Source organism: Bacteroidota bacterium, assembly GCA_013696965.1.
Classification (GTDB): Bacteria; Bacteroidota; Bacteroidia; order JACCXN01; family JACCXN01; genus JACCXN01.
In genome coordinates this window covers 1-57,671 of the sequence record JACCXN010000032.1, presented here as the reverse complement: position 1 = coordinate 57,671, position 57,671 = coordinate 1, and the positions used below count along the sequence as shown (strand labels likewise).

53 protein-coding genes (1 of these 53 running past the window's edge) are annotated in these 57,671 nt (G+C 33.5%); 27 read left to right on the top strand and 26 right to left on the bottom strand.

The annotated features are described in order from the left end of the window. The 3 genes from H0V01_05475 to H0V01_05465 all read right to left on the bottom strand — a co-directional run. Positions 1-60, bottom strand: the beginning of a protein-coding gene (locus H0V01_05475; protein ID MBA2582824.1) for an oxidoreductase. 954 nt of this gene lie to the left of the window's left edge; 60 of the gene's 1,014 nt are visible here — the first part of the coding sequence; it begins with the start codon at positions 58-60; its stop codon lies off the left edge, out of view. 57 nt (positions 61-117) lie between these two features. Next, the gene (locus H0V01_05470; GenBank protein ID MBA2582823.1) at positions 118-894 is read right to left on the bottom strand and encodes an RMD1 family protein; all 777 of its coding nucleotides are present in this window, start codon (positions 892-894) and stop codon (positions 118-120) included. Between the two features lie 78 nt (positions 895-972). Next, the gene (locus H0V01_05465; protein MBA2582822.1) at positions 973-1,278 is read right to left on the bottom strand and encodes a YbaB/EbfC family nucleoid-associated protein; all 306 of its coding nucleotides are present in this window, start codon (positions 1,276-1,278) and stop codon (positions 973-975) included. Positions 1,279-1,603: 325 nt separating this feature from the next. On the opposite strand from H0V01_05465, the gene H0V01_05460 reads away from it, so the two are divergent. Continuing rightward, entirely contained in the window at positions 1,604-1,828 is a 225-nt protein-coding gene (locus H0V01_05460; protein MBA2582821.1) for a hypothetical protein, read from the top strand. Between the two features lie 206 nt (positions 1,829-2,034). Here H0V01_05460 and H0V01_05455 read toward each other — a convergent pair whose 3' ends face one another. From H0V01_05455 to H0V01_05425, 7 genes are all read right to left on the bottom strand, one after another. Continuing rightward, positions 2,035-2,547, bottom strand: coding sequence for a hypothetical protein (locus H0V01_05455; protein ID MBA2582820.1), 513 nt, complete (start codon positions 2,545-2,547; stop codon positions 2,035-2,037). Then, positions 2,544-2,912: a magnesium citrate secondary transporter gene (locus H0V01_05450; protein ID MBA2582819.1), complete on the bottom strand. Its 369-nt coding sequence runs from the start codon at positions 2,910-2,912 to the stop codon at positions 2,544-2,546. The genes H0V01_05455 and H0V01_05450 overlap by 4 nt, the downstream gene beginning before the upstream one ends. A gap of 290 nt (positions 2,913-3,202) precedes the next feature. Then, on the bottom strand, positions 3,203-5,350 hold the full coding sequence (scpA, locus tag H0V01_05445; protein ID MBA2582818.1) for a methylmalonyl-CoA mutase: 2,148 nt from the start codon (positions 5,348-5,350) through the stop codon (positions 3,203-3,205). Next, positions 5,350-6,807: an acyl-CoA mutase large subunit family protein gene (locus H0V01_05440; GenBank protein MBA2582817.1), complete on the bottom strand. Its 1,458-nt coding sequence runs from the start codon at positions 6,805-6,807 to the stop codon at positions 5,350-5,352. The genes scpA and H0V01_05440 overlap by 1 nt, the downstream gene beginning before the upstream one ends. 140 nt (positions 6,808-6,947) lie before the next feature. Then, a complete protein-coding gene (locus tag H0V01_05435) occupies positions 6,948-8,111 on the bottom strand; it encodes a glycosyltransferase (GenBank protein MBA2582816.1) in 1,164 nt (387 codons plus the stop codon). After that, entirely contained in the window at positions 8,108-9,307 is a 1,200-nt protein-coding gene (locus tag H0V01_05430) for a glycosyltransferase (protein ID MBA2582815.1), read from the bottom strand. The genes H0V01_05435 and H0V01_05430 overlap by 4 nt, the downstream gene beginning before the upstream one ends. Positions 9,308-9,327: 20 nt before the next feature. After that, entirely contained in the window at positions 9,328-10,998 is a 1,671-nt protein-coding gene (locus tag H0V01_05425; protein MBA2582814.1) for an LptF/LptG family permease, read from the bottom strand. 291 nt (positions 10,999-11,289) lie between these two features. Here H0V01_05425 and H0V01_05420 point away from each other — a divergent pair, with 291 nt between their 5' ends. Next, positions 11,290-12,066: a glycosyltransferase family 2 protein gene (locus H0V01_05420; GenBank protein MBA2582813.1), complete on the top strand. Its 777-nt coding sequence runs from the start codon at positions 11,290-11,292 to the stop codon at positions 12,064-12,066. Between the two features lie 25 nt (positions 12,067-12,091). On the opposite strand, the gene H0V01_05415 is transcribed toward H0V01_05420, so the two are convergent. From H0V01_05415 to H0V01_05395, 5 genes are all read right to left on the bottom strand, one after another. After that, complete coding sequence (locus H0V01_05415) at positions 12,092-13,762, bottom strand: glycosyltransferase family 39 protein (GenBank protein MBA2582812.1); 1,671 nt, start codon at positions 13,760-13,762, stop codon at positions 12,092-12,094. After that, positions 13,759-14,412, bottom strand: coding sequence for a phosphatase PAP2 family protein (locus tag H0V01_05410; protein MBA2582811.1), 654 nt, complete (start codon positions 14,410-14,412; stop codon positions 13,759-13,761). Before H0V01_05410 ends, H0V01_05415 begins: the two co-directional genes overlap by 4 nt. A gap of 60 nt (positions 14,413-14,472) precedes the next feature. Next, on the bottom strand, positions 14,473-14,859 hold the full coding sequence (locus H0V01_05405; protein ID MBA2582810.1) for an SRPBCC domain-containing protein: 387 nt from the start codon (positions 14,857-14,859) through the stop codon (positions 14,473-14,475). Between the two features lie 274 nt (positions 14,860-15,133). Continuing rightward, positions 15,134-16,009: a hypothetical protein gene (locus tag H0V01_05400; GenBank protein ID MBA2582809.1), complete on the bottom strand. Its 876-nt coding sequence runs from the start codon at positions 16,007-16,009 to the stop codon at positions 15,134-15,136. A gap of 75 nt (positions 16,010-16,084) precedes the next feature. Next, the gene (locus H0V01_05395; GenBank protein ID MBA2582808.1) at positions 16,085-16,432 is read right to left on the bottom strand and encodes a 4Fe-4S dicluster domain-containing protein; all 348 of its coding nucleotides are present in this window, start codon (positions 16,430-16,432) and stop codon (positions 16,085-16,087) included. Between the two features lie 82 nt (positions 16,433-16,514). Between H0V01_05395 and H0V01_05390 the strand changes: the two genes are divergently transcribed. After that, positions 16,515-17,606, top strand: a complete 1,092-nt coding sequence (locus H0V01_05390) for an acyl-CoA reductase (GenBank protein ID MBA2582807.1) — start codon at positions 16,515-16,517, stop codon at positions 17,604-17,606. 61 nt (positions 17,607-17,667) lie between these two features. On the opposite strand, the gene H0V01_05385 is transcribed toward H0V01_05390, so the two are convergent. Continuing rightward, on the bottom strand, positions 17,668-18,918 hold the full coding sequence (locus H0V01_05385) for a metallophosphoesterase (protein ID MBA2582806.1): 1,251 nt from the start codon (positions 18,916-18,918) through the stop codon (positions 17,668-17,670). An 86-nt stretch (positions 18,919-19,004) separates the two neighbouring features. Next, positions 19,005-20,555 (bottom strand): glycosyltransferase family 39 protein, encoded by a 1,551-nt coding sequence (locus tag H0V01_05380; protein ID MBA2582805.1) that lies wholly within the window; start codon positions 20,553-20,555, stop codon positions 19,005-19,007. Positions 20,556-20,894: 339 nt separating this feature from the next. Between H0V01_05380 and H0V01_05375 the strand changes: the two genes are divergently transcribed. Continuing rightward, complete coding sequence (locus H0V01_05375; protein ID MBA2582804.1) at positions 20,895-22,781, top strand: ABC-F family ATP-binding cassette domain-containing protein; 1,887 nt, start codon at positions 20,895-20,897, stop codon at positions 22,779-22,781. Between the two features lie 46 nt (positions 22,782-22,827). Here the strand turns inward: H0V01_05375 and H0V01_05370 are convergent, their stop codons facing one another. Next, complete coding sequence (locus H0V01_05370) at positions 22,828-23,700, bottom strand: DUF3822 family protein (GenBank protein MBA2582803.1); 873 nt, start codon at positions 23,698-23,700, stop codon at positions 22,828-22,830. Beyond that, complete coding sequence (locus H0V01_05365) at positions 23,684-24,280, bottom strand: hypothetical protein (GenBank protein MBA2582802.1); 597 nt, start codon at positions 24,278-24,280, stop codon at positions 23,684-23,686. Before H0V01_05365 ends, H0V01_05370 begins: the two co-directional genes overlap by 17 nt. A gap of 141 nt (positions 24,281-24,421) precedes the next feature. On the opposite strand from H0V01_05365, the gene H0V01_05360 reads away from it, so the two are divergent. From H0V01_05360 to H0V01_05350, 3 genes are all read left to right on the top strand, one after another. Further along, on the top strand, positions 24,422-25,861 hold the full coding sequence (locus H0V01_05360; GenBank protein ID MBA2582801.1) for an AAA family ATPase: 1,440 nt from the start codon (positions 24,422-24,424) through the stop codon (positions 25,859-25,861). 4 nt (positions 25,862-25,865) lie between these two features. After that, a complete protein-coding gene (locus H0V01_05355) occupies positions 25,866-26,420 on the top strand; it encodes a lysophospholipid acyltransferase family protein (GenBank protein ID MBA2582800.1) in 555 nt (184 codons plus the stop codon). A 92-nt stretch (positions 26,421-26,512) separates the two neighbouring features. Then, a complete protein-coding gene (locus tag H0V01_05350; GenBank protein MBA2582799.1) occupies positions 26,513-26,875 on the top strand; it encodes a Rieske (2Fe-2S) protein in 363 nt (120 codons plus the stop codon). A 68-nt stretch (positions 26,876-26,943) separates the two neighbouring features. Here the strand turns inward: H0V01_05350 and H0V01_05345 are convergent, their stop codons facing one another. Then, positions 26,944-27,135 carry a cold shock domain-containing protein gene (locus H0V01_05345; protein MBA2582798.1) on the bottom strand — a complete coding sequence of 64 codons (192 nt, stop codon included), beginning with the start codon at positions 27,133-27,135 and terminating at the stop codon, positions 26,944-26,946. 105 nt (positions 27,136-27,240) lie between these two features. Here H0V01_05345 and ade point away from each other — a divergent pair, with 105 nt between their 5' ends. After that, positions 27,241-28,893, top strand: a complete 1,653-nt coding sequence (ade, locus tag H0V01_05340) for an adenine deaminase (protein MBA2582797.1) — start codon at positions 27,241-27,243, stop codon at positions 28,891-28,893. A 250-nt stretch (positions 28,894-29,143) separates the two neighbouring features. Then, positions 29,144-29,779 (top strand): DUF3365 domain-containing protein, encoded by a 636-nt coding sequence (locus H0V01_05335; GenBank protein MBA2582796.1) that lies wholly within the window; start codon positions 29,144-29,146, stop codon positions 29,777-29,779. On the opposite strand, the gene H0V01_05330 is transcribed toward H0V01_05335, so the two are convergent. Next, positions 29,769-30,344, bottom strand: a complete 576-nt coding sequence (locus H0V01_05330; protein MBA2582795.1) for a hypothetical protein — start codon at positions 30,342-30,344, stop codon at positions 29,769-29,771. The genes H0V01_05335 and H0V01_05330 overlap by 11 nt on opposite strands. Before the next feature lie 929 nt (positions 30,345-31,273). On the opposite strand from H0V01_05330, the gene H0V01_05325 reads away from it, so the two are divergent. The 9 genes from H0V01_05325 (at position 31,274) to H0V01_05285 (ending at position 40,243) form a co-directional block, all read left to right on the top strand. Beyond that, positions 31,274-32,326 (top strand): AAA family ATPase, encoded by a 1,053-nt coding sequence (locus H0V01_05325; GenBank protein MBA2582794.1) that lies wholly within the window; start codon positions 31,274-31,276, stop codon positions 32,324-32,326. A gap of 68 nt (positions 32,327-32,394) precedes the next feature. After that, complete coding sequence (locus H0V01_05320) at positions 32,395-33,270, top strand: DUF58 domain-containing protein (GenBank protein ID MBA2582793.1); 876 nt, start codon at positions 32,395-32,397, stop codon at positions 33,268-33,270. A 63-nt stretch (positions 33,271-33,333) separates the two neighbouring features. Next, a complete protein-coding gene (locus H0V01_05315) occupies positions 33,334-34,305 on the top strand; it encodes a hypothetical protein (protein ID MBA2582792.1) in 972 nt (323 codons plus the stop codon). Between the two features lie 4 nt (positions 34,306-34,309). Next, positions 34,310-35,293, top strand: coding sequence for a VWA domain-containing protein (locus H0V01_05310; protein MBA2582791.1), 984 nt, complete (start codon positions 34,310-34,312; stop codon positions 35,291-35,293). Then, the gene (locus tag H0V01_05305) at positions 35,293-36,339 is read left to right on the top strand and encodes a VWA domain-containing protein (GenBank protein MBA2582790.1); all 1,047 of its coding nucleotides are present in this window, start codon (positions 35,293-35,295) and stop codon (positions 36,337-36,339) included. The genes H0V01_05310 and H0V01_05305 overlap by 1 nt, the downstream gene beginning before the upstream one ends. Next, complete coding sequence (locus tag H0V01_05300) at positions 36,336-37,052, top strand: tetratricopeptide repeat protein (GenBank protein ID MBA2582789.1); 717 nt, start codon at positions 36,336-36,338, stop codon at positions 37,050-37,052. The genes H0V01_05305 and H0V01_05300 overlap by 4 nt, the downstream gene beginning before the upstream one ends. A 54-nt stretch (positions 37,053-37,106) precedes the next feature. Then, entirely contained in the window at positions 37,107-38,936 is a 1,830-nt protein-coding gene (locus H0V01_05295; GenBank protein MBA2582788.1) for a protein BatD, read from the top strand. Positions 38,937-38,947: 11 nt separating this feature from the next. Further along, positions 38,948-39,733: a tetratricopeptide repeat protein gene (locus H0V01_05290; GenBank protein MBA2582787.1), complete on the top strand. Its 786-nt coding sequence runs from the start codon at positions 38,948-38,950 to the stop codon at positions 39,731-39,733. A 12-nt stretch (positions 39,734-39,745) separates the two neighbouring features. Further along, on the top strand, positions 39,746-40,243 hold the full coding sequence (locus H0V01_05285) for a metallophosphoesterase family protein (protein ID MBA2582786.1): 498 nt from the start codon (positions 39,746-39,748) through the stop codon (positions 40,241-40,243). A gap of 101 nt (positions 40,244-40,344) precedes the next feature. On the opposite strand, the gene H0V01_05280 is transcribed toward H0V01_05285, so the two are convergent. Continuing rightward, positions 40,345-41,133, bottom strand: a complete 789-nt coding sequence (locus H0V01_05280; GenBank protein ID MBA2582785.1) for a TIGR00159 family protein — start codon at positions 41,131-41,133, stop codon at positions 40,345-40,347. Further along, a complete protein-coding gene (folP, locus tag H0V01_05275) occupies positions 41,123-41,998 on the bottom strand; it encodes a dihydropteroate synthase (protein MBA2582784.1) in 876 nt (291 codons plus the stop codon). Before folP ends, H0V01_05280 begins: the two co-directional genes overlap by 11 nt. 22 nt (positions 41,999-42,020) lie before the next feature. Between folP and H0V01_05270 the strand changes: the two genes are divergently transcribed. From H0V01_05270 to plsY, 7 genes are all read left to right on the top strand, one after another. Further along, the gene (locus H0V01_05270) at positions 42,021-42,566 is read left to right on the top strand and encodes a DUF1599 domain-containing protein (GenBank protein MBA2582783.1); all 546 of its coding nucleotides are present in this window, start codon (positions 42,021-42,023) and stop codon (positions 42,564-42,566) included. Positions 42,567-42,694: 128 nt separating this feature from the next. Then, on the top strand, positions 42,695-43,837 hold the full coding sequence (locus H0V01_05265) for a DoxX family protein (protein ID MBA2582782.1): 1,143 nt from the start codon (positions 42,695-42,697) through the stop codon (positions 43,835-43,837). A gap of 14 nt (positions 43,838-43,851) precedes the next feature. Next, positions 43,852-44,931 (top strand): ABC transporter permease, encoded by a 1,080-nt coding sequence (locus H0V01_05260; protein MBA2582781.1) that lies wholly within the window; start codon positions 43,852-43,854, stop codon positions 44,929-44,931. A gap of 65 nt (positions 44,932-44,996) precedes the next feature. After that, entirely contained in the window at positions 44,997-45,764 is a 768-nt protein-coding gene (locus tag H0V01_05255) for a triose-phosphate isomerase (protein ID MBA2582780.1), read from the top strand. After that, a complete protein-coding gene (gene prmA / locus H0V01_05250) occupies positions 45,764-46,606 on the top strand; it encodes a 50S ribosomal protein L11 methyltransferase (protein ID MBA2582779.1) in 843 nt (280 codons plus the stop codon). Before H0V01_05255 ends, prmA begins: the two co-directional genes overlap by 1 nt. Positions 46,607-46,615: 9 nt before the next feature. Beyond that, on the top strand, positions 46,616-51,091 hold the full coding sequence (locus H0V01_05245) for a hypothetical protein (GenBank protein MBA2582778.1): 4,476 nt from the start codon (positions 46,616-46,618) through the stop codon (positions 51,089-51,091). 8 nt (positions 51,092-51,099) lie between these two features. Then, on the top strand, positions 51,100-51,726 hold the full coding sequence (gene plsY / locus H0V01_05240; GenBank protein ID MBA2582777.1) for a glycerol-3-phosphate 1-O-acyltransferase PlsY: 627 nt from the start codon (positions 51,100-51,102) through the stop codon (positions 51,724-51,726). Between the two features lie 270 nt (positions 51,727-51,996). Here the strand turns inward: plsY and H0V01_05235 are convergent, their stop codons facing one another. Together H0V01_05235 and H0V01_05230 are read right to left on the bottom strand one after the other, a co-directional pair. Further along, the gene (locus H0V01_05235; protein MBA2582776.1) at positions 51,997-52,578 is read right to left on the bottom strand and encodes a 7-carboxy-7-deazaguanine synthase QueE; all 582 of its coding nucleotides are present in this window, start codon (positions 52,576-52,578) and stop codon (positions 51,997-51,999) included. A gap of 166 nt (positions 52,579-52,744) precedes the next feature. Further along, a complete protein-coding gene (locus H0V01_05230) occupies positions 52,745-54,898 on the bottom strand; it encodes a S46 family peptidase (GenBank protein ID MBA2582775.1) in 2,154 nt (717 codons plus the stop codon). A gap of 210 nt (positions 54,899-55,108) precedes the next feature. Between H0V01_05230 and H0V01_05225 the strand changes: the two genes are divergently transcribed. Both H0V01_05225 and H0V01_05220 read left to right on the top strand, forming a co-directional pair. After that, on the top strand, positions 55,109-55,402 hold the full coding sequence (locus H0V01_05225) for a septum formation initiator family protein (GenBank protein MBA2582774.1): 294 nt from the start codon (positions 55,109-55,111) through the stop codon (positions 55,400-55,402). 198 nt (positions 55,403-55,600) lie between these two features. Then, positions 55,601-56,815 (top strand): bifunctional 3,4-dihydroxy-2-butanone-4-phosphate synthase/GTP cyclohydrolase II, encoded by a 1,215-nt coding sequence (locus H0V01_05220; GenBank protein ID MBA2582773.1) that lies wholly within the window; start codon positions 55,601-55,603, stop codon positions 56,813-56,815. Positions 56,816-57,258: 443 nt separating this feature from the next. On the opposite strand, the gene H0V01_05215 is transcribed toward H0V01_05220, so the two are convergent. After that, on the bottom strand, positions 57,259-57,671 hold a 413-nt coding region (locus H0V01_05215; protein ID MBA2582772.1), incomplete at its 5' end, for a T9SS type A sorting domain-containing protein.

The following is a 57,671-nucleotide window of genomic DNA, read 5'->3' as shown; positions in this document are numbered from 1 at the left end:
TTCCTGCGAAAATAAAATGCGTGAAAACAAAATAAAAAGCAGAAAAAAAAGATTTTTCATTTTTAATTAAATGGGATAAGTCTAAAGGTACAGGAATGTTCTGAAAATGAAAAAAAATTAAAAGACAATAGTATAAACCATATGAATCACCTCAATTAAAATGAGAATAATAATGATCCATTCTAATCTATGGCTTTCTTTTGCATGCACAAGTTCAATAAAAATTGAATGGTTGGTTTCCACACTTTTTAGCATATATTCAAGCTCCCTAAAACGTATAGATATATCGAAGGTTTTTGATAATCCTGTATGTACTTTTCCTAAAATTTCATCTTCCCAAACAACTGCGGGAGAATCAATTATATACAAGTCATCAATAATCTTGCTTTTTGTGTTTAATGTTTTGCCGATAAATTTCAACAGGTTTTTTTCTCCGATTCTCAATCTGCCAAAAAGCTCTAATCTTTTTGTGAGTATTAAAGTTTCATCAAGTAAATTCTGGGCAATTTCAAGAAAATAATCAAGAGCTGTGGATTGGGCAACCTGAAGCATTGTAATATTAATCAAAGCATCATTAATAACAGGTACGGAAATAGAATTATATGAAAAAACAGGAGTATTTACTTCGCTGGTTTGAATAATAAAATCTTCCTTATATTTTTTTTCAAGAATATTGGTTGCATATTCCTTAATAAGCCGGATGAAATTTATCTTATCTAATTCCTCAATATTTGCAAATACAACAACACCATAATTTAAAATATATAAGTAGCCTTGCTTGTAGCGGTAAAATAATTCAAATGAACTTCCGCTGATAAATTCCCCATCATAATCTTCTTTAAACTTTTTTATATTGATACTTTCAGCTAATTGATAGGCAACTATATTAATCATAAAACCTGTATTGGTCCTATTAAAATTAATATAAAAAATGATGAAAAGAAATAGCCTTATTGGAAAATAATTACTGCTTTACATTCCCGGAATGTTTGGTAAAAATCCCTTTGTAGCTCCTTGCATTTCGGCTTCATAAACTTTTTCGGATTGCTCAAGTGCTCTGTTTACGGCAATTAACAAAAGATCCTCAAGTTCTTCCTTATCTCCTTTGAGAACCTGGTCTAGTAACGTAATATTCACGACTTTTTTGTTACCATTTGCCGTAACCTTAACACGGCCATTCCCTGATTCACCAATTACTGTTATTGTATCCAGTCTTTGTTTTGTTTCTTCTACTTTTTGCTTCATTTCCTGAAGCTTTCCCATCATATCTCCAAACATAATTATTGAATTAAGGGTTAATAAATTGAATTATAAATTTAATAAAAAATCACTTTGCTTTTTCCAACGAAATGTTTTCAGTTTTTTTTGCATATTTCTGGTCATAATAAACAAACATATTCAGCCAAATCATTCTTAATCATCTAAAACTCAAAGGTGCGATTAAAATAACAGAAAAAATATCCATAGCTTCGTTTTTGTTGAGGTAAATAAATATTATTAGTTGTTTTTTTTATGTTTTATCAAGAATAACTTGCACTTTTAAATTAAGTGTTTATATTTGCAACAATGTTGCATTTATTAATATTTTTAAAATTTTATTGAAATGAAAAAAATTGTCTTTATTGGCTTATTGCTTGCAGGAACCGCAACTTTTCAATCGTGTAAAAAATGTATGGAGTGTGAATTTGTAGAAGTTCATGGAAGTCATTCACATGAGGATGAAAAAGAAAAATGCGGTTCTAGGAAAGAATTAAAAAAGTTTGAAGAGGAAATGCAAGCTGAGGCCAAATTAAAAGGTTTTACAGTTACATGTCACGAAGGGCATTAAAATAAACAGCACTTTTTAAGTTTATCTCATTCAATGCTATAAACGAAAATTGAAAAGGCGCTGGAGCCTTTTTCGCTGAATTACTGAATTGTGAAAAGGAGAAAGGATTATTAGAGATTGTGGAGCTGCTTTTTTTCTAAAAGATTGATGTTGGATGTAAGCATATAATTGGCTTCACTTTGAATTAATATTAGAATATATACAAATTAGAAATTTTCCTGAACAGTATTCTCTTCAGTTTCAGAAGTCCAGATAACATTCACAACCCACCATCTTTCCTGATCATAACACAATTGAATGCTGTTCACCCCACTGTCAAAGGGCTTCCCTGCCTGTTCACTGCTTGATTGAAAGGCGCTGAAAACCTGGGCAATTGGACCAAACTCATGTGTTTTTCTTGCAGTTTCAGTTTCATAAAAATTGTTTTTTAAAAAATATACACCTGAAGATTGTATGTACTTTTCAATATTTCCACCTATAAATAAATTTTTTCCATCTTTGTTTTTCACAACCATGTTAAACTGTACTGATGGTTTACACAAGAATTTTAGCCTTTCCCAATCTCTTTCCCCGGCTGGTCCCGAAATTACATCATACAATGCTGCAATAATTCCATCTATGGTTTTAACTTCCTGGTTGTTTTTTTCTTTGTTTTCTGAGGCAATGCTGATAGAGGTTGTATTTAAAAATAAAACAACCAGCATGATTATTTTTTTCATTGGATTCCTAGTTTTAACTGTTTAATGTTCATGTGTTTAAAAAAAATAATAGCTCCAGTTCCATAAGCCGCAATATCCATTATATCTGAAGTATGGTTTACAGAAAACAACGGAAGTATTCCTTCAAACATTACTGAGAAATAGATTACTGCAAAAAACACTTGAATTTTTGAAAATACATACTTTTCATTTTTTAATACAAGGCGAAGAATATGTAAAGTTATGGAAAGTACAACTGGCATGCAAAGTAAATCGTCTAGATAAGCATGTATTAAGGGAATGAAAATTCCAAATTGTTTTTCCATGATTTGATTTACAACAAACAAAACAGTTGACAAAACAAATAGTTTGTTTTTTAATATCATCAACCTGCAAGCATTGTAATTAGCCAAATAAAGAAAGAAAGGATTGCAATAAAGATCATTTGAATTAGCAAACCTATTTTTTTAAGATATAGATGAATATGGAATCTCCTGGTTTAATATCAAGTATTGAGTCTCCTTTTACTTCATTTATAGTTTGATTTATTTTTTTTTCTACCGTTAACCGCGATCCGCAATTTTTGCAAATATCCGCTTTTAATCCATTCCATGTTGACAATTTTTTACAAACCTGACACCTTTTGAAAGACGAAATGTTGTTCGTTAAAGTAATATTATTGTTCAAGTTTTTCAATAAGAAGTTTTAATATCTGTTGAGCGGCAACAGCAATGTTTGTTCCCGGGCCAAAAATGGCTGCTGCTCCAGCTTCAAATAATGCATCATAATCAGATGAGGGTATTACTCCTCCCACCACCACCATCATATCCTCACGTCCGTATTTTTTAAGCTCTTCAATAACCTGTGGAACTAAAGTTTTATGGCCAGCTGCAAGGGATGAAATCCCTAGAATATGAACATCGTTTTCTACCGCTTGTTTTGCTGCTTCTGCTGGAGTTTGAAATAAAGGCCCAATGTCAACATCAAAACCAATATCAGCAAAGGAGGTGGCAATTACTTTTGCTCCTCTGTCATGCCCGTCCTGGCCCATTTTGGCAACCATTATTCTTGGTCGTCTACCTTCCAATTCAGCAAAACGATCGGCCATTTCCATAGCAATTTTAAGTTCTTTATTTTCCATAGCTTCTGATGAATACACTCCTGCTATTGATTTAATTGTTGCTTTATATCTTCCGTAAACTTTTTCAAGAGCAAAAGAGATTTCACCTAAACTTGCCCTTTTCCTTGCTGCATCAATTGCAAGTGCAAGAAGATTACCTTCTCCTGATTCTGCCGCCTGTGTTAATGCAAGTAGTGCTTTATCAACTTCTTCTTTATTTCTTTCTGTTTTTAATTTATTTAACCTTTGAATTTGTGATTTTCTTACTTTGGTATTATCTACAGAAAGGGTTTCAATAGGAGCTTGTTTTTCGAGTTTGTATTTGTTTACTCCCACAATTATTTCTTTGCCTGAGTCAATCCTTGCTTGTTTACGTGCCGCTGCCTCTTCAATGCGCATTTTAGGAAGTCCTGTTTCTATGGCTTTAGCCATACCACCTAATTGCTCCACTTCCTGAATTAATTCCCAGGCTTTATCAACAAGTTCATTGGTTAAGCTTTCAACATAAAAAGAACCACCCCATGGATCAATAGCTTTAGTTATATCAGTTTCTTCTTCTAAAAAGAGTTGCGTGTTTCTGGCTATGCGTGCAGAGAATTCACTTGGTAAGGCAATTGCTTCATCAAGTGCATTGGTATGTAAGGATTGAGTGCCTCCAAAGGCAGCGGCCAAGGCCTCAATACAAGTTCTGGCAACATTATTATAAGGATCCTGTTCTGTTAAGCTCCAACCTGAAGTCTGGCAATGTGTTCTTAAGGCCATTGATTTTTCATTTTTCGGGTTAAACTGTTTTACAATTTTAGCCCAAAGCATTCGTGCTGCACGCATTTTAGCAATTTCCATAAAATGGTTCATTCCTATGGCCCAGAAAAAGGACAATCTCGGAGCAAAATCATCTATATCCAGACCTGCCTTTATTCCGGTTCGTAAATATTCCAGTCCGTCTGCCAAGGTATAAGCAAGCTCTAAATCTGCTGTGGCTCCTGCTTCCTGCATATGGTAACCCGAAATACTTATGGAATTGAATTTGGGCATATTTCTGGAAGTATAATCAAATATATCCGCAACAATTCGCATAGAAGGCCCGGGAGGATATATGTAAGTGTTGCGCACCATGAATTCTTTAAGAATATCATTCTGGATGGTTCCGCTTAATTTTTCCTGAGAAACGCCCTGTTCTTCAGCAGCAACAATGAAAAAAGCCATAATAGGGAGCACAGCACCATTCATGGTCATAGAAACAGACATTTGGTCAAGTGGAATAGCATCAAAAAGCAGCTTCATATCAAGAACTGAATCGATAGCCACACCAGCCATTCCAACATCCCCAACCACCCTTTCATGATCTGAATCGTAACCACGGTGAGTAGCAAGATCAAATGCAACTGAAAGTCCTTTTTGTCCCGAAGCTAGGTTCCTGCGGTAAAAAGCATTTGATTCTTCAGCAGTTGAAAATCCTGCATATTGCCTTATTGTCCATGGACGAACCACAAACATGCTTGCATAAGGGCCCCTTAAATAAGGCGGAATTCCTGCAGCAAATTCAAGGTGTTCCATTTTTAACAAATCCTTATAGGTATAAAATGGCTTTACTTGAATTCCTTCAGCTGTTTTCCATGATCCGGCCAAGGGCGCTTCATTACCGGTTTTGGGACTGGTTTTATAATCAATGCTTGAAAAATCAGGACGCAGAGTATCTTTCATTACAGTTCAGTTTTTTGTTTCACTAATTCTGAATCAGCATGCATTGCAGCACGGTATATTTTTAATGGTCTTATATCCGTTTGCCCTAATGGGTATTCAGACTTTACAAATGCTTCTTTTTGAGAAATTTGTTCTGTTTTATTTATATATTTATTCACCCCAACCATTACCATTTCTCCTTTTGCAATTGAATCATTTTTAGCATGTGCGGTTTTTTGGATTTCATCCTGGATAAATCCTGTTTTAATTGCCTCAAGAAAACCTCCTTTTAATTCTGTTTGTTTAAATAATTCCCAGGTTGCTGCTGCAATTGAATCAGTTAATCTTTCAATATAATATGAACCACCTGAAGGATCAACAACTTTATTTAAATGAGCTTCCTCTGCGCAAACAATTTGAATATTCCTTGCTATTCGTTCTGAAAATTCATCTGCAGGCCGATAAGCACAATCAAATGGCAAAACTTCAATAGAATCAGCACCACCAATTGCGCTTGACATGGTTTGGGTAGTTGCCCTAAGTAAATTGTTGTGAGAATCTGCAATGGATAAACTCCAGGCCGAGGTTTGGCAATGAATAAAAGTTGCAAAGCTAGAGTCAGAATGGGGTTTGTATTGTTCAATTATTTTTGCCCATAACATTCTTGCTGCCCTTAACTTTGCAATTTCCATAAGATAGCTGGAGCCTGTGGAAAAAGTGAATTGCATGCAATCGGAGATAGCATCAGTGGATAAATTCTTTTTGCATAGTTCCACCAAATATTCATTGGCATGAGATAAAGAAAATGCAAGTTCCTGAACAATTGAAGCCCCAGCATTATGGTAATTATTTCCGCTGACATTTATTCCTCTGAAAAACGAAAGCTTCTCTTTGCTTAAAATCTGAACAATTTCAGCTGCAATATCAAAGCCTTCTTTAGTTCCAGCACATTTGCCTGTTAAAAGCATTTCACCCAAAAAATCATAATCTACTGAACCTTTAATTGCTGTTGAACTTAAGTTCCTCTGCTTTATTTCTGTAATCAGGTTTTCCAACAAAAAGAGAGGGTGTTTAGTTGAAAAATTTACAGAAACATGTTCGATTAAAACATCTTTCAATAAGTTGGAAACTTCGTTTGTAGGGGTTATAAAACCCAATGAAGTAACACCTTTATTTAATATTTCAAGGGCTTTTTTATTTGCTTCTTTTGCATCTGAAACTGTAATGTTCTGCCTTATTTCCCAGTAGTTTCCGTCTACTTTGTTTCCTCTCAAATAAGGACAATGGCCAGGTATTGTATTTTTTTGTTCTAGCGTTTCAATGTCCTCTTTTGTGTAAAAGGGATTGAATTTTAATCCATCAAAGGTTTTCCATACAATTGATTCATATTCTTTTCCTCTGAGTTCTTGTTTGATTAGTTCTTTCCATTGTGCGGCTGTGGCAGCAGGAAAATCACTAAATAAATTTTCATTATTCATGCTATTGGGGTTTCAAGCAGCCAAATTACAAAAAATAGTGGCAAATTGGAGCAATGGAATTGGTTTGGATTAAAGATAGACTGGTAATCAAAAAATGTTTTTAATTAAACAATCATTTGAGAAAGGAACAGCAAAATTATTTATCCCTGAATTAGTCGATCCAACAGTTCTGTTGAAGCCTCCCAGTTGTATTTTTCATTAACAAATGTGCAACCACTTTGGCCAAATTCAGTTCTTAAATCTTCATTTTCAAGCAATGTTATTATATGCTCAACATAAGAGGCTGTGTTTTTTCCAATTAGAATGTTTGTATTGTGTATGGCTTTTAAGGCATTATTGGCAAGTTCAGAGGTAATACATGGAAGATTCATGGCCATTGCTTCAAGCAATTTATTTTGAAGTCCAGTACCAATACGCATTGGCGCTATAAATACTTTTGAACGGGAATAGGATTCCCTTATATCTTTTACCCAGCCTGTAACAGTTATAAATTCTGATTTTAAACCTAATACTTTAGAAGAGGGATTTACACCTGAAATTAAAAGCCGAACGCCCGGTATTGCTTTTTGAACCTCTGGTAAAATTTCCCTTGCAATATATTCAGCGCATTCTATATTTGGAGGATAATTCATGTTTCCTGTAAACAACAAATCATAATCTTTTTCTTTATTGAGGATAGGAGCAAAAAAATCAGAATCCACACCATTGGGGATTACAGTTATCTGATTATTGGAAGTATGAGAAATAAAGCTCCTATCCTGTTCGGAAATTATGGTTTTATTATCAAAACAGGAGAATATTTCGTTTTCATATTTTTTTAATCGCATGCTTTCAATTTTGAAAACAGGCTTAAGTAAAAATGGGGCTTTATTTATTCTTCTTTCCATTCCAATGGATAGAGCATCCATATAATCAATTGTTTTGGGAATATTAAACTCCCTTACATATTGGGCAACTCTTAATAATTGACAATAAATGTGATCGGGCTTATGAAATCCAATTAATTCTTCGATTTTTTCCTTTACATGCTTCTGGTAAAAATAACCTACCTGCAAAGGTTTTTGGGAAATTATTGTCTTTGCCAGATTAAATGCAATACCGCTTGGTGATAAATGGATTATTTCAACATGGGCGCAATAATGGGATAATATTTCTTTCGCTTTAGCATCTACAGGTTTATCTGAAAGTGCACAAAGTATTATTGTATGTTTTTTTGATAGCTCTTTTATCTGATTAAATGCACGTAGTTTATCCCCTTTGTCTAAAGGATACGGAACACGTGATAACAGAACAAAAATTTTCATTGTTTAATCAGCTCTTGATACAATTCATTATATCGGTTAGCAATAGTTTGAGTAGAAAAATTAGCTTCAACAAATTTAACTGCATTTATTCCTAATTCCGTACAAAACTCAGGATTATTTATACATTTAATTGTTTCAGCTACAAATTGTTCAACATTATCAGCAATTAAAATATTTTCATCCTTTTTACATCCTATTCCTTCAACACCCAAAGATGTAGATATTATAGCCTTTCCACGACTCATTGCCTCAAGTATTTTTACCCTTATTCCTGATCCGGAAAACAAGGGAACTACCATGATTTTATTGCAGTTCATAAAATCAATTGAATCTTTTATTTCTCCTTTAAATACAACACCCGCTATTTTGGAGTTTTTCATTTTGTGAGGCATATTTTTTCCGGCAACATGAAATTTCAAATACGGCAATTGCTTGTTTATTTTTGGCCATACTTCTTTAAGAAACCAATTAAGTCCCTCAAGATTTGGGTGCCAGTCAAGCGCACCAATGAAAAACAAAGAAGTTTCTTTTTTTTGAATTTCGTTGGCCGGATAAATATCTATGTTAACTGGAATAGTCTTTAATAGTGGAATTTGATTTAATTCAGTAAGTTTTTTTGCATCATCCTTTGAAATTGCAGCAACAGCATCCACTTTTTTTAATACTTCTTTTTCATATTTTTTTAGTCTGTTGGCAAGTATTTTAAAGTAAAATGATTTTAAGGGATTCTTTTCATTAAGCGCAGATTTTAACCAAATTTGGTGCTCTGAATTGTGTGCCCGTAATACTATTTTTGAATCCTTGGAAAAAGTCCTTATCGTTTGAATATAGGGAGCAACATAGATGCTTTCCAATTGTATAACATCAAATTTTTCTGCTTCCAGAATACGTATTAACTTTTCATTAAAATCAACAGACCAAAAACGAGAAACGTTATAAGATTCGCCAGAAAAAAGATTTAAAAAGGCATCCATGGGCTTTACAGCAGTGTCAACAAAAATTGTCTCTAATTGGGTAGAGATAAGAAAACTATTTTTTTTCTCTGGTATTTCAAAAGGATGTTTTGAGGTTTCAATAGCTAGTATTTTCAATTCATTCTCACCAAATAATATAGCATCAGCTGCTGCCTTCATAGCAATGCATCCTCCGTCAACAGAGGGGAGTGGAGGCTTGTTGCACAACTGTAGGATTTTCATTTGAAAGACAATTTTGGATTTTATTGACCTGTTTCTTTTTTCTTGAATTTTTTCATAAAGGCTGAATAAAAATCCAGATCGAAAATTACTGAATCGCGGGCTGCTTTATAAGTCAGGAACAGCCCGATTGGAAGCAGTATAAAAGATGCGAGCCACATTCCAATATAAGGTGGCATAACATTTTCCTTAACAAATTTTTCTCCCGTTATAGATATTACATGAAATAGTATGAAAAAGATAAAAGAGATTACAACAGGCATTCCCAAACCGCCTTTTCGTATAATGGCCCCAAGTGGAGCGCCAATCAAAAATAAAATCATACAGGCAAAGGATAGGGTGATTTTTCGATGCCACTCAACCAAATGCCTGTTTATATATTTATCCCTGTTCTCAATGTCAGAAACAAAAGATTCAGTATAGGCCTTAGCGCTACGTACAAGATTAGTTGCAGTTTCTATTGCCAGAATTTTTTCTGATCGAGTAAAATGTTCCAACAACAAGGGTCCTTCTTTAGCTGCAAGTAATGTATCTGTTAGCTGATTTGTATCTGTTAAAGCTATTACAGCAACCAGTTGAGATGAATCAGCTTTCTGAAAATCAGCTTGAATTACACTTTCTTTTTTTTTGGCAGGACGATTCCTTAATAGGAAATTATCTCTTAAATCCTTTGGTTTTACTTTTGTTGTATCCTCATTATTAACACTGGTGTTTGCAGCAACTTCCATGGTCATTGCATTGTTTTTATGAACAATCAAAGTATCCCCCATTTCAATATTATCAGTTTTACTGGTTACACTAGTGGAATCACTTATTGAATCAAGGTTTTCGGAAATAGAATACTTCGGTTTATTGCGGTAAAAATTATCGGTGATGTGATTTGAAAACTCGACAGTTCTCTTGTTTTTTTCTTCCTTTAATTCATTAATCGATACTTGTAATTGGGAAAGGTTGAGCATCTGGTAATTATCCTTAAAAAGCTCCTCATCAGTCCTGGTTAATTTAAAGCCTGATAAATCCATTCGTATCACTTGTTCTTTAAATTGGGAACGGACAAGCGGATAGTTTTTTTTATCTGAATTTTGTGCATTTTGTTCATCATAACTATATCCATCCAATAAATTTAACAACATATACTGGTTGTTTGGAGTAATTTTCATAGTACCTTCTTCTGCAAGTATTACTTTGTTACTTCCTGTTCTACTTGTGTGATCATAAATCATGATGTTTTTAAGTAACTCACCATTTTTTTCTTTCTTTCCAATTCTAATTGTATACCCATCAATACCATTGTAAAATACTCCTTCTTTTATTTCGATTGCCGGTTTTTGATGGGTTATATCATAAAGTAGCGTTCCGAATTTCAGGTTGGCAACCGGAAGTATATTATTGGAAAAGTAAAAGGCAGTAAAACAAATCAATACAGTAAGAAAAATAAGTGGACGCATTATTTGAGGAAGTGAAAAACCTGCGGATTTCATGGCTACCAATTCATAATGTTCGCCCATATTTCCCATTGTCATTATAGATGAAAGCAGAATGGCAAGAGGAAGTGCTAAGGGTACAAGACTGGCTGAAGCATACATCATAAGCTCAGCGATTATATACCATTCTAAACCCTTTCCAATTAAATCATCAATGTATTTCCAGAGAAACTGCATCAATAGCACGAAGAGGGCTATAAAAAAGGTCATTACAAAAGGACCTGCAAATGATTTAAGTATAAATTTATGTAAGGTTTTCAAGTTTGCCTTTTCGGGTAATAACGCAAAGATATGTAATATGTTGGTATGTTTTTAAGTTCATTAGCTTGATTGCCGTTGAAGATTTTTGCACTTAGCATATCTATGAATTTTTATAGACAGATTGTCGTTCCAATTTTAGTAGAACGAATTCCCTATGAATTTATAATTGTTAGTTGATATTTAATTTCTGATTCGCATTGCTGATTCTTTTTAATAAATTTGCAGCAAACCAATGTTTTTATGATTAATAATAAGAAAATAGTTGTTGTATTGCCCGCTTATAATGCAGCCCTTACACTTGAACAAACATACAGCGAAATTCCCTTTGATATTGTTGATGAGGTAGTTTTGGTGGATGATGCAAGTTCAGATGCAACCACTGTTGTTGCAAGAAAAATAGGCATTAAACATATTATAAACCATCAAAAAAACAAAGGCTATGGAGGCAACCAGAAGAGTTGCTATGATAAAGCTTTAGAACTAAATGCGGATATTGTAATAATGCTGCACCCAGATTATCAATATACCCCAAAACTTATTCCTTCCATTGCTCATATTATTGCATCAGGTTTATATCCCGCAGTTTTAGGTTCCCGTATTCTAGGAAAAGGGGCTTTAAAGGGTGGTATGCCTATGTATAAATACATTGCAAACCGATTTCTTACTTTGAGTCAAAACATGCTTATGAACCAAAAACTTTCTGAATATCATTCAGGGTATAGGGCATTTTCAAAGGAAGTACTTCAAAGAATAAATTATTCAGCAAATTCTGATGATTTTATTTTTGACAATCAAATGCTTGCACAAATATTTTATCAAAATTTTGAAATAGCTGAAATTACCTGTCCTACAAAATATTTTGCCGAAGCCTCTTCAATTAATTTTAAAAGAAGCAGTATTTATGGTTTGGGGGTTTTAAAAGTTTCCTTTCAATATTTCCTTCAGAAAAAGGGGATAGCCGATTTCGATTTTTTCAAATCAAAGAATAAAGTTTCTCAAACTGTTGAATTGTCTTGATAAAAATTCTTTTTTGTAAAAAAAATCACCTGTTTTCAACTTCTATATTCCGTGTATAGAAAATAAAGCCATTTTTCCTGTAAACTTCTTTGAGATGTGAATAATATTCTTTTATCTCATTTTCCTTATTTACTCTTGTAACAAAGTAAACTGGTTTGTCAACATCTCCATTTAACAACCATTGAATATCGTAGGATAAAGGATTTTTCACAGGCTTTTTATCTGAATAATAAAGTTGGGCATAGCTCTTAAAGAACAAAGGTTCTATATAAACATCTTTATTTTGAAAATGTCTGTAAAATTCAATTGCTGCTCCTTGAGAATATTTTTCAATTTTTGGGACAAATACCAGAATTGTAAAATTCACAGTAATTAATGATGCTGCAAAAACTAGCGATATGGCCGTTGCAATTCTTTTCGTATTAAAAAAGTAAATGGCAACAACAATGAAAATGAGAAAACTTAAACCGATTAAAAATTCAAAACCATTCCAATAAACATCTGCCTGAAGGTTTGCCAAAGCAAAATCATCTTTAATGATCCCTGATGTGATAATATTTGCTTTGTATTTGGCCACAAAAGGCAATAAAGTAATGGCAATTCCAAGAACAATACCAATAATTCCGGTCAGAACTGTCATCCATTTTTTCCATTCTAGTTTTCTCTCAAGGATAAAATTAAAAGTCCAGGCTGCAAGGAAAGTTATGGGAAAATAAGTCAATGAGGAGTAATGGACAATTTTGGTTTTTACAATTGAAAATAAAATAAGTACTACCCAAAAAAGGATTATCATCCATAACTTTAAATATTTTTTAAAAGGAGCAGCTGTTCCTATTTTCTTAAACCCTCTTATCATGAGTATTGATGCAGGAAAACAGCCAATAAGCAATACCAGGAAATGATAATAGAAAGGACCTCCATGTCCTGCATCTTGTGTATTGAAAAGTCTTACCTGATATTCGAAAAATTCAACTACAATATCAAATCGTCCCCGGGCAATTTCAACAAGGAACCAGCTGGAACCAGTAAGAGCTACGATAAATGTCCATAGGAGCATTTCTTTATAGCCAAAGAACTGTTTAAACCTAGAAATCAAAAGATAGCCCAAAAAACAAAGCCCGAAAATAAGCAGTGCCACCGGGCCTTTGGTTAATACTGCCAAACCAATAAAAAGAGCAGAAAATAGTAAGTAGGGGATTTTATTTTTACTCCTTACTTCCACAACATAGTGCGAGGAATAACTGATAAAATAATAAATACCAAGAAAAATAAAAAGATTAAACCAAGGATCTATTATGCCGGATTTGAAATAAAAATGAGGAAGAAAAGAACCAGCAAAGGCAAGCACCCAAAAAGAAGCCATTTTTTGATTGAAATGCTTTGCTCCTATATTGTAAACTGCAAGTAAGGTGAACATTCCACAAATAGCATTGGGTAGGCGAGCAGCAAATTCGTTTGCCCCGAAAATTTTCATTGCAATTACCTGCATCCAGAAAAACAATGGCGGCTTTTCCCAGAAAGCTTCGTAATTAATCATTACCTGGGAATAATTGCCTGTTACAATCATTTCCCTTGCACATTCTGCAAAATTAATTTCATCCCAATCAAACAGATGAACCGCTCCAAGATTTGGAATAAATAACAAAGCTGAAACAACAATAATCACTATATTGATAGAAAGAGTGCTTGCTTTCATTCCTTATGTTTAACGATATAGGCTTTAAGGGATTTATTCAGGCCATTAACTGTATTTACCTTATATTCAAAAAACCAGAAAGTTAACAAAGAACAGCTAACCCCTAAAAGAGAACCAAAATAAACATCAATAAAAAAATGCTGGGATAAATGTATTCTTGACCAGGAAGCGATTATTGCAAGGATTAAAAGCATTGTTTTTATGCCATTGTTTTTAACAATAAAAGCCATGCAAGCCAACAAGGTAAAGGAAAGAGTAGCATGTCCGGATGGAAAACTAAAGAGTGAATGAACTTCTACACCCTCCACAAAATGGAGTTTGCTTACTCCTTCGAAATAAGCTTTGGGCCGAACAATATCACTGAAAACAATTTTTTTAAGAAATTGAGCAATTATAGAGGAAAGAATTATTGCCGAAAGTACCAATAATGAATCCCGGAATCGGTAAAAAGCAAGGACTAATATAACCAGGGAGGCAAATAAACCTTCTCCAATAAAAGTTGCGTATTTAAAAAAAATATCAGAAAATGAATTGTGGTACTGGTTAATGGTAATATGAATTTCACCTTTTGTAAAGGAGTTTACCAGCACAAATCCTACAATTAAAAATATAAAATATGGAATAAAAAAATACCTGTTTTTTCTTAGCATTGAAAAGATATTGTTTTGAAAGCAAAAATAATAAAATCCACAGGAGATTAAAAAACAAAATCAACCACCAACCAGTTGTATTAATTTTGTGACTTGGGAATCCCAAAGTAGTTTGGAATTTTCATGTTCATTTGCAGGTTCAAAATCGGTAACAATAAGGGCTACATCTTTGGTTATATCATCTACTTCTAATTTAAATTCAAAAAAAGTATCCTGGGGAAGGTCTAACCAACGGAATTGGGTATAATTGTTAACTTTTTTGCTTATTAATTCTGCACTACGTTGCTCATCATCCCAACAAAATGTATAAATATCATCTTTAACATTTATATTATCACAAAACCATTCGCTTAAACCGTTTGGAGCATTAAGGAAAAAATATAAAATTTTTGGGGACGATTTTATTGTGTATTCTAACTCTAATTTTGTATGGACTTCTTCGTTCATTACTTTATACTTTGTTTTAAACTAGATGCAAGTTAAAAATATCTTTCAATAAACAGCTAATTTATTGCTCAATAATGAAAAAATTATTAAATTATTGCTTGTTTGGTTCAAAAAAGCGGTATTCAAGCTTTAAATTATACCCCCTTACTTTGTTTTTATAAGAGAATCGAATTTAGAAAATGCACTGTTTGGAATTAAAAACCCTAAGGAATAAAATAAGAGTTAAAAGCATTAACAATAAAGAGCTTGATTTTTCATTAAATGAAAGCCGGAGTTACTTTGGGTTCTGCCAATTTTTATCCTTTTTGCTTTTGCTGTTTTTAGCATCAAAATCTTCAAAGTAAACCCATATCCCTTTTTTATAAATTAATGCATCAAAACTAAGATCAGGCCCATAATACTGATATTGCCCTTTAAGCTGTTGGTTGTTTGGGGCAAGGTGGTCAAAAATTATTTGCTGACCTTGTTCCTGGTACTTTAAGGACATTGTAACATCTTTTGCATATTCAAAAATTACCCTTTTCTGTATTTTTTTTTCCATTTTAAAAACAGGAGCGCCAAATTTTGGTTCTCCATTCGAGGAAAAAAACAAAACATCTATTATTTTTTTAGTTGAGTAGGAATTATTGCCATTCCAGCCTAGTAAAATATAATGTTTGTTCTTTTTATCTTTAACATGAATCATTTTATAATAATGAGCTCCTGGCCACTCGCTATAAGAAAAACTTTTGTTTTCAGCCGAAAGTAATAAATCACCGGTGTCCTTTAGCTTATAAAAGGGTTTGCTTATTTTTTTGGGATTTAAAAAAGGATTAGGTTGTATATACCCAAAATACTCAAAAGTTCCATCTGCTTTTGCCAAATGCCAGTTGAAAAGCCTAAAAGTATTATCTGGGGCAATTATGCGGGCAATAGTAACCAATGAGTCAAAAGCATAATTAAAAGATTCGGGTTTTGAAAATGCCTTTTCAAGCAAGCCGGTTAAAGCCAAATTAGCTTTGTATTTTTCTTCTTCAGATTTTGAGTTCAGAATAAGGCGTGCATAATCTTTCATTTCTGCTTCCATAGCAATAAAACCAGCAGGATTTTGCTGGGAAAAAACAGGCTTGATCAGAAGGGAAAACAGAATTAAAAACCAATATTTTTTCATTTCAGCTAAACGGATTTTTTGCTGGAAAAATTGTTTTTGTTAAAACAAAAATCAGTTAAATTCTGATGAACAAAATTAAATGTGAAGTGAATCCTTTTTTGCAAGCAATTGTTCTTTGCTTTCTCTAAAATCAGGATCATCAACACAACAATCAACAGGACAAACAGCAGCGCATTGAGGTTCATCATGAAACCCTACACATTCGGTGCACTTATCTGTTACTATATAATAAACATCCATTACCTTAGGAGGCAAAGGACTATCAGCATCTGTTGTAATTCCTGTTTTTGAAGTATATGTGCCTTTTAACGCAGTTCCATCAGAAAAGCGCCATTCTGCGCCTCCCTCGTAAATTGCATTATTGGGACACTCTGGTTCACAAGCCCCGCAATTAATGCATTCATCGGTAATCATAATAGCCATGTCGCTATGTATATTTATTGGTGAATAATATTGTATTTTTGACGCTGCAAATATACAAATTGTATTTTATCTTGAATTAGAAATGAATTTAATAGTAAATATAAAAGCATTTTCAAGGCTTGGAGGTTTTTTAACCCAATTTTTAGAAGAGTTTTCTTCAGAGGAATCTGCTTCGGAATATGAGTTTTTAAATGAAATGTTTAAGGAAAGATTAGAAAATGCCATACAGCAAAGCATTAATTACAATGGCTGGTTTACACAAGACAATGTAAAATACGCACTAACATCCATTGCCAATAACCTTACTTATGCTAAACTTTCAGCATGGCTTTTGCCTTACACAGAATCGCTGGAGAAAAACACAGGTCCTGGAAAAATCGCTGTTGTAATGGCTGGAAACATTCCCTTGTCTGGATTCCATGATTTTATGTGCGTTTTAATTTCCGGAAACACCTTTATAGGAAAACTTTCCTCGCAAGACAAACTCCTTTTACCTCTTTTGTCTGATGTTTTAATTGAAATTGAAACTTCCTTTAAAAGCAGAATAGTGTTTACAGAAGGACGCATTACTTCTATGGATGCCGTAATTGCCACTGGGAGCAACAATACATCAAGGTATTTTGATTATTATTTTGGAAAATACCCCAATATAATCCGAAGAAACAGAAATTCGGTTGCAATTCTCACCGGGAAAGAATCAGAGCTGGATATTTTCAATTTAGGAAATGATGTTTTCAGGTATTTTGGCCTTGGATGTAGGAATGTAACAAAATTATTTGTTCCAAGAAATTATGATTTTGATGTTTTTTTTCGGGCCATTTACGATTTTCAATGGATTGCCAACAACAATAAATACATTAACAATTACCATTACAATAAGACGGTTTATTTGATGGGTAATGAAAATTTGCTCGATAATGGTTTTATGATTTTAAAAGAAGATAAAACTAAATCTTCGCCTGTAGGTGTTCTTTTTTATGAATATTACGATTCCCTGGAAGAAATAGAAAAGACACTTGAATCAGAGCTTTTGTCAGAAGTTCAATGTGTTGTTTCCAACAAAATGGCTAAACTTCCAACTGTTGAATTTGGGGCGGCACAATTACCGGGCCTTGATGATTACGCAGACGGAATAGATACAATTCAATTTTTAGCAAATCTTATTGAAAAATAGTTTTGACATTCTTGAAGCCCTAGGCCAAAAAACTTTTAAATGACAATAACAAGAATTTTTTTTATTCTGGCCATAATTCATGAACGGTGATTTCGGGTAAAATACCCACTCTTCCGGCATATCCAATAAATCCCAATCCGCGGTTAACATATAAAAATTGTTTTCCTTTTTGATAAAGTCCTGCCCATTGATCATAAACGTATTGTATAGGACTCCATTTAAAATTAGGAATTTCCACTCCAAATTGCATTCCATGGGTATGTCCGGCAAAGGTCATGTTAACATCAGGATAATCATTCACAATTTCATCATCCCAGTGAAAGGGATCATGTGAGAGCAATAATTTACAAGGTATATTTTCTGTGCCACTTAGCGCTTTCTTTAAATCACCATACCTTGGGTTTCGGGTAGTTCTTGCTATGTTTTCCACTCCTACAATGGCAATTTTTTCTCCGTTTTTTTCTACAATCCTGTTTTCATTCATTAATAGGTCCCAGCCATACGATTTTTGTTTTTTAATAAGCGTTTGGAAATTTATTTTTTTTTCTTCCTGAGAATCCCAACGCGGATAATCACCATAATCATGATTTCCTAAAACAGAAAAAACACCCATTGGAGCCTTCAATTGACTGAAAATCGAAGTAAAACGATCCGTTTCATGGGCAAAATCATTAACTAGGTCGCCAGTTATAAAAATCATATCCGCCTCTTGCTGGTTTATAATATTCACTGCTCTTTGAAGTGGTTCAGTTGAATGAAAACTACCACAATGTATGTCGGATATTTGTACAATTTTAAATCCCTTAAATTCTTTTGGTAAACCTGGCAATTTCATCCTGTTTATTCGTATTGTATATTCAAATGCTCCTTTGAACATACCATAAAACATTGAAAAAAAAGGCACTGCAGCTACAATTAAGGCAAGATTGCTTAAAAAATTAAGCCTGCTAACTCTGATTTTACTGTCCTCAACTTCTTTTTCATTTTGGGATAAACCTCTTAGGAATAATGCTGACCACGTAAAAATTCGTATTATATCGTCAACCAGAAAAATAAATGAAGCAAATATTTTAGACACAGTAACTATAAGGATAACTGAAGTAACATAAACCCGAATAAATATTGGCCAATGCTGGGAAGGAATTATAAGTGCTGTTAGCATATAAAAAGCAACAAAAAGTGTAAAACCCCAATAGCAATAGAAGATAATTCTTTTTCGTTTTTGAGGATAATTGGTAATAATGGAATTTAATCCAAAGAAAAAATAGGCATCAAAAGACAGGATGATGAAAAGGATTATAATTAAAAACATTGGCTTGTAATTCTGTAATTGAGGAAAAAGATTTCAAAAGTATTTAATTAATTTCATTTATGATAGCTGATGTTTTTCATTTTAGCTTATTTTTTTCCTATGGGTTTGTTAAGTTTAAATATAGAAATTCCTTTTGCCTCAAAAATAACTGTTCCAGTTGCTTTTCCAACAGCTAAAATATCATTTTCGCTACTGGCCAACAAAAGGTATTGAGCTCCTAATGATTTGTATGAATTAATCGTAAATTCGGTAATATCTTTAGAACTTTCAATATTCCAACCCATTTTGTCCAATAAAAGCAGTCCGCCATTTTGGCTATAATCCGGACCCACTATGTATTTAGAATTATCAGGAATATTTAAATTTTTTATGGCCAATAAATTTTCCTGTATTAAATAAGAAATAGGGGAAATTTTTTCATTTACATTATATCTGTCACTTAATTTCGATCTTGAATAGTTAATTCCAATAATTACCAGGGTTAAAAAAAGCAGTTTAATGCAAACATGCAGCATGCTTTTTTTAGAAATGTTTTGCACTGTTTTTATACCTGTTATCAGGATTAGAAGGATAAACGGAAAAAATGTTAAAAAATAGTAATCATGATCTTTAAATTGGGCATAAAAAAGCAGGAAATAAGCTAAGTTGCCCAAAAACATAATTAATGTAAACAAATGGATTTCAAAATTTATTTTTTTTAAAAACACAAGTTGCAGTAAAACTAAAGCAAATAGAAGATGAAAGGAGGATTGAGCAAAATATTTGCTATACCAATAATTGTTAATGTAATCCCAAATAATACCAATGTTTTCCACTGATAAAGACCATATTGGAAGAGCTGAAGTATTAAATGATGTGGAATTGTAAAAATCATTGTAGTAAAACATATATGCATTCCATATCAGTACAATAAATACTCCTGTAATCCCATGTTCTATGATCTTTTTAGCCTGGATTATAAATGATAAATCTTTTTTTTGAAAGAAAAAATAGTAGGAAGCAAGGATTAGTGCAGCAAGTGGATTTATAAGATAAGTTACTTTTATCAGGCTTGCTAAGGTGAAAAACAAGAATCCGATTAAAATGTGTTTCTTTTTATTTTCAAAGGTATAGTTGTAAATAAGGTACCATCCTATTAAAGTAAAACCCAGAGCAGGAGCATCAGGCAAGTAATTAAAAGAATAAAAATTAAAAACAGTAGATGTAAAAAGGAACAAAGTGATGAGCATAGCATAGGATAAATCCTTTAAGATCAAAAAAGACATTCTGAAAAAGCAATACACTCCAGCATAAACAATTATAAGGTGAATAAGTTTTAGGATAAACATTTGTTTGCCAAAAACGAAATAAAGCAAGGCTGTCAAATAATAAATTACAGGAAATTCACAGGCAGCTTTTCCATCAACATTCTTAAGGTTATACAATTGGGGTGAAAAAAAATTATATCCTTTATTATAGTATTGTGAAGCAAAGGATAAACTATCCGTTTGCCTCATATAATGCATTCCATAGGGACCTGAAAAAAATTGTGTATGAAAACCTAAAAAATAGAACAAGGCCGTAATTACAAGCAAAAAGAGCAGAACAAAGGGTAAAAGTGGCTTAGTTTTAACCGAAGCCAGTAAAATATTTAACATGCTTTTCAAAATGGTTGATTAAAGGCGCTGATAACAGTAAAAATCAGGATATAAAATTAATCTAATTTTGGCAGAAATGCAGTGAATAAATTGAATTGTGGGTCAAATTAATTATGCCTTGGGCCCACTTTAAAGAATAAATTTTCAGTTTTAATCTTCTAATTATTATTGTCATTAATTCATCAAATTTCAAATCTAAATGCCCTACTGCTTGATAAATTTGCTTTTCTTTGCGCCCTTATTCAACAATCAAAGCATAAATTGAGAGTTTTATATTGAGCAACTTATTTAATAACTAAAAGCTCCTGGCTTTTAAATATCCTACACCCAATATCCAACATGAATTATTTATCAATAGAAAACCTGTCAAAATCCTACGGAATAAGAGTTTTGTTCAAGGAAATAAGTTTTGGCATCAATAAAGGACAGCGCGTAGCACTTGTTGCCAGGAACGGTACGGGAAAATCATCCTTATTGAAAATCATTAGCGGTAAGGATACTGCAGATTCCGGGAATGTTACTTTCAGAAAAGACATTAAAACAGCTTTTCTGAACCAGGAACCAGAGCTTGATGGAACAAGAACTGTAATGCAGGAAGTTTTTGGAAACAATAATCCAGTGCTTAATGCCATCAGAGAATATGAAGAATGCCTGATTGCACAGGAAAATGGAGAAGATGACCAGGATAGGTTTCAAGCTGCTTTTGAAGGGATGGAACAGCAAAAAGCCTGGGATTATGAAACAAAAATAAAGCAAATACTCACCCAGTTAAAAATCACAAAACTTGAGCAGTTAACTTCTGAGCTTTCCGGAGGCCAGCAAAAAAGAGTAGCACTTGCCAAGGTACTTACAGAAGAACCTGATTTGCTTATTCTTGATGAGCCTACAAATCACCTGGATTTTGAAATGATAGAATGGCTTGAAAATTACCTGGTAAAACAAAACATAACTTTATTAATGGTAACTCACGACAGGTATTTCCTGGATCGTGTTTGCAATGAAATTATTGAATTGGATAACGGTATTTTATATACCTACAAAGGAAATTACTCCTATTTTATTGAGAAAAAGCAGGAGCGTGAATTCAATGAAGGACAACAAATAGACAAAGCCAAAAACCTGTATAGAAAAGAGCTGGATTGGATAAGGAAATCACCAAAAGCACGTACCACAAAATCAAAATCAAGAATAGATGCTTTTTATGATGTGGAGGAAAAGGCAAATAGCAAGAAAAAAGAAGCTGAATTAACATTGAATGTTAAAATGACACGTGTTGGTGGAAAAATTCTTGAATTGAAAAAGATTTACAAGAGTTATGATAACCTTCAAATATTGAAGGGTTTTGATTATACTTTTAAAACTGGAGAAAGAATAGGGATAGTAGGGAAAAACGGAACAGGAAAATCAACCTTTTTAAATATCATAACCGGCAAAGAACCGGTGGATTCTGGAAAAGTGGCCGTAGGTGATACTATTGTTTACGGATATTATTCTCAGGAAGGGCTTAAATTAAATGAAGATAAACGCGTAATTGATGTGGTAAAAGATATTGCAGAGGTTATTCCTTTAGGAGATGGCAGCAAACTTAGCGCTTCTCAATTTCTTCAGCATTTTTTGTTTTCTCCCGAAATCCAATATACTTATGTTAGTAAGCTTAGCGGAGGGGAAAAAAGAAGGTTGTATTTATTAACGGTATTGATAAAAAATCCTAATTTCCTGATTCTGGATGAACCTACCAATGATTTGGATATTCTAACACTTAATGTATTGGAAGATTTTCTGCTGAGCTTTAAAGGATGCCTTATCATTGTTTCTCACGATAGGTATTTTATGGATAAACTTGCTGATCACCTTTTTGTTTTTGAAGGAGAAGGAGTAATCAAGGATTTTACAGGAAATTACAGCGAATACAGAGAATGGCTAATTGATCGGGAAAAAGATGAAAAAGCGAAAGCAAAACAAATAGCGATTAAACCGTCTGCGGTAATTGTTGAAAAGGCTGTTGAAAAAAAGGTGTCTTTTAAGGATAAAAAAGCCTATGATGATCTGGAAATCGAAATAGCAAAACTCGAGAATCAAAAAAAAGAATTGGAAATGCTTTTAAATTCAGGAACATTGAACCAGGATGTGTTGCAGGAAAAAGCTTTACAGTTGGGAGACTTGATTCAAACTCTTGAAGAAAAATCATTGCGTTGGCTGGAACTGGCTGATTTAATAGGAGAATAATTGAAGTTCCCTTAATTTAAATCAATTTATTAAGTCCATAGTTTAATTATGCTGAATAATGGTTTAATAAGTTGTAATAAAAATGTTCGGGAATTTCATCGAACTTATAAGAATGGTGAGAAGCATTATTGCGGCCAATCAAACTGACATTGCGGAGGTATTTGTATAGATCAGTATACTTATCAGAACTCTTTTCAATATCCCCTGATACCACAAGTTTTATTTTTTCAGGATTCAATTTAAACTGTTCACAGGCAAAAAGAAGGTAGTAAATAAAATCCTCCTTTGAATGCACGTGGAATGAGTTGCAACAAATTAATTTGTTTCCTTCAATTAATACAAAATCAAAAGATGAAACATGCACATTCACAAACAACTGTTTTTCATTGCTGTTTTTGGTGCTTTTTATAAAACTTTCAATTAAAGCTGAAGTATGATGAGTAATTTTATTTGCTCCAAAATAGTTGAATATTAATTTTTCAACAACATTTGGAATAACAAAAACATTATGCGCTTCAATGCTTTTTAAAATATCATTGCCAAAAGACTGATTTTGCTCAAAATCTGCATTGAATTTCAGGTAATCCTTCTGGTTGTTATTATCAAAAAGAGGAGCAGGAATAATAGTGAATTGATTGTGTTCTAATAGAACTGAAACAGATTTATACTTGCTTTTAAGCATTTCATCTGTTTTAATAGTGTTTTCAATAGCATTAGCCAGTTGAGTCCAATTGAATATTTTATCGTACTGGTAAGATTTAAGAATAAGAAACTTATTGTTTTTTAGATCAAGAATACAATAAGAAAATTCATTTAACCCAATTTGAATGGACAAATGGTACAACAATGTGGATGAGGCATTATAGGCTTCGTCAACAATGTTATGAATGGTCTTTGTATGATTATTCCCAGTTTCCACTTGTAGAAGGTTCTGTCATTGAACCAACTCTTAAACCTTCATGAACTTTCACATTTTGTTTTTTGGTTTCAAGCCCGGTATAAATTTTCTTATAAGTTGCAAAGACTTCAAATACCTTAACTTTTACCTTGTTTTTTTCAATTTCACCTGCATCAAGGTCAAATTTTTCACCATTGCTGAAAGGAACATAAGAAATAGAATCGAGGTAAAAAGGTCTTAAACGATTTAGCATCCTGGTTTGTGAAAACAAGGTGTCAATAATGTTTATATAGGTAGTATCGCGTATTACCTGGCCTGAAGCAACTGCTATTGAATCTTCTGCATCACCTATTTGCATGATAATGGGCATCTTATCATATTTCACAAAAGATATTAGGGAATCAAAATTATTGGTGTATTCTCCTTTTTGGTTTTTGTATGCAAGTTGTGCAGTACGAATATCCTTTAATCTTTCCTCAACCACTTTATTTCTTCTGGTTGTTTCTTTTTCAAATTTAATTCTGCTGTTTATACTGTCATAAACAAAATAACCTAATACAAGAATTGACAGTGAAAGTGCAATTGAAATTCCAAGTTTCATAAGAGTTTAATTTTTTATAAGTTGCAAATCTACAATTTTTTTAAACCAAAAATGTTATTCAATTTCAATAAAACTTGAAGTTTTATGGACAAATATATTGATAAATCCTTGTTACCTTTGAAACCAATTGATTTTAAAGTAATGACAACGCCTTCAATTAATGCTTTATTGTTAAAACAATTTAATTATGAGCCCACTCCAGGACAGGAGCAGGTGATTAATCAATTAGGGGAGTTTATTAAATCCACCGAATCAAATTTATTGTTTATTCTAAAAGGATATGCAGGAACTGGTAAAACCACTTTAGTCAGTGCTTTGGTTAAAACCCTTCCAGCTTTTAAAATAACACCTATTTTACTTGCTCCAACTGGAAGAGCTGCAAAAGTACTGGGAAATTATTCTAATCGTCAGGCTTTAACCATCCATAAAAAAATATATAAAAGAAAGGGTGAAGCTGATAATACAGGAGTTTTTCAATGTATGCCTAATTTACATTCCAATGCTTGTTTTATAGTGGATGAAGCATCAATGATAGCAGATAATTCCACAGCTGAAAGCAATTATTCCTCTGCCAGGAGCTTATTGGAAGATTTGCTGGCTTATGTTAGAGAAGGGGTAAACTGTAAAATTATTTTCATTGGCGATGCTGCACAACTACCTCCCGTTGGTTCTGATTTAAGTCCTGCATTGGATGGAGAATATCTGGCAAAAAACTTTCTGGTAAATATTTTCCAGGGAGAATTAAAACAAGTTGTAAGGCAAAAGCAAGAATCAGGAATTCTTCAAAATGCCACCCTTTTGAGAACTATTTTGCAAAATGATAAAATTCTTACCCCGGTGTTTGAAATGGAGGGATTTAAGGATATTGTCAGGATTTCCGGTGGTGAATTAGAGGACGCAATAAATGATGCCTATGGGAAATGGGGTAGGGAAGACACCATGATTATTTGCCGTTCAAATAAGCGTGCTAACATTTACAATCAGCAAATAAGGGCTAGAATTCTTTGGAATGAAGAAGAAATTTCCGCTGGAGACCTGATGATGGTTGTGAAAAATAATTACTTTTGGCTACCAGATACTTCAAAAGCTGGTTTTGTGGCAAATGGCGACATTGTGGAAATATTAAAAGTAAAAGCAAGAAAGGAAGCATATGGATTTAGTTTTGCCGATGTGGTATTACGTATGGCTGATTATCCTGAAGAAGCTGAGTTTGAAGCAAAACTTCTGTTAAATACCATTTCTTCAGAATCGCCTTCATTGAATAGCTCGGAGAATAAACAACTCTATGAAAAGGTAATGGAGGATTATATGCATATTACCAACAAAAGAGAAAGATTTTTAAAATTAAAAAAAGACCCTTTTTTCAACGCTTTGCAAGTTAAGTTTGCTTATGCCATAACCTGTCATAAATCACAAGGCGGGCAATGGCCCTGTGTATTTGTTGAACAAGGCTATCTTACAAAGGATATGATTAACAGGGAATATATCAGATGGCTTTATACTGCCGTATCACGTGCTTCAGAAAAACTTTATCTGGTTAATTTCACCAACGATTTTTTCACCGAAACACTCCAAGAATAGGATTATGCGAAAATTATTTAACTGGATATTCCGGAAACACGGCTGGAAAATTCAGGGAGGACTTCCCTTAGGAACCAAAAAATGTGTGTTATTAGCAGCTCCTCATACAAGCAATTGGGATTTTGTTTATGGCATTGGCGCCTTAGAAGAATTTAACCTGGATGTTAAATATTTGGCAAAGAAAGAATTATTCAGGTTTCCTTTTAAAGGAATGTTTGAAAGCCTTGGAGGAGTTCCGGTAGATCGATCAAAAAGCAACAGTATGGTGGATGCCATGATAGAATTAATTAATAGCAAAGATGAGATAATTGTAATGATACCACCAGAGGGAACAAGAAGCAGGGTTGATAAATGGAAAAGTGGCTTTTACCATGTTGCTTTGGGGGCACAAGTGCCTATTGTTCTTGGCTATCTTGATTATAAAAACAAAGTGGCTGGAATTGGCCCAGCTTTAATGCCTTCAGGTGATAAAGAAAAGGATTATAAAGTAATTTGTGATTTTTACAAAAAAACAACTGCAAAATGGCCTGAGAATTTTAATTGTGAAAATGTGTTTTAAATTCCAACCCATGTTATACTGAATGGGGAAGTTTTGAAATTACAATGTGAAAGCTATAATTTGCATCCTTATTCTTTTATCTGCTTCAAAAAATGATATTCAGGAAGAAAATAATTTGGTATAAAGTTTTTGATGCTGATTTTTTAAAGTTAAATGAACCTGAATTAAAAATTCCCATTGCTGTACACGTAGCTAACAAAAGCATTTGTCTTATTAAATTAGAAACTGGTTATTTTGCGGTAAACGATATTTGCCCACACCAGGGTGCATCTTTGAGTTCAGGACATTGTTCAGGAGAAAATATAGTTTGTCCCTGGCATAAGTTAGAATTTAATTTGGTATCAGGCAGACAAGCCGGAGGGGGAGGTGATTATGTACGTGCTTATCCTGTTGAATTAAGAGCAGATGGACTTTACATTGGAATAGAAAAAACTGTTTTTTCTTTGTTCGAATAAATAAAAAACAAACCAACTTTTTGAGCTGGTTTGTTTTACATTAAGGATAAAAAGACTAATTTTTAGGTTTAAACCCTTTTAACATTAATCGCGTTAACACCCTTTTTTCCCTCTGTAATATCAAAAGATACTTCATCATTTTGACGAATTTCATCTAAAAGTCCTGAAGCGTGCACAAATATTTCCTCATTTGTATCATCTGCTACAATAAATCCAAATCCTTTAGTTTCATTGTAAAATTTTACTTTTCCTGTTGCCATTGTAAAAAAAATTAATTAATAATAAGTAACAAAGTTATCGGAAAATATTAATAATGCAAATAGGCCTTTTTTTTTCTTAATTTTAGATTCAAAAGCATTAAAGCTATGGATAAAATTTTTTCAATAAGTGGAAACATTGTAGACGTTGTGAACAGGAAGATTTTTCCTGGTAAAATTACAGTGAACAATGGGAAAATAAAAGAAATTGAAAAACTTAACCAACCGCAAACAGGTTACATTTTACCTGGCTTTGTTGATTCTCATATACACATTGAAAGTTCAATGCTTGTGCCAGCAGAGTTTGCCAGAATTGCAGTTATTCATGGTACAGTAGCAACTGTTTCCGACCCGCATGAAATAGGAAATGTAATGGGAGTAAAAGGTGTGGAATACATGATTGAAAGTGCTGCCAGTGTTCCATTTAAATTTAATTTCGGAGCCCCCTCATGCGTTCCTGCTACTGAATACGAAACTGCAGGTGAGGTCATTTCTGTTCAGGACATAAAGTATCTTTTGGAAAAAGATGAGATTAAATATTTAGCAGAGGTTATGAATTATCCTGCGGTAATTAATGGAGATGAACAAATGCTTGCCAAAATCAGTGCTGCTTTAGATAAAAATAAGCTAGTTGATGGACATGCACCTGGTTTAAGTGGTGAAAATCTGAAAAAATATGTGGCAGCAGGAATTTCAACCGATCATGAGAGTTTTACCTATGAAGAAGGGTTGGAGAAATTGAATTTAGGTATGAAATTGTTAATTCGGGAGGGCTCAGCGGCAAGAAATTTTGATGCACTTTCTCCATTGATTGAAAAATATTATGAAAAAATAATGTTTTGCAGTGATGACAAGCATCCCGATGAATTAATTAAAGGGCATATCAATGAACTTGTTAAAAAAGCCTTTGGTCTTGGATTTGATAAATTGAATGTATTGTTATGTGCCTGTGTAAACCCTGTAAAACATTATAATCTTGATGTTGGCCTTTTGCAAAAAAATGATGATGCTGATTTTATACTAGTTGATAATCTTGAGGAATTAAGCAATATAAGAACTTATATAAAAGGGGAGCTTCTGGCTGAAAATGGAAACTCATTCATTCCTCACATTCAAGCAAACCCTATAAATAACTTTAATGTCAAAAAAAAGAAGCCAACAGATTATTCCATTGATTCCCAAGATGGTAAAATAAGGGTAATAAAGGCAGTAGATGGACAGCTAGTTACTGAAAGTATTTATACTTCTGTAAAAACAATAAAAGGCAAGGCAATATCTGATACGAAAAACGATATCTTAAAAATATGCGTGGTGAACAGGTATATGGATAGCCCGGTTAGTATTGCTTTTATAAATGGTTTTGGATTTAAAATGGGAGCTATAGCCTCATCAGTTGCTCATGATAGTCATAATATTGTTGTAGTTGGTACTGACGATAAGAGCATTTGTAGAGCGGTTGATTTAATAATCCATGAAAAAGGAGGAATCTCTCTTGTTTCAGGACTTACTGAAAGGATACTTCCTTTGCCCATAGCTGGGATTATGAGCAATGCCCCTTATTTAACTGTAGCAGCAAATTATTCGGAAATTGATAAATTGGCAAAAGAAATGGGAAGTGTATTAAAAGCTCCCTTTATGACTTTATCCTTTATGGCTCTGCTTGTTATTCCTGAATTGAAATTAAGTGATAAAGGCTTATTTGATGGAAGTAAATTTCAATTTGCCGATCTTTTTGAAAAAATAAAGGAAGCCAAAGTTTAATCTTACCGGTTGAAAACCAGGCAGCAAAATTTATTATTTGCTGAAAATTAAAGAGTATTTCGGCTATAATTCTAAAAGTATCCTGCCACTGGCCCAGCACTTTTTTCCAAATTAGCGTTTTTATCTAAGTTAGAAATTGTTTGCTCGTAAGCCTCTGAAAACAATAAAGTAGAGCAGTGAAAGAAATTGATCCTATTTCCCATAAAACAGTAAAACTTATTGCGTATATTTAGTATAAAATTTAAAAATAATGGTAAGGTTGTTTAGCATTTTATCAATCCTTTCAATAACGGTAAGCAGTTGTTTATTAGACCATAGGGAGCGAAGTGCCGTTTTGGCAGCCGAAGAGGAATCAATAAATAATTACAGAAGATTAGGAGATTCCATTACACTTGTTATCCAGGCAAATTTATTGAAAAACATAAATTCTGCCATTGAAGAAAAGGGAGAAGCATATGCCATTCAATTCTGCAACTTAAAAATAATAGAACTTACCCATTCACTTTCTCAAAAATATTCCTGTATGATAAGGCGTGTTTCACTAAAAAACAGGAACCGTGAAAATGAGCCTTTCAATGATTTTGAAAAAGAACAATTGGAAAAGTATACTGCTGGTAATATTAAAGGAGAACCATTAATGGATGAGCTTCAAAAAAGAGAAGATGCAGTCTATTATTATAAACCAATATTTGTTGCAAATAATACTTGCCTGAAATGCCACGGAGAAAGTGGAAAGGAAATTGATTTGGCTACTGAAATAAAATTGTATAAGTATTATCCACTAGATAAGGCCACAGGCTATAAAATTGGGGATTTACGCGGAATGTGGAGCCTGAAGTTTAAAAAGCATGAAAATACAGAAGAAAGAAAGAAAACTACCAAATAATTTGCACTAGAATAAAAAGGACAACGGCTGCAACACCAAAGAAAACCCAAAGAATGTTAGAAAAAAGAAGCAATACTATGGAAGCAAAAATAAACATGAATGAAGTTAATTCTAATATATCCATTATAGAAGCATTCTTTTCTTTTGGTTTTTGAAGAAAATCAAGAGCAGGACTTGAATCTGTATGGATATACATGTTTATTGCCTGAGACTTTTTTTTCTCTTTTATATGAATATTTTCAGTGGAACTATGCAGATTTTTAAAAACAGTTTCTGAATTTAAGCAAGCAACCAACTCCAGGCCTTTCTTGTATCCCATTAAAGGCTCCTTAGTTTTTATTGCCTGAAGGTCTAACAGTGTTTTTTCTGTTTCTGCATTTGCTTTTTGCTTGATTTTTTCTTTTGCTGTTTCTTCACTTCCAGCCTCTGTGTTACATAAAGTAACATTATTGGCATTATAAGACCCAAAAAAGTATTTTCTTTGAGTGAATATCGGGCTTGAACAGGAATAAATAAATGTAGAAAAAGCAAAAAACAATAAAAAACGATGGAAATTTAAATACATGAAGCTATAAAATTTTCATTAAATGTACGGCAAATAATAATTGATTGGAATTTTTTTGACAGTAAATTTTCATATGTATATAATTTGTTTTTTTAAGGTCATCCCGATTTATCGGGATAGCCATGTTATATTCATTAGCGTTTGTGAACGGTTCGTGCATGGCTATTTCATATGTAGATAATTTATTCGTTTTTAATTTTTCCTTTCTTTAAGGAACTCAAGAATGCTAAAGCATTTGTTTTTTTAGTTGTCATCCCGATTTATCGGGACGCCAGGTTATATTCATTAGTGTTTGCGCACGTTTGGTGCATGGCTATTTCATATGTATATAATTTGTTTTTTAATAGTCATCCCGATTTATCGGGATAGCCATGTTATATTCATTAGCGTTTGTGAACGGTTCGTGCATGGCTATTTCATAGGTATATAAATCGTGTTTCAATTGTAATTCCGAATAATCTGGATAGTCATGTTATATATATATGGGTTTGTATATGATTATTTCATTTGTAGATATTTTGTTATTTTAATTGTCAAATGGTAAAGTCATGTTTTATATATTTTATATTGAGCATGACTATTCAAAGGTAGAACTGCATAGAAACAGTATAATTTTTATCAATTCTATGTCAACATAAAGAAAAAAATCATTAATGTCCGGTAAAATAGGAAAGATTCCTCACTACACTGCGTTCATTCGAAATGACATTGAAAGTGAGGAATATGTTTTGAAATGCCTGTCATTCCAAGCGTAGCGAGGAATCTAAAAAACTTTTACCGGACATCAGAAGAAAAAACTGAAAAAAAATCATTTTTTTCTTCTGATAATTAAAGATATTTTTGCCAAAATGTCATTTTCTTATTTTTTTTACGTTATTAGAATCTGACGGCACAAAAATTGTAAAAATGCTCCCTAAAAAAATTAATTTATGACCGAATCTTCAGAAATAAGTAACCAACAAGAAATAATTGTTAATAATTCCAATTCTGCTACAACAGATATAAGGGAATTAAATGAGAAAATAAAGCATGAAAGTGCATTTGTGGATCTTGTTACTATGGAAATGGACAAGGTGATCGTTGGCCAGAAATATATGGTTGAAAGAATGCTTATAGGATTGCTTTCTAATGGGCATATATTATTGGAAGGTGTTCCTGGTTTAGCCAAAACTCTTGCAATTAATACCTTATCATCAATTATCCAGGCTGATTTTTCCAGAATACAATTCACTCCGGATCTTTTACCTGCGGATGTAATTGGAACAATGATTTACAATCAAAAAAACGAAGAATTTACTGTAAGAAAAGGACCTATTTTTGCCAATTTTATCCTTGCCGATGAAATTAATCGTGCTCCTGCCAAGGTACAAAGTGCTTTACTTGAAGCCATGCAGGAAAGACAGGTGACAATTAGTGACAAAACCTATAAACTTCCTGAGCCCTTCCTTGTATTGGCAACTCAAAATCCAATTGAACAGGAGGGAACTTACCCTTTGCCAGAGGCCCAGGTTGATCGTTTTATGTTAAAAGTTGTTTTGGGATATCCTAAAAAAGAAGAAGAAATAAAGATTGTTCGTGCTAATATTTCACCTGATGGAATGCCAAAGGCAAGAAAGCTTTTACATCCCGATGATATTTTAAAGGCAAGAAAAACCGTGCGTGAAGTTTATATGGATGAAAAAATTGAAAAATATATAATTGATATAGTTTTTGCAACCAGAAATCCTAAGGAATATAAACTGGATAAATTTGCTCCCTTAATTTCTTATGGCGGATCCCCAAGGGCAAGTATAAACCTTGCTCTTGCAGCTAAGGCATATGCTTTTATAAAACGCAGAGGTTATGTTATTCCCGAGGATGTGCGAGCTATCTGTCATGATGTGTTGCGTCATAGAATTGGCTTAACTTATGAGGCAGAGGCAGAAAATATTAGCTCTGAAGACATTATAACCGAGATTTTAAATACAATTGAAGTTCCATAGTTTGATGAGAATGGGATTAGATGAAGTAGAAAAATTAATTTACTAGTTCTGGTGCATTAATATTTGAGATGGAAACAACGGAGTTATTAAAAAAAGTAAGAAAAATAGAAATTAAATCCAGAGGACTCAGTAGCCAGGTTTTTTCCGGGGAATACCACAGTGCCTTTAAGGGAAGGGGAATGACCTTTAGTGAAGTTAGGGAATATCAACCAGGAGACGATATTCGAACTATCGATTGGAATGTGACTGCCCGATTAAGAACCCCTTACATTAAAGTGTTTCAGGAGGAAAGAGAACTTACTGTTATGCTCATTGTTGATGTTAGTGGCTCAAGAGAATTTGGAAGTCAGAAACAACTCAAACAGGATCTTGTAACTGAACTCTGTGCTGTACTTGCTTTTTCGGCAATTCAAAACAATGATAACATTGGTGTTGTTTTTTTTAGTGATAAAATCGAAAAATTTATTCCTCCCAAAAAGGGCAGATCTCACATTTTAAGGATAATTCGCGAACTCATAGATTTTAATCCCGAACACAAAAAGACAGATATTGCAATGGCTTTGAAATACTTTACCAATGTAATTAAAAAAAGAAGTACTGCATTTGTAATTTCTGATTTTATGGATGAAGGATTTGAAACTGCATTGAAAATTGCAAACCGTAAACATGATGTTGTAGCACTTCAAATTTATGACGAACGTGAAAGGCATCTTCCCAATGTTGGATTGATTAGACTGCAAGATGCTGAAACCGGGGAAATGATTTGGGTGGATACCTCACGCAGTGAAACAAGAAAACAATATGCAATAGCTGCTCAAATGGAAGATAATAAATTGAAGGAAATTTTCAAAAGATCAGGAGTGGATTTTACAAAACTTGGTACACATAAACCCTATATTCAACCCTTGATGAATTTATTCAAACAGCGGGAATCAGGAAGATAAGTAAAAGTAGGATAAGAGAAAAAATAAAAATACAAGTACTAACGAAAAGAATTTTTTTTAAAGTTGAAAAAGTATATAGTTTTGTTAGTAACAGCGCTCTTGCTGTTAAATAATGTTTTCGGCCAGGTTTATACTGCAACTGCAAAATTAGATACAAACAGGATTGCAATAGGGGCTCAGGCTGCCTTGCAAATAAAAGTTTTTTTACCTGCCAGTATAATTGACCAAAACGGGAAATTCGTACAATGGCCTGTTTTAACTGATAGCATAAATAAAATTGAAATTGTTGAAGTTTCAAAAATTGATACTGTTTTTTCAAAAGATCAAAAAACAGTCTCTTTAACTCAAAATTTGCAAATAACCTGCTTTGATACTGGCTTTTTTGTAATACCTCCTTTGAGATTCTTAAAAAATGGCGATAGTGCCCGTATTTTCGAAACCCAGGCATTATTGCTTGAAGTAAAATCCATTCAAATTGACACAACACAAGCAATAAAAGATATTAAACCTCCTTTGGAAGCACCCTATACCTTTAAAGAAGCCCTTCCATATATAATAGGCATAGTGTTGCTTGCAATTATCTTTGTCTTGATATACTTGTATTTCAAAAAAAGAAAGAAAAAGGAAGCAACAATAGAAAAAATCCCAGAGGTATTGCCTCACATACTGGCTCTTGAAAAGCTGGAGGAACTTAAACAGAAAAAATTATGGCAAGAGGGTAAAACAAAACTTTACCATACCCTCATTACTGAAATTATCCGAATCTATCTTGAAAACAGATACAATATTAATGCTTTGGAACAAACCTCTGAAGAAATTATTATAAGTTGCAGATCACTCGCAATAAATACCGAATCAAAAATTAAACTCGAGCAGGTTCTTGTTTTGGCAGATCTTGTAAAATTTGCAAAAACACAACCCTTGCCTTCTGAGAATGACTTAAGCCATGCTAATGCTGTTGAATTTGTTAAGTCTACAGCTATTTTGGAAGAAATAATTTTAAATAAAAGTGAGGGAGATGTTGCAAATGTTTGATCATATAAACTGGGCTAATCCCGAATTTTTATACCTATTGCTCGTAATTCCTATAGTAATTACCTGGTACTGGTTTAAAAATACAAGGAGTACTGCAGAAATTAAGATTTCTGGCATTAGTAAGCTCAAGGCAATAAAGAGAGATTATAAAGTAATGTTTCGGCATAGTTTATTTGTTTTACGACTGGCAGCTGTTATCCTACTTATTATCGCACTTGCCAGGCCGCAAACAAGGTCAAGTTGGAAAAATGCAACTGCGGAAGGAATTGATATAATTATTTCACTGGACGTTTCTGGTAGTATGATGGCTGAGGATTTTAAACCAAACCGGCTTGAGGCCGCTAAAAAAATTGCCGTAGATTTTATTTCCGGAAGAAAAAATGACAGGTTGGGTCTTACTATTTTTAGTGGAGAAAGTTTTACTCAATGCCCCTTAACTACGGATCATGCAGTTGTAAAAAATCTGATGATGGAAGTTCAAAATGGAATGATAAAAGATGGAACTGCAATAGGAATGGGACTTGCAAGTGCCGTAAACAGGTTAAAAGAAAGTGAAGCAACCAGTAAAGTTGTCATTTTATTAACTGATGGAGTGAATAATGTTGGAGCCGTTGCTCCAATTACTGCGGGTGAAATTGCACGTGAATTTGGAGTCAGGGTTTATACTGTTGGAATTGGAACCAAAGGGAAAGCACCTTTCCCTGTTAAAACTCCTTTTGGCATTCAATACCAATACGAAGAAACAGACGTGGATGAGCCAACCCTTACAAAAATTGCAGCCATTACTGGTGGTAAATATTACAGGGCTACGGATAATCAAAGCCTCAAGGAAATATACCGGGAAATTGATTTACTTGAAAAATCAAAAATTGATGTGGTTGAATACAGAAAAAAAACAGAAAGTTTCTTCCCCCTTGTATTAATGGCCGGTTTACTTTTAATGTTTGAATTTTTATTTAGAAACACTTTATTCAGAAGCATCCCATAATGGTAAAGTTCGCTAACATAGAATATTTATATGCCCTATTGCTTATTCCATTGCTGCTGATTATTTATTGGCTGATGTTGAGGTGGAAGAAAAAATCGTTCTCTGCTTTTGGTGATCTAGCAGTAATATCCCAATTAATGCCTGCTATTTCCCCTTTTAGAGCCAACTGGAAAACATTCCTTCAATTGTCAGGGCTCGTGCTTTTAATTCTTGCCATTGCTGCCCCACAAACTGGTTCTAAAATGGAAGAGGTAAAACGGGAAGGAGTTGATTTGGTTGTTGCCCTGGATATTTCTAATAGCATGTTGGCTGAAGATCTTTCTCCCAACCGTCTTGAAAGGGCTAAAAGAGCACTGTTACAACTAATTGATGATTTAAAGGGCGATAGGATAGGAATTGTTGTTTTTGCAGGAGAAGCTTATGTTCAGCTTCCAATTACAACTGATTATGGGGCTGCAAAAATGTTCATTAATACCATAAATACTGAAATAATTCCTACACAGGGAACAGCAATTGGCAATGCCATTGATCTTTCTTTACGTTCATTTGGTGAAATAACAGATGAAGTGAAAAACAAAAGCAGGGTTATAGTTGTAATTAGCGATGGAGAAGACCATCAGGATGATCCCTTGGAATTAGCCAAAGAAGCTACAAAAAAAGGAGTAGTGATACATACTGTGGGTTTTGGTTCGCCAAAAGGTGCACCAATTCCAATTTATAGAAATGGGAAACCGGCAGGTTTTAGAATGGATAAGGAAGGAAATACAGTGGTTACAAGTCTTGATGAGACTACCTTACAACAAATTGCTCAGGAAGCAAATGGAATTTATGTGAGGGCCACAAATTCACAAGCAGGATTATCACTTATTTTGGATGAAATTAATAAAATGGATAAGCAGGAATATGAATCTTCACTTTTTAGTGATTATGAAGATCAGTTCCAGTATTTCATTGCTTTAGCTTTATTGCTGTTCACTCTGGACTTTTTATTACCAGAAAGAAAAAGCAAATGGTATGGTAAAATAAATTTGTTTGGTAAAAAATGAGAACACTATTTTATATAATCCTGGCCCTTTTATTTTCGTTAAAGGCTTATGCCCAAAAGGAGAACAAGCTTATCCGCGAAGGTAACAAGCAATACGAAAAAGGAGAATTTTCAGAAGCTCAAACCAATTATTTACGTGCTGTGGATGAGAACAATAATTCCTTTAATGGAGCCTTTAACCTGGGAAATTCCCTTTATAAGCAAGAAAAATACGAAGAAGCAGCAGCTCAATTTAAAACCCTTACACAAACAGCACCAGATAAACCAATTAAGGCCAAAGCATTTCATAACCTTGGCAACTCGCTTTTAAAGGCCGAGAAATACGAGGAAAGTATTGATGCATATAAAAATGCTTTAAGAAATCAACCGGATGATGATCAGGCAAGGTATAATTTGGCTTATGCAATGCAAAAATTAAAGCAACAACAAGAGCAGGAGAATAAAAACGAAGACAAAAAAGAGGACAAAAAAGAAGACAAAAAAGAAGACAAAAAAGAGGAAGAGAAAAAAGACAAGAAAGAAGAAAAAAAAGAAGACAAAAAAAACCAGGACCAGAAGGATCAACAAAAGGAACCGCAAAAACCTAAAGATCAAATGTCAAGGGAGGAAGCCCAAAGACTTTTAGAAGCTATGGAAAGAGAAGATAAAAATATCCAGGAAAAACTTAAAAAACAAAAAACAACTGTAGGAGTTGATATTGAGAAAGATTGGTAATGCTTTAACTATTTTAAATGCAATTTTTATTCAGTTTAAAGGAAATTATTTTAAATGAAGCTTTTTTTTATACTATTTAGTTGTTTTCTGACTAACATTTTATTTGCAACCGAATTCACTGCAACAACAAGCAGGGCTAAAGTTGCTGTAGGTGAAACAATTACTGTATCCTTTACCATTGATGCTCATGGTTCAGAATTTAGGCCACCACAATTTACTGATTTCAGGATTGTTGGAGGACCAAATCAATCCACTAGTACGCAATGGATTAATGGGGCAGTTTCTCAAAAACATTCCTTTTCTTTTGTTCTTTTAGCAAGTAAAGAAGGCGTTTTTAACATTCCTCCTGCTACAATAAAATCAAACAATCAGCTCCTTCAAAGCAATGCACTTACCATTGAAGTAGTAAAACCAAGTGCCCAACAGCAACAACAACAGCAATTGCAACAACAAAATGCAAGGCAACAACAACAGCAGCAACAACAACAGCAAATTACGGAGGAGGATTTAAGTAAAAATCTCTTTTTAAAAGTTTCAGTGGATAAAACAAATCCTTTTGTTGGAGAACAGGTTATTCTTAGTTTTAAATTATACCATCGTGTAAATCTTGTAAATCTTGGTTTTAATAAATTACCTGCTTTAAATGGTTTTTGGTCAGAGTTAATTGAAGATAACAATGGAGGAAATATCCACTTTCAAGCTGAGGTACTTGATGGTGTTAGCTATAATGTTGCAGAAATTAGAAAGTTTGTATTATTTGCACAACGTAGCGGAACTCTTGAAATCGATCCTTTATCCCTTGATTGTATTGTTCGTTCCCGTTCCAACAAACGTAGCCAATCTGTATTTGATCAGTTTTTTGGTACCTTCGAGGATGCTAAATATACCGTTTCAAGTAAGCTTCTTAATATTCAAGTGCTTCCACTTCCTGAAAATGGAAAGCCAATTGATTTTAAAGGAGCGGTAGGGAAATTTTCAGTTGAAGCCCGTTTGGATAAGAATAAGGTTAGAGCGCATGAAGCAGTAAACCTTTTTTTGAACATTTCTGGTAAAGGTAATTTACCATTAATGGAAACTCCTGCTCCTGTATTTCCTGTTGATGTTGAGGTTTATGATCCACAATTAAAAGATAAAACATCAATTTCTTCCTCCGGTGTTTCAGGGACAAAATCCTTCGAATTTTTAATGATTCCCCGCCATTCTGGAACCTTTACTATTGAACCAATACAATTCAGTTATTTCGACCCGGTTTTAAAATCATACAAAACGCTTACAACTGGGCCTTTTGAAATTCAAGTTGAAAAAGCTGCAAAAGAGGATGATGGGGGAATAATAGTATCTGGTAAAAGACAAGAAGATATAAAAACTGTAGGTAACGATATCAGGTACATAAATACACATACTCCTGAATTTACTTTTAAGGGAAGTTTCTTTTTTGGATCCTCTTTTTTCTATATTTTACTTGCACTTCCAATTTTCCTCTTTGTTGGTTTTATTATTGCCAGGAAAAGGTATGTAAAAGTGAATAGCAACCTGGTGCTTGTGAAATCCAAGAAAGCCACGAAAATTGCAATAAAGCGTTTAGAATTGGCCAAAAAACATCTTGAAACAAATAATGAATCCCAGTTTTACAATGAAATTTTCAAAGCACTTTATGGTTATTTTGGTGATAAGTTTAATATGCCAGTAACAATGTTAAATAAGGATAATATAACACTGCATTTAAAAAACAAAAATATTTCGGAACCCATAATTGACAAGGTTGCCCTAACAATAGATCTTTGTGAAATGGCAAGGTTTGCGCCCGTAACTGATATTTCAGTTAAAACTGTTTATTCAGATACAACAGAGGTGATTGCAAAATTGGAAGGAGAATTAAAATGAAAATAAAGGCTATGAGAATAAAAAAACTGCTGTTTTTAATTTTTGTTTTTTCAATCACATTTGTTTCAGCTTCAACATCAATCACTGGTTTAACAGATCTAAAACCCGATGAATTGTTTGAACAGGCTAACAAAGCCTATTCTGAGGGAGATTTTAATTTAGCATATAAAAAATACAAGGAAATTGTAAACCAAGGATACCAGAATGAGGCACTTTATTTTAACTTGGGTAATGCATATTATAAATCAGGAGAAATTCCTTTGGCTATTTTATTTTATGAAAAAGCCTTGAAACTTAACCCTGCCAGCGAGGATGCTATCATTAACTTAAAACTTTCAAATCAAAAAATAGTTGATAAAATTGAACCTCTTCCAGAACTTAATGTGGTAAAATGGTGGAAAAATTTGCTGTTCTCAAAAAAAGCAGATGATTGGGGCTGGTTGGCTATTCAGGCAATGTTCATTGCTATGTTAATGTTTGTAGGATTTGTAATTGCTAATAATACACTATTGAAAAAAGCTGGATTTTTTTGTGGAGTATTTTTATTTGCTGTTTCAATTTTGTTTTTTGTATTTGGCAATCAGCAAAAAAACTTCTTGAATAACCAGGCATATGCAATTGTTTTTTCGCCTAGTTTAACTGTTCGAAGTGCTCCCCATAATAGCGGAACCAAACTTTTTCTAATTCATGAAGGTGCTAAGGTGCAAGTTCTTGATGAACTATCAGATTGGAAAAAAATTAGCATTCCCAATGGCAGCATGGGTTGGGTGAAATCAGATGCTATGGAAAAGATTTAATAGGATCTTATTTTGAAAAAAATAGCCTTAATTTCCGATACCCACAATTATCTAGATCCTTCTATTTTTAAGCATTTAGAGCAAGTTGATGAAATCTGGCATGCAGGGGATGTAGGAACAATTGATATTATTGAGCGACTTAAAAAAATAAAAACCCTTAGGGCAGTTTACGGAAACATAGATGGACAGGATGTAAGGAAGGAATGCCCGTTAATTCAACGTTTTTTTTGCGAACAAGTAGATGTTTTAATTACACATATTGGTGGTTATCCCGGTAGGTACAATCCTGACATTAAACTATTACTTGAAAAAAATACTCCTGATTTATTTATTTGCGGTCATTCACATATATTGAAGGTGATAAATGATAAGCAGTTGAATTTGCTACACATGAACCCCGGAGCATGTGGAATTCATGGTTTTCACCAAATAAAAACACTTTTATTGTTTAATATCGAGGGTAAAAAAATTAAAGACTTAAGAGTGGTAGAATTAGGGCCAAGTCGTTAATTCAAATACAATTTTTTTCTTTTTTAGTTGTGATTCCGTGCTTAGGTTTTAATTGCCTAATGGTTTCTACCTTTAGAAGGTGTTTAGCATTAAAGCACTGCTCAATTAAATTCCTTATTTAAAAGCTCCTTAAGTTTGTCTGATTTCAAATTAATTGACAATTCACCTCCTTTTGCAAAAGAAAGTCCACCGGTTTGTTCGGAAACAATAATTGCGATAGCATCAGAAGCCTCAGTGATTCCAACCGCAGCTCTGTGGCGCATTCCCAAATGGTGCGGAAAGTCAGGGTTCTCGGTTACTGGTAGTACACAACGCGTGGCTTTTATTCTATTTCCTGAAATAATTATTGCCCCATCGTGCATGGGATTATTTTTAAAAAAAATACTTTCAATTAATCTCTTGGAAACAACTGCATCTATATAGTCTCCGGTATTGGCAAAAAACTTGAGTTCCGAACGCGTTGCTATAATTATTAAAGCACCAGTCTTTGTTTCAGCCATTTCTGAACAAGCTTTTACAACAGTATTCACATCAACTAACATTGGCTTTTTTACTCCCCAGTTGAATTCAAAAAGGTTCTTTTTGAATTTCCCTTTGTTAAAAAATCCGGTGGTACCTATCATCAACAAAAACCTTCTTAACTCTTGTTGAAAAACAATAATCAGTGTAATGGCACCAAGGCCGATAAATTGTCCCAAAATACTGCCAAGTAGCTGCATGTTTAGGGCCCTTACCAGTAACCATAGCATGTAAAAGGACAATATCCCTATAAAAATATTGATGGCAACAGTTCCCTTAACTAACCTGTAAAGCTGGTAAATTAAAAAAGCAACCAACAGGATATCCAGAAAATCCAACCACCTTAATGTAATAAAAAAATTAATAAGCATTGTTTGATTGTCTTTGAGCAAATGTAATAATTTTAACAGCTTCTACTGCTTCTTTTACATCATGAACCCTTAAAAAATTTACTCCCTTTGTAAGTGCCAGCGTATTTAGTACAGTGGTTCCGTTAAGAGCCTCATGAGGAGTAGTTTCTAATATTTCATTTATCATTCTTTTTCTTGAAAATCCTGCCAAAATCGGCAGATTGAAAATTTTAAAATCATCAAGCCGATTTAGTAAAGTGTAATTATGGCTTGTGTTTTTCCCAAATCCAAAACCAGGATCAAGAATAATGTCGTTAACTCCCATTTCCCGCAATTCAGAAATTTTTTCTGAAAAATATAACATTACTTCCTTAACCACATCTTCATAAAAAGGATTCTGTTGCATTGTTTCAGGCTTGCCCTTTAAATGCATAAGAATGTATGGTACTTTTAACGCTGCCACGGTGCTGAACATTGCCTTGTCAAAGTTTCCACCTGAAATGTCATTAATTATAGCAGCACCTGCCTGAACAGCCTTTTCCGCCACTTGCGCTTTCGAAGTATCAATTGATATAATTGCATGAGGAAAATTTTCTTTAATTGCTTTGATTGCAGGAATTATTATTTTCAATTCATCTTGAACAGGAATAGGCAAAGAACCGGGCCTTGTGGATTCACCTCCAACATCGATAATATCTCCGCCATCTTCCAAAATATTTTTTGCACGCTTTAATATTTGTTCTATTCCAGAATGATTTGGCCCATCATAGAAGGAATCGGGACTTACATTTAATATTCCCATTACCAAAGACTTGTCCAGGGATAAAAGTTTACCTGCACAGTTAATAGTGCTATTTCTGTAAAAAAATGTATCTTTCGCCTCCATTTATTTTAAAGGTATTTTAAAAATGAGTAACACAACAGCTCAATATGATTTTGCATTAAATATATGCAAAGATATTTTTATTAATAAAATGAAAGACTATGCAAGTGCATGGAGAATTCTAAGAACAGCCTCTATTACTGACCAGATTTTCATTAAGGCTCAAAGAATCAGAAATATAGAAGAAAATGGGGTTCAAAAAGTGGATGAAGGAATTAAACCAGAATACATTGGAATTGTTAATTATGCAATAATTGGTTTAATACAACTCGAACTCGGCACCTCTAAAGACCTGGATTTACCTTTGAATCAAGCAGAAGTATTGTATGAAAAATTTGCTAACAATGCTAAATCTTTAATGTTAAATAAAAATCATGATTATGGTGAGGCTTGGAGAGATATGCGTATAAACTCCTTAACAGACCTGATTTTAATGAAAATTTTAAGGACAAAACAAATAGAAGACAACAAAGGGACAACAATTATCTCTGAGGGCATTGATGCTAACTATTATGATATGATTAATTATGCTATTTTTGCCCTCATTAAATTGGAAGAAACTAAAAGTTAAAAAATTGTTAAATAGTTTAGATTTACAGTTCTAATATAGTTTTTGAACTTTTAATGTATTGTTTAAGTAATAATAACCGCTTAAAAGAGGTTTATTCAAAGAGAAAAAAAATTAAATTGATATAGAAAATGAAGTATCTGGTAATATTGTCAAGGATTTTAGTTGGTGTTTTATTTATTGTTTCAGGCTTGATAAAAGCCAATGATCCCTTGGGATTTTCCTATAAACTTGAAGAGTATTTTGATGTTTTTGGAATGGATTGGATGCATACTTATGCTTTGGCCCTTTCCATTTTTATTTCTGTTTCAGAGGTTATTCTAGGGGTTGCAACTTTGCTGGGCACAAAAATGAAACCTGTTGCATGGTCACTTTTGGGACTTATTGTCTTTTTCACTTTCCTTACTTTTTATTCTGCATACTTTAATAAAGTTACTGATTGTGGATGTTTTGGAGATGCCGTGAAATTAACTCCCTGGGAATCCTTTAGTAAGGATATTATCCTTTTGTTTTTTATTACCATCATCTTTATTAGAAGGAATAAAATTACCTCGGTATTCAATAATCAAATTAAACCAGATTACATTTCAGTTGGTATAACAACCGCCCTTTCCCTATTCTTTGCTTTTTATTGTCTTTGGCATTTGCCTGTTAAGGATTTTAGGCCCTATGCAATTGGAAAGAGCATTCCAGAACAAATGAAATTACCTGTTGGAGCAGTACCTGATGTGTATGAAACTAAGCTGGTTTATAAAAATTCCAATACAGGTGAAGTAAAACAAATGCTTCAGCAAGAGTATATGGATAGTAAAATATGGGAATTACCTGAATGGGAATGGCAGGATACTCAAAATAAACTCGTGCAAAAGGGTGATGAGGCAAAAATAAAGGATTTTAAAATTCTTGGATTTGACGGGTATGATTATACAGAAGATATTTTAAATGACCCTGGCTATGTTTTCATGTTTATCTCTTATGACATAAAAAAATCAGATATAGAGGCACACAAAAAATTCTCCGCGTTTGCTGAAAAAGCAAATTCGAGTGGAGCATATGTAATCGGTTTGTCTGCATCATCTGAGAATTCCATTGAAGAATTGCGTCACGAGGCCCAATCATCATTTGATTATTACAGCACAGATGAAATTACATTAAAAACAATTATTCGTTCCAATCCTGGTTTGGTATTGTTAAAGCAAGGAGTAGTTGTAAACATGTGGCATTACAATGATATTCCTAATTTCGAGAAGATAGAATCTGAGCATTTAAAATAATACATTCAGGCGTAGTGACAAAATTTATATTAAAGCGATTTGCTTACGGTTTCCTTGTTTTAGTTGGAGTAATCACCGTTGTTTTTTTACTGTTTAATGTTTTACCTGGCGATCCTGCCAGGATGATGCTTGGACAAAGAGCTGATGAAGCCTCTATTAAGGCCATAAACAAAGATCTTGGAAGAGATAAATCCTTACCTGTACAGTTTTTAATGTATATCAATGATTTATCGTTTTTGTCAATTCACGAAACACAAAATAAAGAACATCACCTGTTTTTAGATGATGAAAAGTATTCACATAAACTGTTGTTTTCAGTTTCATCCACCAAGGTTCTTGTTTTAAAGTACCCCTACTTAAGGCGGTCTTATCAATCTAAAAGACTGGTATCAGATATTATATACGAGACAATGCCTGAAACCGCTGTTCTTGCCTTTGCCTCAATGCTTTTTGCCACTGTGGTAGGGGTAATACTTGGCGTTTTTTCAGCTATAAAACAAAACAGTTTATTTGACAATTCATCTCTAGTATTTGCAGTATTAGGGATGGCTGCCCCTTCTTTTTTTATGGGATTAATTATTGCCTGGGTATTTGGTCATATTTTAAGCGATTATACCGGTTTAAATATGGTTGGAAGTCTATATACAATGGATGATTATGGAGATGGAGAATTCCTGGAATTCAAAAATTTGATTTTACCCGCACTAACCCTAGGAATAAGACCCCTGGCAATAATAATACAACTTACCCGAAGCTCTCTTCTTGATGTGCTTACCCAGGATTATATTAGAACTGCAAAGGCTAAAGGTTTAGGCTATTATACCGTTATTTTTAAACATGCCCTGAAAAATGCTTTGAATCCCGTTGTTACAACAGTTTCTGGGATGTTTGCCAGTTTAATGGCAGGTGCAGTTTTTGTTGAATGGGTTTTTGGATGGAAAGGTATAGGTTCAGAAGTTTTTAGCGCCCTGGATAAATATGATTTCCCTGTTGTAATGGGAACTGTACTTGTTATTGCCACTTTTTTTGTTGTGATAAATGTTATTGTTGATATTGTTTATGGTATTCTCGATCCGAGGGTTAGAGTGAAATAGTGCTTTGTTTTTTTCATTGATCTTTACAGAGAAAGAAAAAACATTATCTTTAATATTAAAAAGGGATGCGTAAAAAGATTGTTGCTGGAAATTGGAAAATGAATACCACTCTTGATGAAGGAATTCTTCTTTTAAAGGAAGTATTGGAGAAAAATAAAAATTCAAAAGCCATTAATTCAGCGGATTTGGTTATTATAGCCCCTCCCTTTACTCATCTTGCCAGATTTAGTGAATTAGTAAAAAACGCTCAAGATATTTTCCTTGCGGCACAAAATTGTTCCTCCAAAAAATCAGGTGCTTATACCGGAGAAATAGCTGCATCAATGGTGAAATCGGCAGGGGCAGAATATGTTATTTTAGGCCATTCTGAGCGCAGGGAATATTTTAACGAAAAGGATAGTGAACTTGCTCAAAAAATAAATCAAGCCCTTGAAAACGACTTGAAACCTATTTTTTGTTGTGGTGAATCTTTAAAAGAAAGGGAATCCGGAATGTTTTTTCAAACTGTTTCTCAACAAATTGAATCGGCACTTTTCCATCTAAGCGCTGAACAATTCATGCAGCTTATTATTGCTTATGAACCTGTTTGGGCAATTGGCACCGGCCTGTCTGCAAGTGCGCAGCAGGCACAAGATATGCATACTCATATACGTAAAATAATTGCTTTGAAATTTGGCAGTATTGCTGCTGAGAATTTGACCATTCTCTATGGCGGAAGCTGTAATCCTACTAATGCCAAAGAACTGTTTGCAAATGCTGATGTTGATGGGGGATTAATTGGCGGTGCTTCATTAAAACCAGAAGATTTTTACACTATAATTAATTCATATTAATGGAATACATAGAAGTAGAATTTATCATTCAACCCAAACAACCTGCAACCGATATTTTAATTACAAGTTTGTGCGACATTGGTTTCGATTCTTTTGTAGAAACAGAACAAGGAACATGTGCATATATTCCTGAAAATCTTTTTTCTGAAAATAAAATTCTGGAAAACGCATTGTTTAAAAACCCTACTTTTAAAATATCCTATTCCTGCCGCAATATACCCTCTCAAAATTGGAATATTGAATGGGAAAAAAATTTTGAACCGGTTAAAGTAAGTAAACAATGTTTAATAAGGGCACCTTTTCATGAACCCTCCAAGGATATAACCTATGAAATTATCATAGAACCTAAAATGTCTTTTGGAACAGGTCATCATGAAACCACTACCCTTATGGCCCAGACAATGCTTTCTATGGATTTTTCTGGAATAAAAGATAAAAATGTACTCGACATGGGATGTGGAACAGGCGTACTGGCAATTCTTGCTGCAAAAATGGGTGCGAAAAAAGTTACAGCAATTGACAATGATCAATGGGCTTATACTAATACATGTGAAAATATTCAAATTAATGATTGCAATGAAATTCAGGTAACTATGGGAAATGCAGAACTTCTTAAAGGGCTGAAATTTAATACCATCCTGGCCAATATCAATAAGAATATTTTATTAAATGACCTTCCTGTTTATTATCAATCCCTGGAAAAAGATGGGAATTTATTAATGAGTGGTTTTTTTACCACTGATACCCCTGAAATTAAAGCAAAATCAGAATTTCTTGGTTTAAAATTTCGTAAAGAAACAATAAAAAATAATTGGTCAATTCTGCATTTTACAGTAAATTAGTTGCCAATTATGAAATTTCTGAAATTTATTTTTCCGCTTTTTTCTTTTTTTGCTTTGTTTGGGACACATGTTAATGCTCAAAACCTCAAGAGCTTTACCCCTGACTCTATAACTTTTGTATCAGAGTTATCAGATTTTTTTATTTCAGCTAGAAAAAAAGAGGGAGAGGAATTCATGTTAAAGGAATTTATTCCTGTTTTTTACTCCGGTCGTTTTTCAGAAGCTGATAAGCAGGTAATTTACAAAACCTGCAATATTATGCTTAAGAAGAGGATGAAGCCTTTTCCCGATTTTAAAAATTACCTCTCAACAATGATAAATTTTCTCGATGCTAAACAATCAGTTGAAAGTTTTGAAGCCTGGCAGAGAAGCCTTGAGAAGATAATTGAAAAATCAACCAGCAAGCGTTTCGTTGATTTTCTTGCCTTTAGCGAAAATATATTTTCATCCAATATAATTTACAAAACATCCAATGTTACATGGTATTCAGACAATAACAATTATATTTTCGAATACGATAGTTTGCCTTATGTTGTTTTTCCTTCACTTAATCTTAAATGCGAATCAAAGGATGATAGCACCGTTATTTATGGAACTTCAGGTATTTTATACCCCTTGGAAGATAAATGGATTGGAAAAGGAGGAAAGGTTAATTGGGTTAGGGCAGGTTTTCCTGAAAACGAAATTCATGCAGAATTAAATAAATATGAAATTGGATTAAAAACAGCAGCTTATACTGCTGATTCTGTATCATTTTATAATAGTCAATATTTTTCTAAACCGATTTTAGGCAAACTTCAAGATAAAGTTAAAGCAAATGTTAACGAAAATAACGCAACCTATCCGCGTTTTGATTCTTACCACAAGAGGTTTTTAATAAAAAATATTATTGATGGCGTTAATTATGATGGTGGATTTTCCATGGTGGGTCCCAAATTTATTGGTATGGGTAGTGACCAGGAAAATGCAATGCTAATTTTCTATCGAAATGACAATCCTTTTTTGGTAGCAGAATCAAAAGTATTTGTAATTCGACAAGAAAGAATTACCTCTGACCGTGCCTCCATAACCGTTTTTCTTGAAAACGATTCCATTTTCCATCCCGGTCTAAATATGAAACTTTTAACAAAGGAGAGGGAACTGGTACTATACCGTGATGATAAAGGAATTGCTAAAAGTCCGTATTTCAATACATTTCATAGTATAGATATGGATGTTGAGGTAATAAACTGGAAAATTGATGAACCTCTAATGAATATGGGGGTTATAAAAGGAAGTACTCAAACCTATGCTCGTTTTGAATCTTCCAATTATTACTCCTATAGTCTTTATCAAAAAATACTGGGTATGGATGCTGTTCATCCACTGGTGTTAATTAGGGAAGTTTCTAAAAAATTCCAATCAAGAGAAATAATGGCTGAGGACATAGTAAGCCACATGCGCCTTCCAATGAGCCAAGTCTCACCTATGCTGCTAAACCTTGCCAATCAAGGTTTCTTGCAATATGATATTGAAAGACAACTTGTAATTATAAAGGACAAGCTTTTTTGGTATCTGGATGCAAATGCCGAAAAGAGGGATTACGATGTAATTGAATTTAATTCAGATATATCGGGAAAAGCCAATGCTACACTGAATCTTTTAAACTACGATCTTACCATAAGAGGAGTTAGTCAGATTTTTCTAAGTGATTCACAAAATGTATTTATTCAACCCTCAAAAAGAGAAATAACATTAAAGAAAAACCGTGATTTTATTTTTGGAGGTGTTGTTAATGCTGGACTTTTCGATTTTTACGGAAAGCAATTTTCCTTTGAATATGAAACCTTTAAAATTAATCTTATTGCAGTTGATTCTTTAAGTATTAAAGTAAAAGTTGGACAAAAAGATGAATACGGTAGACAGCCAATGATAAGAGTGAAAACTGTAATTGAAGATATACAGGGAGATTTACTTATTGATGGTCCAAAAAATAAATCAGGGTTGAAATCACTTGCAAATTATCCTGTTTTAAACAGTCGTAAAGAGTCTTTTGTTTATTATAACAGTCCATCCATACAAATGGGAGCGTACAATAAGGAGAAATTTTATTTTAAGGTAGACCCTTTTACTATTGACAGCCTTAACTCATTTGAAAATGCATCCCTTAGATTTAAAGGTCTTTTTGTTTCAGCAGGAATTTTCCCTGATTTTCAGGAAGATTTAACTCTACAAGCAGATTATTCTCTAGGTTTTATTAGAAAAGCACCTCCGGGAGGGTATCCTGTTTATGGAAATAAGGCTGTTTTCGAAAATGACATTAAAATGAGTCATGAGGGATTAAAAGGAGACGGAACATTGAATTACATAACCTCCAAGGCTCATTCGAATAATTTTATATTTTATCCTGATTCTACCAATGCTTTAATGAACCAATATACTATTGCTGAGAGAAATAGCGGAGTGGAATATCCAGCAGTTGCCGCCGCCGGGGCTTATATGCATTTTATGCCTTTTAAAGATATAATGGAAGTAGAAAAGCGAAACAATCCTCTTGTAATGTTTAATGGTCAGGCAGAATCTCATGGTAAATTGTTTCTTGAACCCTCAGGTCTTACAGGCGAGGGTTTAATGACTTTTAACAATGCTGAAATGGATGCAAAAGAATATAAATATAAATTCAATGAATTTTTCTCTGACACGGCTGATTTTAGATTAGCCAGCTTATCTTCCGCTGAGTTCGCTCTTAAAACAATTAATGTAAATGCACATGTAAATTTTGCTGAAAGGAAAGCTAAGTTTATTTCAAATGGAGGTGGATCTTTAATGGAATTCCCTTCCAACCAGTACGTGTGTTTTATGGATCAGTTTACATGGTTAATGGATAAAAATGATATCGAATTAACCGGAGGCAAAAGCCAGGCAAATGACCCAGGAAGTAGTGATTTGGATTTAACAGGATCACAATTTATTTCCATTCACCCAAAACAGGATTCTTTGTCTTATTTTTCACCTAAAACTAGGTACGATTTAAAGGAAAATGTAATTTACTCCTCACAGGTTAAATATTTTAATGTAGCTGATGCCATGATTTATCCAGGAGATGGAGAGGTTGTAGTTGAGAAAAAAGCTAAAATGCGAACATTGGAAAACGCTAAAATAAAAGCAAATTACATTACTCAGTACCATACCCTTTACAATTCTACAGTAAATGTTGAGGGAAAGCGAAAATATACAGCTTCTGGTGATTACGATTATGTAGATGAGAATAAGGTTATTCAAACTATCCATTTTAATGAAATTTCGCCTGATACTACTGGCCAAACTTCTGCCGAAGGTATCATTGAAGATGCAATAGCCTTTAAATTAAGTCCTTATTTCGAATTTACAGGAAATGTAAAACTGGAGGCAACAAAGCAACACCTAAGCTTTGATGGAACTTCACGCATTATTCATGGTTGTGAAATGCTTTCCCGAAACTGGATGAAGTTTAATGCTGAAATTGATCCAATGGAAATTTATATTCCTGTTGCACAGCAGCCCGTAAATGAGGATAATTATAAATTAGCTAGTGGCCTTTTACTTGCCAATGATTCTGTTGGTATTTATTCTTCATACCTTTCTAAAAAACTTTCACCTAAGGATATTAATGTTATAGGTGCAGATGGGTTCCTGTTTTATGATAAAGCATCCAAGGAATACCGAATTTCAAATAGGGAAAAACTCAAGGAAAATATGCTCACAGGAAATTACATTTCATTAAACATCAATGACTGTAAGTTTTATGGTGAAGGTAATATGGATTTAGGTGTTGATTTAGGAAATATTACAGTAAAACCGGCTGGATATTCCACACATAATTTGAATGATAACCTTGTGCTTTTCGATGTGATTTTTCCGATGAATTTTTTCTTCGAAGAATCTGCAATGGAAAAAATGGCAGAGCGTATGCAAAAAAGCGCTTCTGCTCAACCAGTGGATTATTCAAGGCTGGTATTTGAAAAAAGCATGAGAGAATTATTGGGCAAGGAGAGTGCGGATAAATTAATTTCAGAATTGAATTTATATGGTGGATCCTACAGGAAATTTCCATCAGATTTAAATCATACTATTTTCTTTACGGATGTGAAATTCCGATGGGAAGAGAACTTAAGATCTTACCGGTCAATTGGTCAAATTGGAATTGGAAACATATACAAAACGCAAATTAACAGGGTATTTGACGGTAATATTGAAATAGTTAAAAAGCGAGGAGGAGACATAATGAATTTGTATTTGGATTTGGGTGCAGGGGAATGGTATTTCTTTAGCTATCAAAGAAATGTAATGCAGGCATTGTCATCTAATGAAGAGTTTAATAAAATTATTAAAGAAGTAAAATCAGATAAGAGAAAATATAAAAACGTGAAAGGAGAGGCTCCTTTTCAATATATCATCTCTACCGTTTCTAAAAAGAATCAATTTTTGAGGAAACTGGAGAATTCTGAGGAACAAAAAGAAGAATAATTAGGGCCATGGAAATTTATGAGTACATAGCAATAATAATGTTAGCCTATCTATTGGGTGCATTATCTCCCGCAGTATGGATCGGTAAAATATTTTACAATATTGATGTACGTAAGCATGGAAGTAGCAGTTCGGGTGCCACCAACACGTTTAGGGTTTTAGGTAAGAAAGCAGGTATACCAGTATTAATTATTGATGTGCTAAAAGGATCATTAGCGGTCTTATTGGCAGAAGTTTTCTATTCTTCTGCAAAAGGCTCTGATGCTTTTCTGATTTTTCAATTGTTACTGGGAACAGCAGCAGTTTTAGGGCATATATTTCCTGTTTATACTGGTTTTAAAGGAGGAAAAGGCGTTGCTACATTATTGGGGATTATGATTGTTATTGAACCAATTGCTGCAGGATTAACTGTTTTGATTTTTTTAGTAGTGCTTTATTTTTCAAAATTTGTTTCATTATCTTCTATCATAGGCGCTCTTTTTTTTCCTTTGATAACAATCTTTATTTTTGGTGTTATATCGCCTGCTTTTATTGTGTTTTCCCTTGGCGTATTTTTTCTTGTATTGTTAACCCATAAAGAAAACCTCAAAAGGTTGGCCAATAAAACCGAATCCAAAACAAATTTGTTTGGGTAGAATAGCTGATTTCAAGCTGAATTATATCAATACACAATTCAATTCTATTTCTAAAAACCTGTTGCCGTCAATTATTAGCAGGTTAAAAAAAGATTTTCGATTGTTGTTTTTTTGTACGGTTCAATTTATGCTTTTTTCTAGTGCAAATAAAATCAAGAAAAAGAGGAATGTAATCAAATGAATTCATTGCGTTTAATGTAAAAAACAATTTGCTTTTTACATTTAATCAAAAGGATTTTAATTGGTAAAATCTGCTTTTAACATCCTCAATCAAGGAATATTCATGAATTTATGGGTCTGTAAAGAAATATTCCATTTGGGATTATTTTTCACGTATTCAATTATCTGGGGAGTAATTTCTGAAGAACGGCTCCATTCAGGCTGTAGGTATAGTTTGCAGTTTTCAGAAACCATTTTCGCATTTTCTTCTGCCCAAATAAAATCATGCTGGTTAAAAATTATCATTTTAAGTTCATGGGCAAGGGGCAAAATTTCTTTTAATGGATGCATTGTTTTTTTTGGAGATAAACAAATCCAATCCCAGTTTCCGGTTAATGGGTAAGCCCCGGAGGTTTCAACAAAGGTGGAAATGCCTTTTTCTTTTAATTTTGAAGTAAGATAATCAAGTTGGTATAAAGAAGGTTCCCCTCCTGTTACAACAACTGCCTTTCCGGCATATTTTAAAGCATGTTCCACAATTAAATCAGAATGGGTCATTGGATGGAAACTTGCATTCCAACTTTCTTTCACATCACACCAATGGCAACCAACATCGCAACCACCAAGCCGAATAAAATAAGCAGCCTTGCCTGTATTATATCCTTCGCCTTGTATAGTGTAAAATTCCTCCATCAAAGGCAACATAATACCTGGTTGATCTTCAAAAGCGGCGGGTGATTTGATTTCTTCTTTCATTTTAATTTCCACATAATAAAAGTACTATGCAAAGGGGGTGAAAAATAGTCCCTATGCATAGTACTCTTAATTTTTATTCAGGATAAATTGCCTGATTCTTCTGCTATTGGATAATAGTCATTTCGTTAATTAAATGAGTAGCACCTGCATATTTATCAATGATGAATAATATGAAACGAGCATCTACTGAAATTGTTCTTTGAAGTTCAGTTTCAAAGGCAATATCGCCACTCATTGCTTCCCAGTTACCATCAAAAGCACAACCGATTAAATGGCCTTTTCCATTAATCACAGGGCTTCCGGAATTGCCTCCAGTAATATCGTTATCAGATATAAAAGCAACAACAAGGTTACCGTTTTTATCTGCATACCTTCCGAAATCTCTTTTCTGTATTAATTCCTTTAATTTTGCAGGAACAATAAATTCTTCTTCTTTAGGATCCTCTTTTTCAAGAATACCATCGCTTGTTGTAAAATGCTTATAAAACATTGCATCATTTGGAACATAATCCCCTACTTTACCATAAGTTAAACGCATTGTAAAATTTGCATTGGGATAATATTGTTTGTCAGCATTCATTTTTCTAAGCCCATCCACAAACAATCTGTTTCCTTTTTCAAGCTTTTCGTTTGATTGAAGAATTACGGGCTGAATTTTAGTCTGGTAATTAGTAATGAATGATTTAAAGGCAATCATTGCAGGATCTTTATCAAGAGACTTTGCAGTGGGTTTGTCTAAAAATTTATTCAACTTTTCCTGATCAGCAAAAATAGATTGTGAAAACATATCTTCAGCATACTTATTGAAATCTCCTTTATATTTAGATTCAATAGTTTTGAAAAGATCAGGATGAAGATCCTTTGCGATATCTGAATTAAAGTAGGTAAGCATTGCTGCTGTTACTTTTTTATCCGTTGGGGCATTGTAATCTTTAAAATGTTCTTTTGCAACTTCTCTTAATTGAGCAACAATTGCATCTGTATCTTCCTTTTTGGCTTCCTTATTTGCTAAATGTCCTGATAATGCCATGAAATTAGCTGAAAAAGCGATGATCTGGCATCCAAAAACAGCTTCCTGAAGATAAACCTGGGATAATTTATAATCTTCAAGCAATGCATAAGCGGCAGCAATATCAGGTATACTTTGTCCATAATATGCATTACGAGATGCATCTGCTTCAATCCATGCTAAAAAATCATTTTCCAAAGTTTTCTTTTTATCATATACAGATAGTTTTTTCAAGCCTTTTGTCTGACCCTGGAAATATTTATAATAGTTACTAACCTGGGCATAAGTAGAAGCATATTTAATTCTCACCTCATCACTTTTATTCATGTCCTCTTTCATTATAGCAAGTCTTTTTTCTCTTATTTTTACTCTTGCTGGTTGATCCTTTTCAATTGCAAGTTTAACTCCGTAAGAAGTAAGGAAACGATCGGTACGACCAGGATAACCTAAAACCATTGCAAAGTCATTGTTTTCAACTCCTTTGATGGATACTGGCAAAAAATGCTTTGATTTGTAAGGTACATTATCAACAGAATACGGAGCAGGTTTTCCATCAGGTGACATATATACCCTGAACAATGAAAAATCGCCTGTATGCCTTGGCCACATCCAATTATCAGTATCCCCACCAAACTTACCTATAGAAGATGGAGGTGCTCCAACCAAACGGATATCCTGGAAAGTTTCATAAATGAATAAATAAAATTCATTGCCTTCAAAAAAACTTTTCACATCAGCATTGTAGTGTGTTCCAAGAGTAGCCTCTTTTTTTAATTCATCAGAAATCTTTTTTATGGCAGCCTTCCTTTGATTTTCATTCATCTCAGGAGTTAATTGTTCAAGCACTTTGTTTGTTACATCCTCCATTCTAACAAAAAAAGATGCTGTAAGTCCTTCATTGGGAAGTTCCTCTTTCTTAGACATTGCCCAAAAACCATCTGTTAAATAATCATTTTTTACAGAACTATGGGTTTGAATTGCATCAAAAGCACAATGATGATTGGTAAGCATTAATCCTTGAGGAGAAATTATTTCTCCAGTGCAAAAGCCACCTAGGGAAACAATAGCATCTTTTAAACTGGAATTATTAACACTATAAAGTTCTTCTGCAGTAAGGTTTAACCCCATTTTCTGCATGTTTTCATAGTTCATGTTTTTAAGTTTCATCAGCAGCCACATACCTTCGTCTGCTTTTGTACAAAAAACAATGCCTAAAGAAACAGCTAAACATAATATTTTTTTCATCATAAGAGTATTGATTTTGGAGTTACAAATTAAGTTAAAATGCTTTAAAAGTGTGCGAAAATAACAATTATTTGACAATTAACCATCCTATAATCATCCTATTTCTTAAAGCTATAAAAGGCGTTTTATTGTTTTGCACTTTAATTGGTTGAAAAAATTCAACGTATACTTTATGCATAAAGGTATAATTTAATTAATTTTGTAAAAAAAAAGATGTTTAAAAAAATACCGCATTGGATAAAAAACAGGTATGCTATTTCAGGTTTGGTGTTTTTATTTTGGCTGTTATTTTTTGATCGTAATGATTTAATTTCACAATTCAAAATATCCAATGAATTAAATAAATTAACGGAAGAAAAAAGATTTTTTCTGGAAGAAATTAAAAAAGACCAGGAAAATCTTGTGGATCTTAAAACCAATCCAAAAACACTGGAAAAATTTGCGCGCGAACATTATCTTATGAAAAAGGAAAATGAAGATATTTTTGTTATTGTAAGGGAAAAATAACGGTTTTTTACAAGACTCACTTTTTAATTAAAATACTATTCAAGGTATCCAAATCGTTTTAAACCAGAATCAAAGAAACGTATTTCGAATTCCAACTATAAGCCAAACACTAGTAATTATGGCTGTTAGGGAAGAATAATATTTTTTTTTAACTAAAACACAAACACTATTTCGCTAACTTTGCGTCAAACCAATACAATGAATGAGAAACTAAACACAATAGCCGAGGCTATTGAAGACATAAGATCGGGTAAAGTAATTATCGTGGTTGATGATGAAGACAGGGAGAATGAAGGTGATTTTATAGTTGCTGCCCGTTGCGCAACAACTGAGATCATCAATTTTATGGCAACACACGGCAGGGGCTTAATCTGTGCACCTCTTATTGAGGACCGCTGCGATGAATTAGGACTTGAACTAATGGTTTCATCAAACAATTCATTATATGAAACTCCATTTACAGTTTCGGTTGATTTAACCGGACACGGTTGCACAACTGGAATTTCAGCTAGTGATAGGGCAAAAACAATTAAAGCTTTAATTGATCCAACTATTAAAAAAGAAGAGCTTGCAAGGCCTGGTCATATTTTTCCATTAAAGGCAAAACGTGGAGGTGTTTTAAGAAGAGCCGGACACACAGAAGCAGCAATTGACCTAGCAAGATTAGCAGGATTTGAACCTGCAGGCGTAATTGTAGAAATTATGAATGAGGACGGCACAATGGCTCGACTTGCTGATTTATTTAAAATTGCCGAGCGGTTTAACCTTAAAATTGTTTCCATTAAGGATCTTATTGCCTACAGGCTTCAGAACGAAACCTTAATCCAAAGAGAAGTGAGTGTTCATTTGCCAACCGTGTGGGGTGATTTCGAACTTACAGCCTACAGACAAACAACAACAGGACAGGAACACCTTGCATTGACAAAAGGCAATTGGAAAGAGGATGAAACTGTATTGGTTAGAGTACACTCCTCCTGCATGACCGGGGATATATTTGGATCTTGTCGCTGCGATTGCGGACCTCAACTCCATAGAGCAATGGAAATAATTGAAAAGGCTGGTAAAGGTGCTATTTTATACATGAATCAGGAGGGTAGGGGTATTGGTCTTTTAAACAAACTTAAGGCATATAAGCTCCAGGAACAGGGACGAGACACAGTTGAGGCAAATATTGAACTTGGTTTTTCAATGGATGACAGGGATTATGGTATCGGAGCACAGATTTTAAGAGACCTGGGTGTTAAAAAAATAAATCTTTTAACTAACAATCCTAAGAAAAGAGCCGGACTTATTGGTTATGGTTTAGAAATTATTGAAAATACAAGTATCGAAATAAAATCAAATGTCCACAATGAGGTTTATTTAAAGACTAAAAAGGATAAAATGGGCCATATTTTAAATTTGGGTAAGTAGTGGCTTTTTAAATAGAAATTTTTCTAAAAAACAACAAACTGTCCTACCCACCAAAAGGGAGGAATCTGTTTCAAATAGTTCATACATCCAACACTGCATTCAGAAAGGGATTCCTCATTGCGCTTCGCTTCATTCCGACCAAAGGGAGGAATCTCTTGCAAATAGCACAGGCAGAAAACCGATTGGCATTTAGGAAAGAAAATTGTATTTTTAGTAAAAACAAAGTTGAAGATGAAAATCCATTGTTATTATATTTATATACTTACAATAAATGCTTTTAATCCTAATTGTATTGATTTGTATGATAATGGTAAAATTATAAAGACAGAATAAAAAAGACCATGAAAAATTATTTTGCTCTTAGTCAAAAAATAAACTTAAAACTCACAAAAAAAGGGAATCCCTTGTTAGGAATTCCCTTAGAAATTGTTTGATTCAAAACTTTACTTGATCAGCAAAAGCTTCTTTTGAGCTGTTTGTACTCCATTTACAGAAATATTTATAAAATAAATACCATCGGTAAGTTTGGATGTATCTACATTAACATTGCCCTTTTCGGTAGTGATAGCAGTAGAAAAAACCAACTGGCCCAATACATTTCGCATTTCAATTAAACCCTGGCCTTTTACAGTATTTATTTCGTATGAAATAGTTGCATGATTGGTTGCCGGGTTTGGAGAAACAGCAATAGCATCAATTTCTAAAACTATTTCTTCATTTTTAATGTCATTTTCATTTAATAATCTCATTCCTATCTGATCATTAATAGGCTCAACAATTGGCCTGAAAACAGTATCATAAGCAAGCATATAAAGTGACTTAGCTCTTATGGAATGAAATTCATCTGCCTGATCAA

Coding starts and splice junctions, on each gene's coding strand:
- H0V01_05320 (MBA2582793.1), top strand. CDS start 32,395: ATGGAAACAACGGAGTTATTAAAAAAAGTAAGAAAAATAGAAATTAAA.
- H0V01_05385 (MBA2582806.1), bottom strand. CDS start 18,918: ATGTTTTTAATTATAATCCTTTTCATCATCCTGTCTTTTGATGCCTAT.
- H0V01_05455 (MBA2582820.1), bottom strand. CDS start 2,547: ATGAAAAAAATAATCATGCTGGTTGTTTTATTTTTAAATACAACCTCT.
- folP (MBA2582784.1), bottom strand. CDS start 41,998: ATGGAGGCGAAAGATACATTTTTTTACAGAAATAGCACTATTAACTGT.
- H0V01_05265 (MBA2582782.1), top strand. CDS start 42,695: ATGAAGTATCTGGTAATATTGTCAAGGATTTTAGTTGGTGTTTTATTT.
- H0V01_05300 (MBA2582789.1), top strand. CDS start 36,336: ATGAGAACACTATTTTATATAATCCTGGCCCTTTTATTTTCGTTAAAG.
- plsY (MBA2582777.1), top strand. CDS start 51,100: ATGGAAATTTATGAGTACATAGCAATAATAATGTTAGCCTATCTATTG.
- H0V01_05435 (MBA2582816.1), bottom strand. CDS start 8,111: ATGAAAATTTTTGTTCTGTTATCACGTGTTCCGTATCCTTTAGACAAA.
- H0V01_05345 (MBA2582798.1), bottom strand. CDS start 27,135: ATGGCAACAGGAAAAGTAAAATTTTACAATGAAACTAAAGGATTTGGA.
- ade (MBA2582797.1), top strand. CDS start 27,241: ATGGATAAAATTTTTTCAATAAGTGGAAACATTGTAGACGTTGTGAAC.
- H0V01_05305 (MBA2582790.1), top strand. CDS start 35,293: ATGGTAAAGTTCGCTAACATAGAATATTTATATGCCCTATTGCTTATT.
- H0V01_05360 (MBA2582801.1), top strand. CDS start 24,422: ATGACAACGCCTTCAATTAATGCTTTATTGTTAAAACAATTTAATTAT.
- H0V01_05330 (MBA2582795.1), bottom strand. CDS start 30,344: ATGTATTTAAATTTCCATCGTTTTTTATTGTTTTTTGCTTTTTCTACA.
- prmA (MBA2582779.1), top strand. CDS start 45,764: ATGGAATACATAGAAGTAGAATTTATCATTCAACCCAAACAACCTGCA.
- scpA (MBA2582818.1), bottom strand. CDS start 5,350: ATGAAAGATACTCTGCGTCCTGATTTTTCAAGCATTGATTATAAAACC.
- H0V01_05245 (MBA2582778.1), top strand. CDS start 46,616: ATGAAATTTCTGAAATTTATTTTTCCGCTTTTTTCTTTTTTTGCTTTG.
- H0V01_05405 (MBA2582810.1), bottom strand. CDS start 14,859: ATGAACGAAGAAGTCCATACAAAATTAGAGTTAGAATACACAATAAAA.
- H0V01_05335 (MBA2582796.1), top strand. CDS start 29,144: ATGGTAAGGTTGTTTAGCATTTTATCAATCCTTTCAATAACGGTAAGC.
- H0V01_05325 (MBA2582794.1), top strand. CDS start 31,274: ATGACCGAATCTTCAGAAATAAGTAACCAACAAGAAATAATTGTTAAT.
- H0V01_05410 (MBA2582811.1), bottom strand. CDS start 14,412: ATGCTAAGAAAAAACAGGTATTTTTTTATTCCATATTTTATATTTTTA.
- H0V01_05395 (MBA2582808.1), bottom strand. CDS start 16,432: ATGGCTATTATGATTACCGATGAATGCATTAATTGCGGGGCTTGTGAA.
- H0V01_05270 (MBA2582783.1), top strand. CDS start 42,021: ATGAGTAACACAACAGCTCAATATGATTTTGCATTAAATATATGCAAA.
- H0V01_05365 (MBA2582802.1), bottom strand. CDS start 24,280: ATGAAACTTGGAATTTCAATTGCACTTTCACTGTCAATTCTTGTATTA.
- H0V01_05380 (MBA2582805.1), bottom strand. CDS start 20,555: ATGTTAAATATTTTACTGGCTTCGGTTAAAACTAAGCCACTTTTACCC.
- H0V01_05230 (MBA2582775.1), bottom strand. CDS start 54,898: ATGATGAAAAAAATATTATGTTTAGCTGTTTCTTTAGGCATTGTTTTT.
- H0V01_05355 (MBA2582800.1), top strand. CDS start 25,866: ATGCGAAAATTATTTAACTGGATATTCCGGAAACACGGCTGGAAAATT.
- H0V01_05450 (MBA2582819.1), bottom strand. CDS start 2,912: ATGATATTAAAAAACAAACTATTTGTTTTGTCAACTGTTTTGTTTGTT.
- H0V01_05390 (MBA2582807.1), top strand. CDS start 16,515: ATGAATTTAATAGTAAATATAAAAGCATTTTCAAGGCTTGGAGGTTTT.
- H0V01_05225 (MBA2582774.1), top strand. CDS start 55,109: ATGTTTAAAAAAATACCGCATTGGATAAAAAACAGGTATGCTATTTCA.
- H0V01_05350 (MBA2582799.1), top strand. CDS start 26,513: ATGATATTCAGGAAGAAAATAATTTGGTATAAAGTTTTTGATGCTGAT.
- H0V01_05430 (MBA2582815.1), bottom strand. CDS start 9,307: ATGAAAATCCTACAGTTGTGCAACAAGCCTCCACTCCCCTCTGTTGAC.
- H0V01_05255 (MBA2582780.1), top strand. CDS start 44,997: ATGCGTAAAAAGATTGTTGCTGGAAATTGGAAAATGAATACCACTCTT.
- H0V01_05235 (MBA2582776.1), bottom strand. CDS start 52,578: ATGGAGGAATTTTACACTATACAAGGCGAAGGATATAATACAGGCAAG.
- H0V01_05465 (MBA2582822.1), bottom strand. CDS start 1,278: ATGTTTGGAGATATGATGGGAAAGCTTCAGGAAATGAAGCAAAAAGTA.
- H0V01_05425 (MBA2582814.1), bottom strand. CDS start 10,998: ATGACCTTTTTTATAGCCCTCTTCGTGCTATTGATGCAGTTTCTCTGG.
- H0V01_05415 (MBA2582812.1), bottom strand. CDS start 13,762: ATGAAAGCAAGCACTCTTTCTATCAATATAGTGATTATTGTTGTTTCA.
- H0V01_05440 (MBA2582817.1), bottom strand. CDS start 6,807: ATGAATAATGAAAATTTATTTAGTGATTTTCCTGCTGCCACAGCCGCA.
- H0V01_05220 (MBA2582773.1), top strand. CDS start 55,601: ATGAATGAGAAACTAAACACAATAGCCGAGGCTATTGAAGACATAAGA.
- H0V01_05375 (MBA2582804.1), top strand. CDS start 20,895: ATGAATTATTTATCAATAGAAAACCTGTCAAAATCCTACGGAATAAGA.
- H0V01_05290 (MBA2582787.1), top strand. CDS start 38,948: ATGAGAATAAAAAAACTGCTGTTTTTAATTTTTGTTTTTTCAATCACA.
- H0V01_05400 (MBA2582809.1), bottom strand. CDS start 16,009: ATGAAAAAATATTGGTTTTTAATTCTGTTTTCCCTTCTGATCAAGCCT.
- H0V01_05460 (MBA2582821.1), top strand. CDS start 1,604: ATGAAAAAAATTGTCTTTATTGGCTTATTGCTTGCAGGAACCGCAACT.
- H0V01_05295 (MBA2582788.1), top strand. CDS start 37,107: ATGAAGCTTTTTTTTATACTATTTAGTTGTTTTCTGACTAACATTTTA.
- H0V01_05420 (MBA2582813.1), top strand. CDS start 11,290: ATGATTAATAATAAGAAAATAGTTGTTGTATTGCCCGCTTATAATGCA.
- H0V01_05470 (MBA2582823.1), bottom strand. CDS start 894: ATGATTAATATAGTTGCCTATCAATTAGCTGAAAGTATCAATATAAAA.
- H0V01_05280 (MBA2582785.1), bottom strand. CDS start 41,133: ATGCTTATTAATTTTTTTATTACATTAAGGTGGTTGGATTTTCTGGAT.